Source organism: Erwinia sp. MMLR14_017 (assembly GCF_033657285.1).
In the GTDB taxonomy this organism is placed as follows: domain Bacteria; phylum Pseudomonadota; class Gammaproteobacteria; order Enterobacterales; family Enterobacteriaceae; genus Erwinia.
This window is the reverse complement of record NZ_JAWVWP010000009.1, coordinates 1-57,671: the sequence shown is the minus strand read 5'-3', so window position 1 is coordinate 57,671 and position 57,671 is coordinate 1. Positions and strand designations below refer to the sequence as shown.

43 protein-coding genes (1 of these 43 running past the window's edge) are annotated in these 57,671 nt (G+C 49.3%); 13 read left to right on the top strand and 30 right to left on the bottom strand.

Translation table 11 applies throughout. The annotated features are described in order from the left end of the window. Positions 1-140: the final stretch of a bifunctional phosphoribosyl-AMP cyclohydrolase/phosphoribosyl-ATP diphosphatase HisIE gene (gene hisIE / locus SD961_RS15210; protein ID WP_318791191.1), read on the top strand. Its footprint begins 472 nt before the window's first position; 140 of the gene's 612 nt are visible here — the last part of the coding sequence; the start codon falls outside the window, past its left edge; its stop codon occupies positions 138-140. Between the two features lie 52 nt (positions 141-192). Here the strand turns inward: hisIE and wzzB are convergent, their stop codons facing one another. The 26 genes from wzzB to wbaP form a co-directional block, all read right to left on the bottom strand. Beyond that, complete coding sequence (wzzB, locus tag SD961_RS15205) at positions 193-1,212, bottom strand: LPS O-antigen chain length determinant protein WzzB (RefSeq protein WP_318791189.1); 1,020 nt, start codon at positions 1,210-1,212, stop codon at positions 193-195. A gap of 106 nt (positions 1,213-1,318) precedes the next feature. Continuing rightward, entirely contained in the window at positions 1,319-2,725 is a 1,407-nt protein-coding gene (gene gndA, locus SD961_RS15200) for an NADP-dependent phosphogluconate dehydrogenase (protein ID WP_318791188.1), read from the bottom strand. Positions 2,726-2,969: 244 nt separating this feature from the next. Further along, positions 2,970-3,770 (bottom strand): glycosyltransferase family 2 protein, encoded by an 801-nt coding sequence (locus SD961_RS15195; RefSeq protein ID WP_318791187.1) that lies wholly within the window; start codon positions 3,768-3,770, stop codon positions 2,970-2,972. Between the two features lie 45 nt (positions 3,771-3,815). Beyond that, positions 3,816-4,700, bottom strand: a complete 885-nt coding sequence (locus SD961_RS15190; protein WP_318791186.1) for a glycosyltransferase family 2 protein — start codon at positions 4,698-4,700, stop codon at positions 3,816-3,818. 59 nt (positions 4,701-4,759) lie between these two features. Then, entirely contained in the window at positions 4,760-5,830 is a 1,071-nt protein-coding gene (locus tag SD961_RS15185) for an EpsG family protein (protein ID WP_318791185.1), read from the bottom strand. Positions 5,831-5,848: 18 nt separating this feature from the next. Further along, positions 5,849-6,610 (bottom strand): glycosyltransferase domain-containing protein, encoded by a 762-nt coding sequence (locus SD961_RS15180; RefSeq protein ID WP_318791184.1) that lies wholly within the window; start codon positions 6,608-6,610, stop codon positions 5,849-5,851. Between the two features lie 12 nt (positions 6,611-6,622). Next, positions 6,623-7,495: an ATP-grasp fold amidoligase family protein gene (locus tag SD961_RS15175; protein WP_318791183.1), complete on the bottom strand. Its 873-nt coding sequence runs from the start codon at positions 7,493-7,495 to the stop codon at positions 6,623-6,625. Positions 7,496-7,554: 59 nt separating this feature from the next. After that, positions 7,555-8,805 (bottom strand): oligosaccharide flippase family protein, encoded by a 1,251-nt coding sequence (locus SD961_RS15170; RefSeq protein WP_318791181.1) that lies wholly within the window; start codon positions 8,803-8,805, stop codon positions 7,555-7,557. Between the two features lie 4 nt (positions 8,806-8,809). Beyond that, complete coding sequence (gene rfbC / locus SD961_RS15165; RefSeq protein ID WP_318791180.1) at positions 8,810-9,355, bottom strand: dTDP-4-dehydrorhamnose 3,5-epimerase; 546 nt, start codon at positions 9,353-9,355, stop codon at positions 8,810-8,812. A gap of 3 nt (positions 9,356-9,358) precedes the next feature. Then, complete coding sequence (rfbA, locus tag SD961_RS15160; protein WP_318791178.1) at positions 9,359-10,237, bottom strand: glucose-1-phosphate thymidylyltransferase RfbA; 879 nt, start codon at positions 10,235-10,237, stop codon at positions 9,359-9,361. Positions 10,238-10,279: 42 nt separating this feature from the next. Then, positions 10,280-11,179, bottom strand: a complete 900-nt coding sequence (rfbD, locus tag SD961_RS15155) for a dTDP-4-dehydrorhamnose reductase (protein WP_318791177.1) — start codon at positions 11,177-11,179, stop codon at positions 10,280-10,282. Continuing rightward, positions 11,176-12,264, bottom strand: a complete 1,089-nt coding sequence (rfbB, locus tag SD961_RS15150) for a dTDP-glucose 4,6-dehydratase (protein ID WP_318791176.1) — start codon at positions 12,262-12,264, stop codon at positions 11,176-11,178. The genes rfbD and rfbB overlap by 4 nt, the downstream gene beginning before the upstream one ends. Positions 12,265-12,578: 314 nt before the next feature. Continuing rightward, positions 12,579-13,592 (bottom strand): UDP-glucose 4-epimerase GalE, encoded by a 1,014-nt coding sequence (gene galE, locus SD961_RS15145; protein WP_318791175.1) that lies wholly within the window; start codon positions 13,590-13,592, stop codon positions 12,579-12,581. A gap of 39 nt (positions 13,593-13,631) precedes the next feature. Beyond that, complete coding sequence (gene galF, locus SD961_RS15140) at positions 13,632-14,528, bottom strand: UTP--glucose-1-phosphate uridylyltransferase GalF (protein ID WP_318791174.1); 897 nt, start codon at positions 14,526-14,528, stop codon at positions 13,632-13,634. 211 nt (positions 14,529-14,739) lie between these two features. Then, positions 14,740-16,080: a lipopolysaccharide biosynthesis protein gene (locus SD961_RS15135; RefSeq protein ID WP_318791173.1), complete on the bottom strand. Its 1,341-nt coding sequence runs from the start codon at positions 16,078-16,080 to the stop codon at positions 14,740-14,742. Next, positions 16,077-17,300, bottom strand: coding sequence for a glycosyltransferase (locus SD961_RS15130; protein ID WP_318791172.1), 1,224 nt, complete (start codon positions 17,298-17,300; stop codon positions 16,077-16,079). Before SD961_RS15130 ends, SD961_RS15135 begins: the two co-directional genes overlap by 4 nt. Before the next feature lie 4 nt (positions 17,301-17,304). Beyond that, positions 17,305-18,552, bottom strand: a complete 1,248-nt coding sequence (wcaK, locus tag SD961_RS15125; RefSeq protein ID WP_318791171.1) for a colanic acid biosynthesis pyruvyl transferase WcaK — start codon at positions 18,550-18,552, stop codon at positions 17,305-17,307. 180 nt (positions 18,553-18,732) lie between these two features. Beyond that, complete coding sequence (locus SD961_RS15120; RefSeq protein ID WP_318791170.1) at positions 18,733-20,964, bottom strand: phage tailspike protein; 2,232 nt, start codon at positions 20,962-20,964, stop codon at positions 18,733-18,735. A gap of 91 nt (positions 20,965-21,055) precedes the next feature. Then, positions 21,056-21,856, bottom strand: a complete 801-nt coding sequence (locus SD961_RS15115) for a glycosyltransferase family 2 protein (RefSeq protein WP_318791169.1) — start codon at positions 21,854-21,856, stop codon at positions 21,056-21,058. Positions 21,857-21,868: 12 nt separating this feature from the next. Then, positions 21,869-22,924, bottom strand: a complete 1,056-nt coding sequence (locus SD961_RS15110; protein WP_318791168.1) for a glycosyltransferase family 4 protein — start codon at positions 22,922-22,924, stop codon at positions 21,869-21,871. A gap of 171 nt (positions 22,925-23,095) precedes the next feature. Next, on the bottom strand, positions 23,096-24,223 hold the full coding sequence (locus tag SD961_RS15105) for an EpsG family protein (RefSeq protein ID WP_318791167.1): 1,128 nt from the start codon (positions 24,221-24,223) through the stop codon (positions 23,096-23,098). Positions 24,224-24,241: 18 nt separating this feature from the next. Then, on the bottom strand, positions 24,242-25,162 hold the full coding sequence (locus SD961_RS15100) for a glycosyltransferase family 2 protein (protein ID WP_318791166.1): 921 nt from the start codon (positions 25,160-25,162) through the stop codon (positions 24,242-24,244). A 102-nt stretch (positions 25,163-25,264) separates the two neighbouring features. Continuing rightward, positions 25,265-27,442 (bottom strand): polysaccharide biosynthesis tyrosine autokinase, encoded by a 2,178-nt coding sequence (locus SD961_RS15095; RefSeq protein WP_318791165.1) that lies wholly within the window; start codon positions 27,440-27,442, stop codon positions 25,265-25,267. Positions 27,443-27,454: 12 nt separating this feature from the next. Further along, complete coding sequence (locus tag SD961_RS15090) at positions 27,455-27,889, bottom strand: protein tyrosine phosphatase (protein WP_318791164.1); 435 nt, start codon at positions 27,887-27,889, stop codon at positions 27,455-27,457. Between the two features lie 15 nt (positions 27,890-27,904). After that, the gene (locus SD961_RS15085) at positions 27,905-29,038 is read right to left on the bottom strand and encodes a polysaccharide export protein (protein ID WP_318791163.1); all 1,134 of its coding nucleotides are present in this window, start codon (positions 29,036-29,038) and stop codon (positions 27,905-27,907) included. 287 nt (positions 29,039-29,325) lie between these two features. After that, the gene (wbaP, locus tag SD961_RS15080) at positions 29,326-30,759 is read right to left on the bottom strand and encodes an undecaprenyl-phosphate galactose phosphotransferase WbaP (protein WP_318791162.1); all 1,434 of its coding nucleotides are present in this window, start codon (positions 30,757-30,759) and stop codon (positions 29,326-29,328) included. A 797-nt stretch (positions 30,760-31,556) separates the two neighbouring features. Between wbaP and SD961_RS15075 the strand changes: the two genes are divergently transcribed. Then, positions 31,557-33,140 (top strand): TerC family protein, encoded by a 1,584-nt coding sequence (locus SD961_RS15075; RefSeq protein ID WP_318791161.1) that lies wholly within the window; start codon positions 31,557-31,559, stop codon positions 33,138-33,140. 142 nt (positions 33,141-33,282) lie between these two features. On the opposite strand, the gene asmA is transcribed toward SD961_RS15075, so the two are convergent. From asmA to udk, 3 genes are all read right to left on the bottom strand, one after another. Continuing rightward, positions 33,283-35,127, bottom strand: coding sequence for an outer membrane assembly protein AsmA (asmA, locus tag SD961_RS15070; RefSeq protein WP_318791160.1), 1,845 nt, complete (start codon positions 35,125-35,127; stop codon positions 33,283-33,285). A 57-nt stretch (positions 35,128-35,184) separates the two neighbouring features. Then, on the bottom strand, positions 35,185-35,766 hold the full coding sequence (gene dcd, locus SD961_RS15065; RefSeq protein WP_306211826.1) for a dCTP deaminase: 582 nt from the start codon (positions 35,764-35,766) through the stop codon (positions 35,185-35,187). A gap of 107 nt (positions 35,767-35,873) precedes the next feature. Further along, a complete protein-coding gene (gene udk / locus SD961_RS15060) occupies positions 35,874-36,515 on the bottom strand; it encodes a uridine kinase (RefSeq protein ID WP_318791159.1) in 642 nt (213 codons plus the stop codon). 286 nt (positions 36,516-36,801) lie between these two features. Here udk and SD961_RS15055 point away from each other — a divergent pair, with 286 nt between their 5' ends. The 3 genes from SD961_RS15055 to yegD all read left to right on the top strand — a co-directional run bounded on the left by SD961_RS15055 (position 36,802) and on the right by yegD (position 42,361). Beyond that, positions 36,802-37,431 carry a phosphatase PAP2 family protein gene (locus tag SD961_RS15055; protein ID WP_318791158.1) on the top strand — a complete coding sequence of 210 codons (630 nt, stop codon included), beginning with the start codon at positions 36,802-36,804 and terminating at the stop codon, positions 37,429-37,431. A gap of 175 nt (positions 37,432-37,606) precedes the next feature. After that, on the top strand, positions 37,607-40,939 hold the full coding sequence (locus tag SD961_RS15050; RefSeq protein WP_318791157.1) for a diguanylate cyclase: 3,333 nt from the start codon (positions 37,607-37,609) through the stop codon (positions 40,937-40,939). A 69-nt stretch (positions 40,940-41,008) separates the two neighbouring features. Beyond that, positions 41,009-42,361, top strand: a complete 1,353-nt coding sequence (gene yegD, locus SD961_RS15045; protein WP_318791156.1) for a molecular chaperone — start codon at positions 41,009-41,011, stop codon at positions 42,359-42,361. A 91-nt stretch (positions 42,362-42,452) separates the two neighbouring features. Here yegD and SD961_RS15040 read toward each other — a convergent pair whose 3' ends face one another. After that, complete coding sequence (locus tag SD961_RS15040) at positions 42,453-43,415, bottom strand: aldo/keto reductase (protein ID WP_318791155.1); 963 nt, start codon at positions 43,413-43,415, stop codon at positions 42,453-42,455. Between the two features lie 240 nt (positions 43,416-43,655). Here SD961_RS15040 and SD961_RS15035 point away from each other — a divergent pair, with 240 nt between their 5' ends. From SD961_RS15035 to yegS, 8 genes are all read left to right on the top strand, one after another. After that, entirely contained in the window at positions 43,656-44,903 is a 1,248-nt protein-coding gene (locus SD961_RS15035) for an MdtA/MuxA family multidrug efflux RND transporter periplasmic adaptor subunit (protein ID WP_318791154.1), read from the top strand. Further along, on the top strand, positions 44,903-48,019 hold the full coding sequence (locus tag SD961_RS15030; protein WP_318791153.1) for an MdtB/MuxB family multidrug efflux RND transporter permease subunit: 3,117 nt from the start codon (positions 44,903-44,905) through the stop codon (positions 48,017-48,019). Before SD961_RS15035 ends, SD961_RS15030 begins: the two co-directional genes overlap by 1 nt. After that, a complete protein-coding gene (mdtC, locus tag SD961_RS15025; RefSeq protein ID WP_318791152.1) occupies positions 48,019-51,087 on the top strand; it encodes a multidrug efflux RND transporter permease subunit MdtC in 3,069 nt (1,022 codons plus the stop codon). Before SD961_RS15030 ends, mdtC begins: the two co-directional genes overlap by 1 nt. Continuing rightward, on the top strand, positions 51,084-52,481 hold the full coding sequence (locus SD961_RS15020; RefSeq protein WP_318791151.1) for an MFS transporter: 1,398 nt from the start codon (positions 51,084-51,086) through the stop codon (positions 52,479-52,481). The genes mdtC and SD961_RS15020 overlap by 4 nt, the downstream gene beginning before the upstream one ends. After that, a complete protein-coding gene (baeS, locus tag SD961_RS15015) occupies positions 52,481-53,866 on the top strand; it encodes a two-component system sensor histidine kinase BaeS (RefSeq protein ID WP_318791150.1) in 1,386 nt (461 codons plus the stop codon). Before SD961_RS15020 ends, baeS begins: the two co-directional genes overlap by 1 nt. Positions 53,867-53,900: 34 nt before the next feature. Continuing rightward, on the top strand, positions 53,901-54,608 hold the full coding sequence (baeR, locus tag SD961_RS15010; protein ID WP_318791324.1) for a two-component system response regulator BaeR: 708 nt from the start codon (positions 53,901-53,903) through the stop codon (positions 54,606-54,608). 147 nt (positions 54,609-54,755) lie between these two features. Further along, positions 54,756-56,129, top strand: a complete 1,374-nt coding sequence (gene yegQ, locus SD961_RS15005; protein WP_318791149.1) for a tRNA 5-hydroxyuridine modification protein YegQ — start codon at positions 54,756-54,758, stop codon at positions 56,127-56,129. Between the two features lie 244 nt (positions 56,130-56,373). Then, positions 56,374-57,276, top strand: a complete 903-nt coding sequence (yegS, locus tag SD961_RS15000) for a lipid kinase YegS (protein WP_318791148.1) — start codon at positions 56,374-56,376, stop codon at positions 57,274-57,276. Positions 57,277-57,671 lie beyond the last annotated feature (395 nt).

The following is a 57,671-nucleotide window of genomic DNA, read 5'->3' as shown; positions in this document are numbered from 1 at the left end:
CACTGGCGGCGACAGTAAACGATCGTCATGAGCTGACTAACGAAGCCTCGGATCTGATCTATCACCTGCTGGTTCTGCTACAGGATCAGGATTTAAATCTGAGCACGGTCATCAATAATCTTCGTCAGCGGCATAAATAATCGCTGTATCAAAAAAGGCTCCGCTAAGGGAGCCTCTTTTGTAATTCAGAAGTTATTTTTGGTTTCTGAGACGGTATGAGCGAGTCACATTACGCGAAATAACAATACATGAGCCAATTATAGCTCCAAAAACCAAGGCAAAAGCAAGAGTTAAAGCACGTTTTGGGCTGTTACGACGAATTGGTAAGTCAGCTTTCTTTATATATTGAAAATTCTGTAATTTTGAAAAGTCTATTCTTAAATTTTTCAAAGAGAAATATGCGCGCTGAGTTTCATAATAATAATCACTAAGCTCAAGAGGTTTGGTATTTTCATTAGCGATCATCGATTTTAAAGCCGGCCCCCCAAGAAGATAGAGAGTATCATCTGAAAGAAATTCTGCCTGACTAAGTTGAGTAGCATTTATCTTTGCAGCATCAGCAACCTTAATCGCTTGCGCTATAACATCTAATCGATGCTGTTTTTTATCTTGGGCAATTTTCTCTTGCGCGGCAAGAGAATCTTTAAGACCATTTAATTTTACAAAAATATTAGTACGCATATCTAAAGCATAATCATTGGAAACTTCTCTATTTAATTCCGATATATAATGAGTAAGTCTGGTTTGCGCATCTTTTGCAGAGTCACCAGTGAAGGTAAGAATAAGTGGATCATCCTTGCCTTTTGTAGCCTGGCGGACCTTAAATTCTTCAGGATTTTCAAGACTGCCTAACGTACCCGAAAGAGCATATGCTGAAGCAGTATAACGGTTAAAAATCTGTCGCTGTAAATCAGGCAACCTAATCTTATCATCAATGTTTTGAATATACAGAATACTCAAGGCATTATTGTAGGTTGAAACCTGACCAGCAGAGGGTTGCGTTATTATAGACTCAGAGATCCATTTTTCTTTCACCGTCATCACATATATAGCACCAATAATTAACATTGTAATCATTGAGGCAAATATTATTAATTTACCTTTCCATAATTGCGATATAATCTCCAGAAGATCAAAATCTTGATCAATTGTATTAGGTGATTCATAGGGTTTAAGACGCTCTGAAGGCGCTGAATGCTTCTCGGGACTCATAGGTTATTTTGACTCTGCTAAATGGTTACATCGAGGAAAAGTACAGGAAAGTGGGCAACAAAAATCATTTAATAAAAAAGCTCCCGCTATCGCGGGAGCCAGAATATCAGTCAAGCCATTCGGTATGGAAGACACCCTCTTTATCAGTACGCTTATAGGTATGCGCACCGAAGTAATCGCGCTGCGCCTGAATCAGGTTAGCAGGCAATACCGCTGAACGATAGCTGTCATAGTAGGCGATGGCTGCCGAGAAGGTAGGTGTTGGAATACCATTTTGTACAGCATACGCAACTACATCACGCAGCGCCTGCTGGTATTCATCAGCGATGTTTTTGAAGTATGGCGCCAGCAGTAGGTTAGCGATGTTGGCATCGTCTGCGTAAGCATCGGTAATCTTCTGCAGGAACTGAGCACGGATGATGCACCCAGCACGGAAGATTTTAGCGATCTCACCGTAGTGCAGATCCCAGTTGTTCTCGTCAGAAGCGGCTTTCAACTGAGAGAAGCCCTGAGCATAAGAAACGATTTTACCCAGGTACAGAGCGCGGCGAACTTTCTCAACGAACTCAGTCTTATCACCAGAGATAGTCTGCACAGTCGGGCCGCTCAGCACTTTAGAAGCTGCAACACGCTGAGTTTTCAGCGAGGACAGGTAACGGGCAAATACGGATTCAGTGATCAGTGACAGTGGCTCGCCAAGGTCCAGGGAGCTCTGGCTGGTCCACTTACCGGTACCTTTGTTCGCTGCTTCATCAAGAATCACATCAACCAGGTATTTATCGTCTTCATCTTTTTTGGTGAAGATGTCTTTAGTGATGTCAATCAGGTAGCTGCTCAGCTCGCCTTCGTTCCACTCGCTGAAGGTTTTAGCCAAATCGTCATTGCTCAGGTTCAGGGCATTTTTCAGCAGGGAGTAAGCCTCAGCAATCAGCTGCATGTCGCCATACTCAATGCCGTTGTGCACCATCTTCACATAGTGACCAGCGCCATCCGGACCCATATAAGCTACGCAAGCTTCGCCTTCTGCACGGGCAGCAATCTCATTCAGGATTGGAGCTACCAGCTCGTAAGCTTCTTTCTGGCCACCAGGCATGATGGATGGGCCTTTCAGTGCGCCCTCTTCGCCGCCGGAAACACCGGTACCGATAAAGTTGAAGCCCTGGTCAGACAGTTCGCGATTACGGCGAATAGTATCTTTATAGAAGGTGTTACCACCGTCAATAAGAATGTCACCTTTATCAAGGTGCGGCGTCAGGGAAGCGATTGTTTTGTCAGTCGCTTCGCCAGCCTGAACCATCAGCAGGATACGACGCGGTTTTTCAAGGGACTCAACAAACTCTTCAATGGTGTAGTAAGGCGCCAACTTTTTGCCTTCATTCTCAGCGATAACCTCTTCAGTCTTCTCGCGTGAACGGTTAAAGATGGAAACGGTGTAGCCACGGCTCTCAATGTTGAGTGCCAGATTGCGACCCATAACAGCCATACCTACAACGCCGATCTGTTGCTTGGACATACCTACTCCTGTCTACGTAGTTTACTAGCAGTATTTAAACTGCAGCCAATGTTCTGAATATGTTAACTCAAATCAATATGATAAGCGTAGTAATTGGTGCGATAGCCATCACTGAACTCAACTGGATAAAAAAACATTATTCATTTTAATAATTATGCCAATAATCACTATTCAAAAATATTATAAAAAATTAACAAATACCGATACTGAAATTTTTAGATAGATTCGTGTAATGGGCTGAAATTTACACGATGTTGCTTTTTGGTTTCAAAAAACCATTCCTTGCCATTGTAAAAATAATAACGCTTTTAAGATGCCACCAAAAATGCCTTGAAAAAACCTTGCGATTATTATGCTTTGCAATATGCAATCCACGCACATCAGGAAAATAGATTAGCGGTAAATCTTCTTTTTTTAACCGGTAACAAATGTCGACATCTTCACAATACATAAAATAATTAATATCAAAACCTTTAAGCTTCCCAAATGTTGATGCAGTAAAAGCCATAAACGATCCAGCACACCAATCTATCTTCTTTTTTTGATCGATCGTATTTTTATTTATTTTTGTTTTATTGATACCTAGCGTAAAAGACTTTATGAAATCCATCAAAGTTGGAAAGTTTCGAATTGAATCATCAGAAATTGAGAAATCTGCGTCCTTAAAGAGATTAATTGTTGCTGCACAAATATCACTTTCATGCATTGAAATAATAAGTTTCATTATCTCATCTTTACTGATAAAAACGTCAGGATTAACAACTAAGAAAAAATCCTTACACGACATACCAAGTTCAGAGCAGCAAAAGTTATAGACTATATTATTGTTAAAGCCGAAACCTTTATTATAATCAGAGTCAATGAGATGGATATTATTTTCATCACAATAAGAAACAATCTCACTATCCTGTGTGTTGTTCTTTACGACTACATGGAACACTTCTGCAAGTTTCGCTAACGAATCTAGTTCTTTAAGCATTACAGAATGCCCATGAGAAACAACTGATATAAAAACTTTTCTTCCTGAAATACAACTATCATTCATGTTATGAACCTTTAATAATTTTCTTAGAAAAAAGTTCAAATAGCATCAAGAGTGAAATAATATTTTCAGCCCATCAATTTGACTTTTAAACCAATATTTCAAGTAAGAAATCCTTTTTCCAGGTGAGAAAAAAATCAGCAGTAACTGGTGAGCATTATTAATTATAAACTCTCTTAGCTTCATCAAAACTGGAATATAAGGAAGTTTAAAAAGATAATACATATTTCTCATTCTATAATACCTTCGCCACGGAGAATGCACCGGTAGCTTGTATTTCAGAAAGACAATATTGTCATCACCTATAGCGTGATCCATACGACTGGTCGGTATTGAGTATATTTTATATCCTTCATGCCCTGCCCGCATGCACCACTCAGTATCTACGTAATCAATAAAATATTCTGACTTCATTAAGCCAATTTTCTTGAGCACTTCCAGCTTCATTAAACTGCCCGAAGAAATGATAAAACTCACTTCAAACGGAGGGCTATTTTTTTCAGGAGTGATTCGTGTTCTGACTCCCTTGCCGTCAAGTTTTATTTGGGGATAAATGAATTTGAATCTGTAATCCTGAAATATAGGGCCTACTGCTGCCAGCTTGATACCCGTTTCTTCAAGATTAATGTAGTTTGTAAACAAATCAGAGATCATCCCTTCAGGAACGATACTGTCTTGATCAAAGAAGACGACAAAATCATGATCCAGCTTTTCGGCCAGTATGATTCCGTGATTTTGAGCACTGGCAATTCCCTCATTTTTGGGAAGCCTGATGAAATGAGTATGATTACTATTTTCTATTACAAAATTTGCACTGTTATTATCGATAATAATAATATTATCGACCTGACCACTTAATGAGTTCAATAGGGTACTGACACCATCACTTGGTTCATAGGTTACTACTATGGCAGCAATCCTGCTATTGTTCATAAACACCATACCGACCGAGTTCAATTGATTATTATTAACAGATTAATTAAAGTGATTATTTAATTAAAAAAGGTAACATAAGGTTCAAGTAAAATATTATGAAATATATTTATATAAAAAACCATGCCAGTAAATAAAGTTAGCAAAAAAACTCCAATGTATTTGTTTTTTGAAACATACAATAAATATGGCAGAATAAATATTTCTGAAATACCAAATAAATCGGATAAGCGAACAGCGAAAACAGGTATATCAAAGAACACAACCCAACAAATTGTGGAAAAGATATAAAAGCGAAGCATTAAGTTGAAAAACTTCGAATCATCATGTTTTTTCGCCACAAAAAAATACATCAAAATAATATTTATTATTTTTATTAATTGCATGACGCTGAAGACATTAATTGCCTGAACTTCACCCATTTCAGCTTTTTGGCTATAAATCGCAAACTTCTCCTGCACGTAACCTATAGGTATATATGAAAAAGCCGTAGCAAACCCAAAATGCAATATAAACATTATATAAGAAATTAAAATAACAAAAGCATATGCAGCCATTTCTTTTGCATTAATCCTTCTTTTCGGCATGAACGGTATTATCAAGAAGATCAGTGCTGAATAGTGAAAAAGGCAAGAGATGAATAATAGTATGAAAAAAAACTTTTTGTTCCCATTCAACCAATTATTTATAGCTATTATCGCAATTGCAATTGAAACACCAATTCTTATTTGTGTCATTTCATGCAAGAAATAATAATTACTATAATATACTAAAACAGAGATTACCGGAAATATACTATAAGTTCTAAAGGTATAAAATTTAAAACCTAAGCCAATTATAGCATATAAAACAAACAGCAATATTGGCCCACTGGTCAAAAAATCTGATAGCAGACTAAAAAAATAATACGAAGGTTCAATTAAATAGCCATCGCCATGAACAATATAGCCATAAATAGTAAGGTAATTTTGGTGGTCTCTATCAATTATCCCTCTAAGGGCACAGAATATTAGCAAAATAAAAAATGAGACGGAGAAAATAACTTTATTTGTGCTAGCTTTTGAATTCTTATCAACTGAAATTAAAGCAAAAAAATAAAATAAAAAATAACCTATAGCGTATATTTCCATCTATTTTACCCAGTTCAACTACAATTTATCCAATAATTTTGCAATGCATTTGTTTATAATATTCTTATCCCTCATTGAGGCCATAGAAATAAGTTTATTTTTAAAAATATTATTAGATTGATTGTGCTTATGAAGCTCATAAGAGAAATATTCATTATCATTTCTTGAACTTTCTTTCATAAATGAATATTTCAATCCTTCTTGCCACAATACATACATTAGGCTAAGTTGATCTCTCGGGGCATAAGACCCAAAAATCACCCACCATTTTTCCATAGCATTTTTAATCTCAGGGTTACTTATATCCCTAATCAAAATATTATTTTCTGCAAGTCCAATATCCGGTGGAAATTTATTTTTCCTTAATAGGTTTTCCACAATATCAGTATATTCATCAGAGTTGATTTTTTTATGTTCTAAACAAACTTTTGCTTCTTGATAAATACAATTTCTCAAAAAATGTTTTGGAAAAACAATAGGTGCTTCTTTTAAATAATCAGTTATTAAACGAGACGGTGACTTTTTAAGCTGTACATTTGAATCAACATACATCGCTACATCGTATGAACTAAAAAACCTATGTGGTAAGATTTTATACATTCGATTCATTTCAATTGGATTATTTTCTACATTACTTAACTGAATTTTCCATTTTTCTGATACAAGCGTTTTATCATCAGTTACACAAATGTAATCACATTTATCGTCTATATACATAGGTTCCAGCAGCCTATCATAGCCGCCAAACAATGCTGTATAAACCAGAATTCTATTACCCATTATTTTTCTCGATCAGGTTCGTTTTATATTAGTTAAGTCCAGCTTTTTACCCATCTCTAAATCGTATTGAGGTGGTGAAAAACGGCCAAAACCAGAGGTTGGATGAAATGTAAGTTCACCAAAATAAATTTTTCCCTGAACCGAATAAAGGTCGACTCTCACGAACGGAAAGGGCTTAGCCAACTTCTCAGCTAAATCTCTCATCCTATCAAAATTTTCTATTTTACTAATGTACTCATTCCGTGGATATTCAGCTGGCCAATTCACTTTTAATGGTTCAAAATCGCGAGTGTAATTATTCCTCATATGGACAACCTCTTTATTAGAGTCTATATGAACAATTTCAACCTGCCCATTAACACACGTGAACTTTATATCACTTGGTATATTACCATCTTCATCCATAAGCAATTTTTCAATCAATATAGTAGGTGGTATGTTTTTATATTGCCATTCTTTATTTTTATGATGATAAACTGTTTTTAACCATATCTGGCATTGCGCGACAAGCTCGTCAAGGTCAACATCATTTTTATTTTTATATATTTTAAACCCACCACTATTGTGATTAGCTTTGACAATAAAAGGCACGTCTGGAAAAGAGTATTTTTTTAAGTCATTAACGTCTCTCGTTGTAAACAATAAAGGTATAAGATACTCCTCTCCAATCTTTTCAGCGATATAATCTCGCACTGCAACTTTATCTGTACAGGTGGTTAAAATTGGATCCTTATAATTTAGTTTCAGCCACTGTAACTTTTCGTTTAACGTTTTTGGATTTTTTAAATTTAAATTATAACCCAGATGCTTTTTGAAAATCATCTTCAAATATACAGAATCTGGAAGAATTCTTGCTTTCAGGATTTTTAATGTTTCTATTATCATTTAATTTACAGCCTTTTTTTTTGGCCAAACTGTATCAACAGTGAAACTTAGACCGCGAGTTAAATTATTTTTTTCCATCGACATAATGCTATTCGATAGATAAGTTCGTATGAAAAAATGCCAATAGAGGTGTAAAGGAAAAAGTTTAAACTTGTAAGAAGATTAAAATAATATCCGAGCATCATTGTGAGGAGGTAAACAATTGTGGTTGAAAACGCTCCTAGCAAGTGTAAATGTGTATAGCCATATATCAGCAGCCCATTGCGTGCTAAAGGTAAACTTATTGAAAAAACCACCACAGATATCATCATCATTCTCGTGAGAAATATTGATTCTTCACTTGGAACAAATAGCACCTTGGTTATTAGAGGAATAAATAACTGTGCGAATAATACATACCCCGTAGATAATATAACAGAAGCGAAAATTAACTTTTTGAGAAAATTGAGACTTTTCTCTCGTGACATTTTCGCGAAAACCGCACTGTTTATTATATTAATTGGTATTAAAGCCAATGTTAATATTTTCTGTGAAAAATCATATATAGCTACGAATTCGGAGTTAAGGAAGGCACCAATTAATATGACATCTAATTTATTTTTTATTGTTATAACTGCTGAGGTAAGAAATATATTAAAACTGTCTTTGATTACGTTTTTGATGGATGATAGAGAGGGGCGTTGTAACTCTATATGTCTGGAAAGCATCAAAAGTATGCACCCCACCCCTGTTATAAAGTAGCAAATACCAGTAAGCAATGAAACATAAATATAATCTGATGGACCATTAATAAATGTAAATACCAAGGCTATATTTATTATTTTGGCTATAACAGATAATAATGCGATGATTTTCATATCTTCTTTGGCTTGGAAAAACCACTGACAAATTAAAAACTCATTAAAAGTCAGCGTATAAGCCGTCAGGTAAAGGATCTTACTTTGAAAATCATTTACAAAAACCAATACAGAAGTAATATAAATTATTGTGCTTATTACCCACACTATTGTTTTTGTAACTATTATCGCAGAACAGATTTCATTAATTTTTACTTTATCTGATATTACTTCTGCAATTGATTTTGTCGCACTGATAGTAAATCCAAAGTCGATAATAATAGCAACATAACTTACTATTGCCTGACTAAGCATAACCTTTCCGTACAATGACAAACCCAACGTTTTTATCAGATAAGGATAAGTGATGAAAGGTAACAACATGGAAATAATCTGAATTACCGTAAGATAAGATAAATTTTCAATTATTTTTTTGTTATTACTAATTAATGAAACTATTTTTCTTTTATACATGATTTTACTCTGAACGATCAGCACCCTGCAGCGTTGGCGCCTGAGCATCTTTTCCTGAAATAGACTCCATGGGTATCGGCCATGGAATATTTATATAATCATCGTTCCAAAGAATCCCTCTTTCGTAATCAGGAGCATAATAATTTGTTGTCTTATAAACAAATTCAGCACTGTCACTTAAGACTATAAACCCATGAGCAAAGCCTTCTGGTATCCACATTTGTCGCTTATTTTCAGCAGAGAGATGTGCACAAACATATTTTCCGTAAGTGACCGATTCCTTACGTATATCGACAGCAACATCAAATACTTCACCTGCTACACAGCGAACCAATTTAGCCTGTGCGTAAGGTGGAAGCTGATAATGCAGTCCTCTGAGCACACCTTTAGATGATTTTGAATGATTATCCTGCACGAATTCTACTTTTCGTCCTACGGCGCTTTCAAAATTTTTCTGATTAAAGCTTTCGAAGAAAAATCCTCGATCGTCACCAAAGACCTTTGGTTCAAGAATCAAAACATCCGGGATATCTGTCTTTATAACGTTCATTACTTAGTAACCTTTAATCATTTTCAGCAAATATTGCCCATACGCATTTTTAGAGAGCGGAGCTGCCAATTTTTTAACCTGTTCAGCATCAATAAACCCTTTACGGTAGGCAATCTCTTCCGGACAAGAGACCTTCAATCCCTGACGCTCTTCAATAGTTTGAATGAAATTACTAGCTTCAATCAAACTATGATGGGTGCCGGTATCAAGCCACGCGTAACCTCGGCCCATCATAGCTACCTGTAGAGCACCCTTCTCCATATAGAGACGATTGATGTCAGTGATTTCCAGCTCGCCGCGAGGTGAGGGCTTTAAATTTTTAGCCATTTCAATCACGCTGTTATCGTAGAAGTACAGTCCGGTTACCGCATAATTACTCTTAGGTTCTAAGGGTTTTTCTTCAAGAGAGACTGCAACACCTTCTTTATCAAATTCCACTACCCCGTAGCGCTCAGGATCGTTGACGTGATAAGCAAATACGGTTGCGCCAGACGGTTGATTTACTGCGGATTCAAGCTGCTTCGGAAGATCGTGACCGTAAAAAATATTATCGCCCAATACTAATGCACAGTTATCATCGCCAATGAATTCTTCACCAATAATGAATGCCTGAGCCAGACCATCAGGGCTTTCCTGCACTTTATATTGCAGATTCAGACCCCATTGGCTGCCATCGTCAAGCAGCTGTTCAAACCGGGGCGTATCCTGAGGCGTGCTGATAATCAATATATCGCGGATACCAGCCAGCATGAGCGTGCTGATCGGGTAGTAGATCATTGGCTTGTCGTATATCGGGAGTAATTGCTTGCTTACGGCCATAGTTACAGGGTAGAGGCGAGTGCCAGAGCCGCCAGCCAGAATGATTCCTTTACGCTTCATCATTTCTCTCAATTTTGCTAATAGGGGTCAACAGAGTTATAGGGGTCATAGTGCCTTTAGGGAGCTTAGCTCTTCTAACATACGTATGACTCCCTGCTGCCATGACGGCAGGTTCAATCCGAATGTCTGCTGAAAAGAGCGGGTATCTAACCTTGAATTGAGTGGTCGTTGAGCAGGCGTAGGATAACTCGCTGTAGGAATGGGTTTTACGCTGGTAACCTTTAGTTCAATTCCAGTTTTCTGTACCACATCAAAGACCATCGAAGCATACTCAAACCATGAGGTGGTGCCTGCTGCCGCAAGATGATAAAGCCCCGCTGCCTTCTCGTTTTTCAAAGCTATCATTAATGCGTGAACAGCACTGTCTGCCAGAAGTTCAGCGCCAGTGGGCGCACCAAACTGATCGTCTATAATAGCTAACTCACTACGCTCTTTAGCCAGACGAATCATGGTCTTGGCAAAGTTATTGCCCTTTGTGGCATAAACCCAGCTGGTACGGAAAATCAGGTACTTTTTACAATGACGTTGAATAGCCTGTTCACCCGCGAGCTTACTTTCACCATAGAAATTTAGCGGAGAAGTCGCATCAGTTTCCTTCCAGCCATCTGTACCGGTCCCTGGAAAAACATAATCAGTAGAATAGTGAATCAGCCATGCTCCAAGCTGCTGAGCCTCTTTGGCGATGGCTTCAACGGTAGTAGCATTTATGCGTTGAGCCATTTCCCGCTCTGACTCCGCTTTATCTACCGCAGTGTAAGCGGCGGCATTAACGATAACATCAGGGCGAAGCGTGCGAATAGTCTCTACGATCCCGGCCGTGTTGTTAAAGTCTCCGCAATAATTGATTGAACCTGTAGCCAGTGCAGTCACGTTGCCTATTGGCGCCAGCGCACGCTGCAATTCCCAGCCAACCTGTCCATTCTTACCAAATAAGAGAATATTCATGGCTTACGCCCGCTATAGTTTTGCTCGATCCATGACTGATAAGATCCGCTCTTAACGTTACTTACCCACTCATTATTATCCAGATACCATTGCACAGTTTTGCGAATACCGCTTTCAAACGTTTCTACCGGCTTCCAACCCAATTCTTTACTGATTTTATCGGCATCAATTGCATAACGGCGATCGTGCCCTGGCCGGTCCGCTACATAAGTAATCTGGTCGCGATAGCTTTCGTTCTTAGGGACGATTTCATCCAGTAGATTGCAGATGGTTTGCACTACTTCCAGGTTCTGCTTCTCATTGTGTCCGCCGATATTGTAAGTCTCACCTACAATGCCCTTAGTCACAACGGTATAAAGCGCGCGGGCGTGGTCTTCCACGTACAACCAGTCGCGGATTTGATCGCCTTTGCCATAGACTGGCAGCGGTTTCCCATCCAGCGCATTGAGGATCACTAACGGGATAAGCTTTTCGGGAAAGTGGAACGGCCCGTAATTATTAGAGCAGTTGGTCACCAGCGTTGGAAAACCATAAGTTCGCAACCACGCACGCACCAGATGGTCGCTTGAGGCTTTAGAGGCTGAATAAGGGCTGCTTGGAGCGTAAGGCGTAGTCTCACTAAACAGAGGCAATTCACTGCTATCTTCTACCTCATCGGGATGAGGCAGATCGCCATACACTTCATCTGTAGAGATATGGTGGAAACGGAATGCCGCTTTACGTTCTGCATCGAGTGCGTTCCAGTAAGTTCGCGCCGCTTCCAGAAGCACATATGTCCCGACAATGTTGGTCTCAATAAAAGCTGCCGGTCCGGTTATTGAGCGGTCCACATGGCTTTCTGCAGCCAGGTGCATGACGGCATCAGGTTGATGCTCGTCGAAGACGGCGTTTAATGCGCCCGAATCACAGATATCCGCCTGCACAAAAGCGTAACGGGAACTGTCGCTAACCTCAGCCAGAGATTCCAGATTACCGGCATAGGTCAATTTATCGACATTGATAACGCTGTCAGAGGTATTATTAATAATATGGCGAACTACTGCAGAACCAATAAATCCTGCACCGCCGGTCACTAGAATTTTCACGCCGAGTATCTCGCTTATTGTCTTGAGGAAATTATCCCACGCTACCGCCCCTGGCTATCGCTACCAGTCGCGTCGAATAACTTATTCTGCTTTACTCAGGGTAAATGCAGGCTTTATGAAAGCACAGAAAGACTAACTTAAGCACAACGCAGGATAGCAAAAACCATGAAAATTCTCATTCTTCACTGTCATCAAAAACAACTTTTTCTGTGCTAAAGTCACCTGTGTGCTGAGGGGCGCTCAGATTTTGCCCGTTTGTAAAAGCAAAAAACTCCCCTGAGGGAGTTTAGTTGAAAACCGGGCGCGCTCAACAATCAACGATAACCGTTAGGATTTTTACTCTGCCAGTTCCAGGTATCGCGCATCATCTCGTCGATACCACGCGATACACGCCAGTCCAGCTCTTTATCAGCCAGAGACGCATCCGCCCAGAAGGCAGGCAGGTCGCCAGCGCGACGCGGCGAGATCTGATAAGGGATCTCTTTCCCGGCAGCTTTCTCAAACGCTTTCACCATCTCCAGTACGGAGTACCCTACTCCGGCACCCAGGTTATAGGCTTTGTAACCTTCAACCGCTGAAATATGGTCCAGTGCTTTAAGATGACCTTCGGCCAGATCCATTACATGGATGTAGTCACGCTCGCCTGTGCCGTCTTTGGTTGGGTAGTCACCGCCAAAGATGCCTAACTTTTCCAGACGTCCAATGGCAACCTGAGCGATATAAGGCAGCAGGTTATTAGGGATACCGTTAGGATCTTCACCTATCTGGCCAGACTCATGTGCGCCTACCGGGTTGAAATAGCGTAGTGCGATGGTTTTGAATTCCGGGTTCGCTTTGGCGTAATCACGCAGGATAAATTCAACCATCAGCTTCGAGGTGCCGTACGGGCTGGTCGTGCCGCCGATTGGCGTGGTTTCCACATAGGGAACCGGTGCATCCGCGCCATAAACGGTGGCCGATGAACTGAAGATAAACTGATTGACGCCAGCTGCCCGCATCTCTTCCAACAGCACCAGCGTACCGGTGACATTGTTCTGGTAATACTCCAGCGGCATGCGGGTAGATTCCCCTACCGCTTTCAGACCAGCAAAGTGGATAACGGCGGTGATAGCGTGCTGAGCAAACAGATCGCGCAGGCAGGCGCGATCCAGAATGTCACCTTCGCAAAAAGTCGCCGTTTTGCCTGCCAGCTTTTCTACGCGGTTAAGGGATTCACGTGAAGCATTACTCAGGTTATCCAGTACCACAACGTCGTCGCCGCGCTGTAACAGCGTCAGCACCGTGTGGGAGCCGATATAACCCGCTCCGCCCGTTACTAAAATAGCCATGTTGACTCCTTGCAACCACGCAGTACGTGGCCGTGTGGGTTATTTAGCGAGGATCTTTTTGATTTCTTCGCGGAACTCACGTCCCTGCGCATTGTTTCTCAGGCCCCAGGAAACAAAGGCTTTCATGTAGCCCAGTTTACGGCCACAGTCGAAGCTGGTGCCTGACAATTGGTGCGCATCAACAGGCTGTTTTTTGGCAAGCTTCGCAATAGCATCGGTCAGCTGGTAACGGCCCCAGGCGCCCGGCTCAAGATTTTCCAGCTCAGCCCAGATATCTGCAGAGAGCACATAACGGCCAACGGCAGCAAGGTCTGAATCCAGCGTCTGTGGGTTTTCTGGTTTTTCAACGAAGTCCAGAATCTGGCTGATCTGACCAGGGTTATCCATAGTCTCCTGGGTTTTCACCACGGAGTACTCAGAAAGGTCAGCTTCTGGCATATGGTGAACCAGAACCTGGCTGCGCTGCGTCTCTTCAAAGCGAGCAACCATCGCCGCAAGGTTATAACGCAGCGGATCGGCAGTAGAGTCATCCAGCAGGATATCGGGCAGCACAACCACAAACGCTTCGTCATGCAGCATTGGACGTGCGCAAAGAATGGAGTTAGCAAGGCCCAGCGGCTGAGGCTGACGCACGTTCATGATCGTCACGCCTGGCGGGCAGATAGACTGAACTTCGCTCAGGAGCGAACGCTTGACGCGCGCTTCCAGCAGCGCTTCCAGTTCATAGGAAGTATCAAAATGGTTTTCAACCGCATTCTTGGACGCGTGGGTGACCAGAACAATTTCCTTGATGCCGGCTGCCACACATTCATCAATGATGTACTGAATCATTGGCTTGTCGACAACGGGCAGCATCTCTTTAGGAATGGCTTTTGTAGCAGGGAGCATATGCATACCCAGACCCGCAACGGGGATAACTGCTTTAAGCTTGGTCATATTTTTTCCATATAAATGAAGTAAAAAACGTATAACGATTATGCATTAAAGAGATGATTCACAAGTATAATCTTAATCTGAAAATTTAGCAGCGGCTGGTCCACATTCTGCCAGCCTTTTTTAGAACAATTCCCGCTAAACCCTCTGAGCTTTAAAATAAAAAAGGCAACCGCGGGTACGGTCACCTTTTTTCTTAATAAGTCCATTCAGATTAAAGCCAGCCGGCAAACCATTCTGGCATCACAAAGAGATTGTAATAATTCACCAGTCCCATAATGGCCACAAACACAACGGAAACGGATACCCATTGTCGCGCATAAGGCAGGAACGGAAGGCCAATAACGGGCTTTATGAAGAACGGATGCGCAAAGGCAGAGATCAACACCTGGGAGATCGACAACGTAAGCGCCACGTACCAGACGTTCGGGTAGAACCAGGTTGTTGCCAGCACCAGTACTACAATGATACTTGCCACCACATTCCAGTAGAACTCCATGTTGGTGCGTCCGTTGGCCTGGGAGATGGCCCCCGTCAGTCCACCCATCGGCCGTAGCATGCCAAACAGCAGCATCAGCGGGATAAGATGCCCTACCGCTTCATGTGACGCGCCATAAAGCACGCGGACAATAACCGGCGAGAGAATACCAATGGCCAGATACAGCAGGCTGCTAAACAGCATGATGGCTAACGTCCCTTTCAGGAACAGCTTCTGCAGCTGCGCCGGTTCATGCTGCTTCTCGGCAAATCGGGGCAAAGCCAGACGGTTGATAACCGGCGTAACCAGCTTAAGCGGTTGCAACACCAGCTCTTTCGCCAGAGAGTAGATACCCAACATCTCCGCGCCCATCACTTTCCCCACAATCAGGGAATCGGCCTGGGTTCGTAGCTGATTAATGGTCTGCGAACCCAGCTGATAGACACCATATTTCATTGAACTGAAGAATGTTGCTTTATCGAACTCAAAGGTAGGCCGCCATGATTTTTCGCCAAACCAAATCATGCATAAAATACGCATCGCGGCATTGGCAAACAGACCCAAAATAACGGCTGAGACATTAAGAGGCGTTAAATAAAGCAGCGCGACCGTTAAGGCAAAAGCCAGAAACTTAGTCGCCATCTCTATTTTTGCCAGCAGCACCATTTTTTTGGCTTTAATAAAATGTGCCTGATATTGCGACAGCGAACCGAGTACCAGGAAATTAAGGCTGGTCAACATGATCAGCCCGGTCAGTTGCGGAAGATGATAAAAATAAGCAATTGGCCAGGCAATGGCGATCAGCAGCAGGCCGGTCAGCAGGCTGAGTAGCACGTTTACCCAGTAAATGGTGCTTTGCTCTTTACGGGTAATATTCTGGCGATGCACGATGTAGCTGCTCATCCCCATATCCTGCAGCACCATTGCCACCGCAAGGATGGCGTTGATGATGGCGAGGATCCCCAGCTCATGGGCTTCCAGCTTACGTGCCAGCACGCCCAGTTGAACAACCTGCAGAACTGCGGCAAAACAGGTGCCACCAAACAGCCATACGGCCTGATTTTTTAAACTACTCACGCCAGTTGCTCCAACAGCTGTGCCAGCTCACGATAGGCAATATGTTGGTTAAATTCCGTTTCAACTTTCTTTCTCGCAGCTGCCACGACCGGGGCAACATCCACTTCATCTTTCGCCAGCTTCAATAAGATCTCGCTTAAGGCTTTAGCGTCCCCTTCCGGTGCCAGCCAGCCAGAGACATTATTCTCAATCAACTCCGGAATACCGCTGTGATCGGTTGAGACCACCGGCAGACCAACCGCCATCGCTTCCATCAGCGCAACCGGGATCCCCTCCATATCGCCATCCGCAGCAGTAAGAGAAGGCAGCAGGAAGATATCCGCCTCATCAAGGTAGCGTTTGATCTCTTCCTGAGGCTTAAAGCCCACCATTTTGACGCAGTCTTGCAGATTTGCGGCGCGGATGGCGGTGTTCAGCTCCTCTTCCATATCACCATTACCAATAATGGTGTATTCGAAGTTTGCCCCCTGTGCCTTGAGGAATTTGCACGCTTCCACCGCTACACCCAGACCTTTTTTCTCGGTCAGACGGGCAACGGAAAGGATACGCAGTGGAGAATGCAGCGCATCCCGGATCTTCAAATTGAATTTTTCCGGCTCGATGCCCATACGGATAACATGAATCTTCTCTGGCGGACAGCCCATCGCAATCAGTTTTCGCTCCCACAAATGGCTGATGGGCAGCAACAGTTCCGTCTGACGGAAAAGATTCGTATAATCCTGTTTGTGCTCGTCCAGAATATGACGACGGGAGATATCCGCACCGTGGAACACGGTCGCCTGCTTGCCCTTCAGAACGCCGAGCTCCCGCAGTTTGTTGGCCAGCGCACCGGCATAGCCGAAATGCACCAGAAAAACGTCAGCGGTGAAGGTCTGCTTCGCATGGGCCACAATGGCAGGCAGCAGCAGCTTAATGGACTGGGCACCGTAGCGCCCAATATTGAAGGATTTGAGCGTGGTCATGCTCAGGACGTTAGGCAGCACAATCTGTAAACGCTGCTTCAGCTTTTCCGCATTGGTCTCCTTATCTTCTGGCAGCAGATAGTGCGTTCTCTCTGCCAGATTATAACGATCGAACGCACCATGCCGGTTCACCAGATCGCCAGGAAAAACCGAGAGAATCTCAACATCATAACCACTATCAATAAAGTGAGTGACCTGATTCAACACGAAAGTTTCTGACGAGACCGGAAATCGCATTGTGAAAAAAGTTAGTTTCATCGATTCACCCTAAAATCTTAACAACATCTTCGGTGATGGTGTTCCCTAAAATCTTTTCCTGCGCTACCGCGTTATCAACCTGCTGTTTAACTGCATCATAGTTGTCGAGAATGCCGTTAACTTTTGCAATGATGCTGCCATCCATCAGGCTTTTCACGTCGGTTGCCATCTCTGGCAGGCCGAGTTGATTCATGACACCGAGCGATTTGTGTTCATAGTTAATCGCCACGGCGGGGGTACCGAAGTTCATGGAGATGATTGCAGAGTGCAGACGAGTGCCGATTGTTAAATGGCTTTGTCCTAAAAGGATACCCAGTTCAAGGTCATTAAACTCATCCATGATGACGTGATACTTTTCTTGATGAACTACATGGTCGCGCAGCGTTACCGCTACCATGCGGTCATCTTTGTTGTAGCTGTCAATACCGGTACAGGTAGACAATGCCACAACCTGGTAACCTCTGTCGATCATCGCGTTAATCACCTTACCAAACGCCATCTCATACTCCTGCTGTGTCACCCCAAGACGCTTGTCGAAAGGGGCCAGTTCACGCACGGTAATGGTAATGGTTTTTGTTGAGGCGATCAGGCTCTGCCAGTGCAGCAGGTTATGGCTTGGGTGGGCGACTTCACGGGCGCGAACCAGGAATGCGGTATCTGCCCCTGACTGGACTCTTTCCGTCGAGATATGACTTTTTTTCATCATGTCCAGACTGACGCTTTCTCGTAATACCAGGCTATTAACCCTGGAAAAAACGAAGTTAGCAATTTTGTTAAATCTTTCTTTCTGAAAAGGCCCAACGCTATGACCAATCAGGTAGATTGGCTTTTTTGCCAGCAGAGCGCAAAGGGAATGCTCAAACTGTAACGGACCATAAAGGTCGACAAAGAATGACCCCCCAACCTGAATAATCGCATCATACTGCTGCAGCTTATGGGTAAAAGCCTGAAGGTATTTCGGCACGGCAAAATATTTGAAAAAGCCCCTGCCGCTGATGTGAGCCATCATAATTTTTGGCATCAAACGGCGCTTTACTTTATCGCTAATCTTACTGGTTTTTTTTGACTCGTCAAAAAGTTCATCTGGCAGGATTTTTTGTTGTAACAGATAGCCAGAGCTGGTTGGATAGCGGCTAATCACATCAATCTCAATGTCATTCCTAGCAAAATTAAGCGAGTCAATAATCCCGCGTAAAATAGCACCATCACCACGATTCCCACAGGTGTGATTGCCAACCAACAAAATCTTCATATGACCCCACAATTTTTGTGCATTATTACAATATATTATTAACTAACAGGCGCTAACAAATAAGTATATTTATCCGAAAATCAAAAAATTACCTTACCACGGGCAAACAGCGTGAGAGGGAATGACAGGGCCATCCCCCTTGCCCTGAACAGGGTAATGGGTAGACAGCCCGGGCTGTAATCAGGGCCTCTGCTTAAGGGAAAAATAAGGGATTGCAACCTGCTTCCCGTTTACGACCATCGAAATATAGCCTTCAGGCTGAGCGGTTTCGACCTGATCGGCGCTTAAATGACGCGATTTAACCAGGAGATCTCCTTCCTCGTTAGCCCCGATGCCCGCCATACCGTTATGCAATGAAAACCGTTTTACCGCGCGGTATGTTTTGTCATTTTTTGGCGGGTTTTCGGCCTCCATATGGCTATCGAATCGCGCACACTGGCCGCTGGCAAAACGATCTTTAGCGGTGGTTTTAATCAGTACTATTGCAGAGCCTATCCATCCCGCTAATTTTACATAAACCCGGGTATTGGCATCCTGCTCTCTTGTATACATAACATCGAGGATTGGGCTACTGCCCTCTGCATGCCAGCTGGCCTCAAAACCCTTCACTTTACGTTGCAGAGTAACAAAGGCGCTGCCCCCAGTATTTCGATCGTTGACGACATCTTTCAGCGGGCTCTTATCCGTGCCGTTGCTGAATTGTGACTGACCCAGCAATTCAATTTGCCAGCTGTCACCCACATCCGGGGTATGAATGTTCCCCAGCTGATACCATTTTTCCTGATTACTGTGGTTAGCAATGCGGAAGCGTGAGGTCAGGTAGTTATATTTCATGCTACCGTCTACCGCGATACCATATGATTCCACGCGGGTAGAACCACGCTCAAAAGCGCTCAGCCACTCTTCGCCAACCTGTGCATTATCAATCCAGCTACCTGCCTGCAGATTAGTCTGGCGCATGTTCAGCCTGGAGAAGTGCGATATCAGAGGGTTTTTACAGGCCTCAATGCTCAGGGCATCAATTATCCACTGGCCGTTAGAAATATCGCCCGGGAATTCACTATGTTCAATCCAGCCATTATGAATCAGTGACTGGGTACAGCGGGGCAAATTCAGCACTTTACCCTGGGAACAATGCTGGACATTGAAATTTGACAATTCGATAGCGGTGTTATGATCCCAGTTGCCTTTTTTAGTCAGGGACCAGACTCCTTTAATGACATCACCGGTACAATAATTGGCATACCATTGATCGATTTTGCAGTCGAGGGTGTCAATCAGGCTGAGCGAAACCCCGCCAACATTGAGGAACCGCAGACAAGAACCCCGAAAATACTGGCCCGCAGGACAAGTGTTATGGAAGAAACCCTGTGTATTGGAGTGAGCTTTGCTTTGCCCATCAAAGCTAATATTGCTGACTTCAACCCAGCGGGCATTAATCCTGAAAAGAAACTCTGATTTGCCGTCAGAGACCAGCGTTGTCGAGGGAAAATAGCCGAAGTTAACGGGTGCGCCTGCAAGGCGGAAAAAACGAATATATTTTTCTGAAATATCCAGAGAGGAGATAAAGAAGCGTCCGGCTGGGAACTGGATTGAAAGTGTCTGATTATTATTCTGCGCCCAGTGATACATGGCAAGGACGGCGGGTAAACTGTCGGTTTTTCCGTCCGCAATAGCGCCAAAGTCAAACAGAGTGATACGGTTGAGATCATCGCTTATGCGACGCCAGTGGAAATCTTTACCCGATGAGGCAATATATCCCCCATCATCCTCTGCCGCACTCATTTCACCAACAAAAGCCCCACCGCCAACTTCTGAGCCGTCATGCCAGCCCTTAAGGCGTACTTTTGCTCCTGCGAACAGCGGACGAGTCTGCCGCAACGCTGCATATGATGCAATTTCACCAATTAACTGGTACCCAGCCGGCTCTGCCAGGCGACGGCTAAACTCAGCACCGCCATTATTTTTCACGTCCGGAACGTAAAAAAGTTGCTCATCACGGTCATTATGCAGCGCCATGGAATATTCGCTGTCTGACCATAATGCACCCTTCTCAGCAACAAATTTTTTCAGGATTTCGCTGTTCAGGGTGATGGGTTGCTGTAGCAGTCCCACATCGCCATTGGCATTTTTAAAAAAAACATCCACGAGGTTCTGTGGCTTAGTGGGATCGGTTCCCGCCTTACCAATATAGAGTTTTCCGATGAAATCACGCCAGAATTGCTCCGGCATGGTAAAAACATCATCAGGTGAAAAAATCGGAACGTCACTTTTGGGGATCGCATCTGTCGGTACTTTTTTCAGCTTTACCTGATCCCAGTCTTCGCTACGGCCCTGTGCTGGCAGCGAATTTAAAGCTGCTGTCGCTACGATAGATGAAAATGCTGTTCTGATTAATTCTCTGCGTTTCATATAAAATTCCGTGGGTTAGTGAATATGTCTTTACTGTGACACCCAGAAGTATTTCCCAATTCAGATACACACGGATTAGCTAATCCTTAATCTATCCTTTGCGGTCTTTCTCATAGAGAAAACGCATCACTTTGACCGGCATAACCCGGGTAGAGGTGCGAATAAAGAAATAGAGCGTGCCATTAATGAAATTAGTCTGTTTAAGTTTCATTTTGAGGCTGTAGAGTTGAATTTCACTTTTTATATAGGTAAATCCGCGACGTTTATCGACCATATCACTGCCAGCTCTGACTTTCATCAGGATGTCATGTAGGTTCGCTACCTGATAGCCCAGCGCAAGCATCCGCAACCAGAGATTGTAATCCTCCATAAAAAGATGGTGCTGATAGCTACCAGCAGCTATCACCTTATCTTTGCGGAACACCACGCACATATGGTTAAAGGGATTTTTCATTCTGGCAAATTGTCGGATATCATTATTGCCAAGCGGAAGCCTCTTCAGGCGCTCCTTGCCAAACTCGTCAAACTCAATGACCGCTGCGCCCAACAGGGCCATATCTGGATGCGCTTCCATGTAGGCAATTTGCTTTTCGAAACGCTCCGGCAGGCAGATATCATCGGTATCCATACGTGCGACAATATTATGGGAACAGCGATCAAGTCCCGCGTTCAACGCTTTACCCAGCCCGACATTTTTTTCCAGCTTGACCAGGGTTATCGGCAGGATGGATGTCCATTTTTCGACAACGGCCGTTAAGGTTTCATTAATCGGGCCGTCGTAGACCAGCACTATTTCATCTGCCTGCAAAGTCTGCTGGTGCAAACTTTCAAGACATTGTTGCAGATTCTCTGCCTTTTCTCTGTTATAGAGGGAAATCAGGACTGAAAACATAGTACCTTCTTCTTAGTTCAGAATGTCATTCCATTTTTTTAGAATCAGTGACGGCCCATAATTTTCAGAATTACGCCAGGCCGCCTGAGCGAAGCTTTTTCTTTTTACTTTGTCGGCGATCAGCTCATTTAGCCGCACAACAAAAGCATCATTGCTTTCATAGTCAACGACATAACCATCGTCCTTAATGATTTCTGCCGGTCCCGTTTTACAGTCAAAAGCGATCGCGGGTAAAGCGAAGTCTTTCGCTTCAATTAATACCATCGGCAAGCCTTCATAGCGGGACGTCATAATAATCATGCCAGCGGAACGATAAAATTCATTGATCTGCTTATTAGGCGTAACAATTTCCGTGCACGATTCCAGCTGATAACTTTTTATTTTTTGCAATAGTGCGGCTTTATCTTCACCATCACCCACAATCTGTAACGTCCAGCCTTGCCTGTTGACCTTTTTCCAAACGTCCAGCATGCGATCAAAGTTTTTTTGATAAGTCAGCCGGCCTACGGCAAGAACTTTATTCTCTTTTCTCTCAAAGAGTTCATCAAAATCAACCATGCTGTGTTCACTGTGGAACGGTGAAATATTCCTTACCACGTGAACATTCTTTACGGCGTATTGCGACTCCAGATAATGTTTATCGTGCTCGGTAAGCACCGCAACTTCATCGGCCAGGCCGTAACAAAAGACTTTGAGCTTACGCAGTTTGGGGCTGAAGGTTTCAATTGAGACATGGTCACAGCAAACGATCTTTGTTTTAACGCGGAACAGTTTCATGGTCAGCAATGCCTGAACAGAAAGCTTCCCCATTGAGATGATCATAATGCCATCATGAGGCTGACTTTTAGCATAACGAATAAATTCATTAAGCTTTAAAAGCCGGTTATCGGACTGGGCATAACGGATTTTTACTTTTTCATCGGTAGGATAAAAGGGATCGCCCTTTTCCAGAGAAAACACCGTGACGTCATAATTATGGTTACTGAGCAAACTGGATAGCGTGCTGGCTACTCTGTCGGTGCCACCGCTGTTGTGAATACGATCAATAAGGATAAGCAACTTATACATTTAAATCATCCTGTTAATATTTTCAGTCCAAAGTGGTGAGTTAATTTTGCACCAAAAAATCCATTATTTGATTATGCATAGCAGGAAGTACAGGCTGGAAATTTTCTCTGAAAAAAGACAGGGAGTGCTGCTGCCAGCAATCCCATGACCTTCTTACATTCCCTTTAGCGGCTAGCCGAATATTTTAAATAATGGCGCTACACTATATCCCTGAATTGACTGTGCAGAGAGGATGGTATTATACGAAAGATAATAAGAAGTTATTGCGAATAGTAACCCAAAGTTAATAAGCAAATTTCTTATTCTTAACATTAAGAAAGCAAATAATAAAGGTTCAGCATGCAGGAACAGATTACCTACCCTGCCGCCGAAAATACTGAAGTCGGAGAATGTTATCCGCACCGCCGCACCCAGACTGTAAGCAATCAGTAAAATATAGACCAGGCGGTCCTCTTTCATGATGCCATTGCGGAAATAATAGACGGTAAACATGCCAATGAAGGCGATGTTTTTCAGGTTCGCCAGCCCGAAGACAGGCGAGGACGTATCAAAGTTTGTTCCACTGTAGCTGGCGGCTCGCTCGCCCAATACCGGGACTATCCCTAATGAATCCAGGAACAATTTTTTACCACCAATAATCCCCAGCGGTATAGAGATGAAGACTAAAGCCAGCGGCAGATATTTTCTCTCCCGGATAAACAGGAAAGGAATAATCATTACCACCGTATAGCCTGTCGAGTGTGACTGGGTACTTAACACAATGAAAAGTAATGCCAGCAGATATTTTCTCGTGGCTAAAGAGCAGATAAAGGCGATGGCAAATGCGCTTGATAAACCAAACCTTATTTGGTTCATGTCTTTATTAATAAACAGGTGTGCCGAATATAAACAAAGTGAGCATAACATCAGCGGAGAATATTTTTTGTAGCAGTAGACGTTTGTCGTGACCGCGATCATACAAATAAAGAATAAAAAGTAGTAACTTTCTTTAGTAAACAAAGAGAAAAACCAGGCCAGCACCATGAACAGTTTTTCATATCGATAGATATCATTGAGCGCCTCATAACTGTTCACCTGTAACTGGGCAGAAAAGTTATGGAAGAAATCCAGATACTGGCCATCATCCATACCTGAATTTAAACCTCGCATGCCACCAAAGAAAATCAATAATATGGCGCAAATAAAGGTCAGATAGGAGACAATGCGTCTGACTTTTGTGTCCTGCAGTTGGTTTATTGCTGCTAATTCAAAAATACAGCATGCCAGAATGCTGTAACTGACTATCCAATATATTTCCATTCCTGTTCCGCCATTTTTTTATTCTAATCGGGTCTGTTTTTTCGAAATGCGTTCAGAAAATTTCTCTTTTATACGGCCGATGAAATAATCGCGATTACCTTTATTTGTCAGGAAAAAATATTGCGCAAAACTCAGGCTTGCATGGAAAAATTTCCCATCCATTTTATAACGAAGAGGGAGCTTGTAAGCTTTATAGGTATAGACATCTTTTTTACTCAAGAAAGGACTCATGCTTTCCAGCCAAAAAGTAGAATACTTTACCGACTCACCTTTATGGCTTGAGTTAAATGTACTCACCATATGATAGTTAGCGAGCGGTTTATTAATCATGATAAACTCAAAACCCGCTTTATCGGCTCGAATACAAAAATCATAGTCCTGATGACGAATAAAGCGATCGTCAAACTTTATCTCATTTGCATGTTCGCGCTTAAGAACAATGGTGCTGGTCTGAATGAATCCATAGCAGCCAAAAAGATATTCTGCAATGCTTTCAGTTTTTTCTGGCAATTTGATTGGCATGACCTTCAGGAAGGTGCCATCCTGAATGATATTAACCTGACTGAACAGAACGAACCGATCCTGGCCTTGTGCCGTCAGCCGTTCAATTTCTCTGCAACTTTCCAGTAATTTATCCTGATGCCATTCATCGTCTGCGTCCAGGAAACAAACGTAGTCACCCCGGGCCAGATCGATACCTCTATTCCTGGCGCCTGCACCATTTAATTTGACCTGGGACAGCTCCAGACGGATAGCCAGCTCGCCGTAACGTTCGCTATTTACCACTTTAGCAAGTTTTTCAGCATCGGCAGACTTATCATCAACGATAATCACTTCAAAATTCTGATAGCTTTGCGCTTTAACGCAATCCAGCGTTGTGACTATTGACTCCGAGGCATTATATGCCGGAATGACGATAGAGAAGAAAATTTCCTTCATTGCAAGACACCTTATAAACGTTCACAGAAACAACCTGAATAAGATAATGCTTCCTGAACAGAGGATCCCAGCGCGAAGCTAAAAGATCCTCTTGTTCACACATTAGCTTTTGGTATCACCTTTATAGCTATAGTCGTAATAGTCATAACCGTAGCCATAAGCATTGGCAGCTTTACGAACCACTGCGTTGAGAATCACGCCTTTGATGTTAATGCCATTCTGTGCGAAACGTTTGAAGCTGATATCCAGTTCTTTAGTGGTATTATTCTCAAAACGAGCCACCATCAAAGAGGTGCCAGCCATTTTACCAATAATAGTGGCATCCGTAACCGCCAGAACAGGAGGAGTATCAATCAACACCAGGTCGTAGTTTTTGCTCGCCCATGTCAGCAACTCTTCCATGCGGTTATGCATCAACAGCTCTGAAGGGTTAGGCGGTACCTGGCCACGGGCAATAAAATCAAAGCCGTAGGTGCCACGCTGAATTAAATCAGTGGAGAAAGGCAATTTCCCAGAAAGAATATCAGACAAGCCTGTTTTACTGTTCACACCCAACAACTCATGGGTATAACCCCGGCGCATATCCCCATCGATAAACAGGACTTTCTGACCTGCATTTGCAGTTAGCGTGGCCAGGTTTGCACAGATAAAGGTTTTACCAATTCCAGGGCTTGCACCGGTAATCATCAGGATATTGTTTTTGGCTTCCATCATCGCAAAGTGAAGGCTGGTACGCAGACTACGAATGGCCTCAATAGACAGGTCTGTTGGATTGCCCAATGCCAGCAGAGTGTTATAGGGATCAGATTTCCCCTTCACACCATGCTTGTTTAGCGCTTCAACATCTTTCTTACGCTGCCATTCGGACAAGGGCACGCTGGCGTAAACATTAATGCCCCGTTCTTCGAGCTGGTCAGGGCTGGTAATGCCATGATGGAACAGCGCTCTGAGCAGAATAACACCTACAGAGATCATCAGGCCAAGAGCAAGACTGGCAAGAATAATCAAAAATTTCTTCGGTGCTACAGGCTTAGCCGCAGTAGCTGCATGGTCAATGATGCGCACATCCCCAACCGTACTGGCTTTACTGATGCTTAGCTCCTGCTGACGGTTCAGCAACTGCATGTAGATTTCCTGGCCTGCCTGAACATCACGGGTCAGACGTAAAATATCCTGTTGAGTCTGCGGCATCTGACCAATTTTTTGATTCAGTTTTTTCTGCTCATCTTCCAGGGTCTGACGTTTTTCTAACAACGCCCGATAGGTAGGGTGATCTTTTTTGAACAGCTGTGAAACTTCTGCTTCACGGAAGGTCAGCTCGTTCAACTGACTCTGAATACTTACAGAGGAGTCCAGGGCGGATTTGGCTTCCAGAGGCAAATCTACAGATTCGTTGTTACGACGATAGGTATTAAGTTTATCTTCTGCTTCGTTCAGCTTCGTGCGCACAACTGGCAATTGTTGCTTCAGGAACTCAAGGCTTTTTTCAGCCTCGGCAGATTTACGCTCTACGTTTTGCAACAGATAATTGTTCATTATCTGATCCAGCACTTTACTGATCAGCTGTGGGTCCTGACCGGAATAGTTCAGGCCCATCACGCCAGTATCTTTACCTTTATCCGCCACGGTCAGATTGTCTACAATCATTTTGATCGATTGCAGATCGGACATTTTCGTCACGGTAAAGTGGGTTCCCGGTTCTGCTTCAATGCCGTTAACCAGAATTGATACGCCGTTGTGTTGTTCCAACTGCCCCGTTTTCCCTTTGAACAGCTCGTCACCGTCTTTCAAAATGGTGTAGCTGTCAGGGGCATCAATTGCCAGAGTTACGCTACTTTCATCCCAGGCACCAGGCACATTTAGCTGTGAAACTTCAGCCTGTGCCGGTTTATTACCCATCAGACGTGACAACCCCTGACCGATAACAGGGATGAAGTCCTGCTGCACCAGAACATTCAGACCGAGATCGTCAACGGTTTTGCCAATCACCATACGAGACTGAATAATTTCCACTTCGGTAGCCGAAACGGGTTCCGCAGGCATTTCAGAGAGTTGATTCAGAACGGTGTTAGGACTTTTCTGCTCTACCTGAATCAGTGCGTCTGCACTGTAAATCGGTGTGGCAAAAAGGCTGTATAAAATCCCGAGCAGTAAGAAGAAAGATGTAACTGCAACAATTACCCAACGATGGTCTACAAGCTGTCCCACAATATGCGCCAGATCCCATCCGTTGGAATCGTCTTTTAGCGGCGCTGACGGTGCCTTACTTTTTATATTCATGGATATTCTCAACTATCGGCTTAATGCGTTGACCCATTTCTGGGCAGCGTTTTCGAGTATTCCGTACACGGCTTCAAAGGCTTCGCGGCTTTTCTTATAAGGATCCGCTATTTCCTGTTGATTGAGCCAGTGGCCAAATAACATGGTCTTGCCATGCACGGAAGGGTTGATGCGGTTGACTAAGTCGACATGTTTCTTTTCCATCACCAGGATCAAATCGTAATCCCGGCACATGCCTGAGGTCAGCTGTTGGGCGATGTGCCCTTCCAGTGAAACCCCATGTTCATTAGCCACGCTGCTTGCTGTCCCATCGGCTGCCTCGCCCACCATGGCGCTAAGCCCGGCGGAAGCGATTTTCTTATCGGGCAACGACGCTTTGAGCAACCGCTCCCCGGTGGGAGAGCGGCAGATGTTTCCGACACAGACCACTAAGATTGAATTAATCATAATGTTCCCCGGTGATTACCAGTTGTGAATCGTCTGTACGTTACGCGTTGCGTCATACAAACCGCTGATGGTTGGTACCAGCTGAGAAATTACGCGGTTCCAACGGGACAGTGGCGTAGAGGTCACGTAGACGATGTCATAAGGCTGCAGCTGGAACTCTGAGCCCATCACCATCGCCGAAGCATCTTTGATGTTCAACTGATAGATATTCGCAATCTTCTTACGGTTCGATCCCTGAATTTTGCGGATAACGAATACGCCGGTGGCATCGGCCACGGTCTGATCCATACCCTGTGCGTTACCCAGCGCTTCCGCCAGCGTCATGCCGCTGCGGTCCATTTTCATGGTGGCTGGCTGCTTCACTTCGCCCATCACAAAGACTTTCAGATCGTCATTACGAGGAACGTAGAGAATATCGCCCGGATAGAGCAGATGGTTTTGGGACAGGTCGCCATTTTGCATCAGGGCCTGCAGGGAAACAGGCACTTCGCTGCCGTTGTGAGTCAGCACCACATTACGCCAGTCCGCGTCAGTGGTGAGACCGCCTGCGGCATTCACAGCATCAAGGATAGTTAATGGCACGTTGGTAATAGGCTGCTGACCTGAGGTGGTCACTTCGCCCGTTACATAAGCTTTTTGCGATTTAAAGGAGGCAACGCTGACATCGACCTGCGGGCTTTCGATGTATTGTGCCAGACGGTTTGCAATCTCGTTACGAACTTCCTGTACCGTGCGGCCCGCTACGCGAACGCGTCCGATGTAAGGATAGAAAATCGTCCCGTCAGAATGCACCCAGTTGCCGGTGTCGCTGGCGCTACGATACTGACCGGCTGGCGTGGTCAGTTCTGGGTGATCCCATACGGTGACGGTCAGGACATCGCCCACACCGATACGGTATTCATAGCTCTGCACTTCGTTCTGCAACTGCTGGTTCTGTTGAGCCACAACCGGTTTCGGCCGCATCTGCTCAACCAGTCCTGGGGTCATTGGGAAGACGTTGACATATTTATCAATATCGAAGTCGCTGTCCTGCTGCTTAATAACATCTTTTCCGCTGGTGGAAAGACTACTACCCGGAACGACAGTACATCCGGAAAGGATTGTGGCCGATACCAACAGGGGTATCAATTTCGTTTTGATTGTGATCATCTGGTTCTTCGCTATCAGTAAATTGATTGATAGTGGCGAGTCCGCCGCTGTGTAGCGTCATGCAAAATTTAAAAGGGTATCAACTGTTCAAACACTGCAACTGTCAGTCATTATCATTAACTCCCTATCTTTTTATGCCTTGCCGGATTGATTAAAGCCGACGCTTAACATTCGTCAAAAAAAAGTTTGTTTAGCTCGCAAGTCAGTGACAGTTAACAGTCAAAAGACGCTATTAATAGCGGAGCGAAATAACGACTTCGCTCCGTTTTGACAGGGCAACGCCCCTGTTAATAAGCGCCATCGCGTTTCAAAACCACTCCAACCGTTTTGAAAAGAATGGCGATATCGTTCCACAGTGACCAGTTTTTTACATACCAGGAGTCAAAGTAAACACGAGTCTCGTAATCCACATCATTACGGCCACTTACCTGCCACAGGCCAGTCATGCCCGGCTTGGCCATAAAGTAATAATCGACATCACCGGCATAGCGTTCCAGCTCATCTTCGATAACCGGACGCGGGCCAACCAGGCTCATTTCACCGCGTACGACGTTCCATAACTGCGGCAGTTCATCAAGGCTGGTTTTACGGATAAAGTGTCCGATACGCGTAATGCGCGGATCGTTTTTCAGTTTAAAATCTTTGTCCCATTCGGCACGCGCTACCGGATCGGTGCGTAGCACCTCTTCCAGCACCTCTTTCGAATTGACGCACATCGAGCGGAACTTCAGGCATTTAAATTTACGACCGCCCATTCCTACACGCTCATGGCCGTAAATAGGGCTGCCACCATCGCGGGCAACCATAAAGATCAGTGTCGCCAGCGCCGGCATCAGCATTGTAATGATGGAAAGTGCGCCAACGATGTCGAAAGCACGCTTCAGAATGCGTGAAGTCCGCTTCGCCAGGTTGTTGCTGACTCTGAGTATCATTACCTCATGGCTGAAGATATAAGCCATATCGGTACCGTAAAGAGGAACGCCGCGTAAAGAAGGTATCACGGAAACGGAACGGCAGTTATGTTTTGCCAGATTTTTCAACCATACATCGCGATGTGCGCTCTGCTCGTACTCCACCGCGACGATAAACTGCGTCTCGCTGTTCACTAACTGCCAGAGCGGGGTCTCCTCACGGATAACAGGAATACCGAACAGCGCGGGTGCCGGCGTAGTACCATCGACATCGTAGAAAGCCACAACATCAAAGCCCATCACCTCTTCACTCTGCAGCGCCAGGTAAGCTTCCTCTGCATTCTTTCCGCTACCGATAATAATGGATTGTTTTTTCCACATACCGTAATGGTTAAGCACACGCTTCACCATGGCACGTCCAACAGGAATAAAGATCATCGCCAGAATCCAAGTCATTACCCAAACCCAACGCGAGAGTTCCCATTTTGAAAGTGCCGTAATTGACAGGTCAATAACGGAAAATATCAGAATAGTTCTGTAGATTTCTTTTAATTCAAACCAGAATGGTTTGCGATAAGTATAGTGGCGCTGACGAACCCAGAACCAGCCAATACAAATCACCGAAAGAATAATGTGTGTCGCTATTTTCAATTGCAGATCTTGCGAAGAAATATCGTCCAGAAGATTTCCGGGCAATGCATTTATCAACAGAATTGCAATAAATAAAGAGGCGTTAAAAAAGATCAGATCAGAAAGTGCCAGTGAAAATCTAATTAACAGCCCTTTAAAGGTAAACTCTATATCGCGCATAATTAACTCTTATTTTTTCTTCAGATGCCTGTGATTTATTAATTTCCATCACTGAAAATAATTGTGTGTTTTTTAATCACATCATTTATTACACAGGAAACGTATTTGGGAGTCGTGTTAAAGGTCAGCGTAACGGGTATAGCGACAAGAGAATTGACATGTAAAATCAACAACAACGGTAGTGATACCCAGCCTGTCCAGCCTCAACCGGACACGCTACCGCCCCTGGCTTGTAGCTGCCAATGCGCTGTAACGCTGCTTTACCTTGTTGTTTTTATCCTGTCCTCTCCGGACACAGGCTAACGCGCTTGCCGTCTTAGCGTGGTGTTGTTCACAAAAAAGGACATTAAGACGCCGTTACTGCGCTTATTACTACATTAACGCAGACATTTACTAACACGTTGCTATACTAGTTATTACTGGCCTGTTTACAAGAGGCTGTTCCCGCCCGCGCTCTCTTTTAGGATTAAGACTACCTTTCGTCCCACTCTATACCGTCCATGCTCCTTTCCTCCCCGGGATAAAATTCAGATTAATTCGATCGGAATAAGATTAATCCTGAACAGATTCTTCTTACCCTTTAAGTATCTCCTGGTTCATGTTAGCGACCTATGCGAATAGTCTTGAAAAGATCGCTGCCGATATACTCAGGATTTATCCTGGTAATTTCATTTGCTGATAATCCCACCCCGGCGATTATCTGAGCACTGACGAACCGCTTTTTCGATTATTTGTTGAATTGCGCCTGATTCACTATCATCATGGCTATTCTTTAAAATCTTGCGGGTGAGTGTGCAATGTTCGAATGGATCGCCGATCCGTCTGTGTGGGCTGGACTGGTCACGCTTGTTGTCCTTGAACTGGTCCTGGGCATTGATAACCTTGTCTTTATAGCCATTCTGGCGGAAAAACTCCCCCCTGCCCTGCGCGATAAGGCTCGTGTCACCGGGCTGCTGCTCGCGCTGGTCATGCGGCTGCTGTTGCTGGCTTCCATCTCCTGGCTCTCTTCGCTGACCTCTCCGTTGTTCACGCTGCTGGCCCATGCCTTTAGCGCGCGCGATCTGATTATGCTGGTTGGGGGAATATTTCTGCTGTTCAAAGCAACCATGGAGCTCAATGAGCGGCTGGAAGGGAAAGATGAAGATGAAAACCCACAAAAACGTGGTGCTAAATTCTGGCCGGTAGTCGCGCAAATTGTGGTACTGGACGCCGTATTCTCACTTGACTCGGTGATCACCGCTGTGGGGATGGTCGATGACCTGCCGGTGATGATGGCCGCAGTGATTATCGCTATCTGTCTGATGCTGCTGGCCAGCAAGCCGCTGACGCGCTTTGTCAACGAACATCCGACCATTGTTATCCTGTGTCTGAGTTTTTTACTGATGATCGGTTTCAGTCTGGTGGCGGATGGCTTCGGCTACCACATCCCCAAAGGCTACCTTTATGCCGCTATTGGTTTCTCAGTCATTATTGAAGGGTTAAATCAGCTGGCGCAATTTAACCGGCGCCGTTTCCTCTCGGCGAAAGCCCCCCTGAGAAAAAGGACGGCGGAAGCGGTGCTGCGCCTGTTACGCGGTCATCATGAGCAGGCGGAGCTGGACAGCCAGACCTCTCTGCTGGTGGCTGACCAGAGTGAAAGCCAGGCGATCTTCAATAAGCAGGAGCGCATGATGATTGCGCGCGTGCTCGGCATGGGCCAGCGCACGGTCAGCAGTATCATGACCTCACGTCATGATGTCGAGCATGTTGACCTCAGCGAATCCCCTGAGAAAATCATGGCGCTGCTCGATCTTAATCAGCATACGCGCATCGTGGTGACGGATAACAGCGACGACCCGCTCGGGGTAGTGCACGTTATCGATCTGCTGCAACAGGCGCTGCATGGTGACAGCCTGGATATTCGCGCGCTGATCCGTCAACCGCTGGTTTTCCCCGAACAGCTGACGCTGCTTCCCGCACTGGAACAGTTCCGCTCAGCACGTACCCATTTTGCCTTTGTGGTGGATGAATTTGGTTCCGTTGAAGGTGTCGTGACGCTGAGCGACGTGATGGAAACTATCGCCGGCAACCTTCCTAATGAAGGGGAAACGATCGATCCGCGTTATGATATTCAGCAAAACGCCGACGGCAGCTGGACAGCGAATGGCCATATGCCTTTAGACGATCTGGTGATGTATCTTGAACTGCCGCTGAATGAAAAGCGGGAGTATCACACGCTGGCCGGTCTGTTGATGGAGCATATGCAGCGGGTGCCGCAGGAGGGTGAAGAGATTAAGATTGGCAATTTCCTGTTCAGAACCTTGCAGGTTGAAAGCCATCGGGTACAGAAAGTACACATTATTCCGCTGGCCATCTCTGAAGAGCCTGATTACGAAGTGTAAGCCAGCGCTGCGGCCTGCTATTACAGTTCCCAGTACATCAGTTATAAAATAAAAAGGGCTGAATGTTTTCAGCCCTCAGGGTGCCGCTGAGAGGGTTAACTAACTTCTGGCGGTGCCATAATCAACCCACTCATTCATTCTCTTAAAGATCCTTAATCAGCTTCTGTACCGAGCTGTTTTTATCACTGCTCTTGTTGCGATCGGACCACTGTTGCAGCCGTTTTTTCGCTTCATCCTGCAGCTGCTGACGAAGAACCTGATCAACCTGTAACGAGTAATTCAGTCCTGACCAGGGGCCATAGATGCGCAGCGGAACCGGGGTAACCTGAAGCCGTTTCACCAGCTCATCATCGCCTTTCCAGCCGCGAGTAACCGTGATGCCAAAGGTTAAATCAGCCTGCCGTTCCGCCAGATTCACCTCCCCTTTTCCGCTGTAGTCCAGCATGGAAGAGTGACCTTTAAAGCCAGGGAAAAGCAGCAGCCCATTATTGAGGGTGGCGTTGCCTTTGATCTGCTGAAGGTCGTTGGCGCTGTCGACATTGTCGGCTCCCTGCACGCGGTCGCTGTTGCGCTCTACGGCGCGCTGGATCATTTGCTGGAAATCCAGCCCCGCCATCTGCGCATTATCCAGACTGACTTCTGCTCTCCCTTGCCATGCACGCTTAAAGGAGGGCACTGTCAGGCCGGTGCCGGTAAAATTCCCGGCCAGCGACAGATCGCCACTCAGCGAAGCAGGAAGATCAAACGCCTTCAGCAGCGGTGCTACCGCAATATTTTGCAGCCTGGGTTTCAGTGCCACCAACGTTTGCGCGGTGCGCACATCTACGCTGCCCGGCAGAGAAAACTCACCGTTGCCCGCCTTTCCACTCAACGTTTGCAACGTCAGCAGGCCGCCTTCACTGGAAGCTTTTAACGCAACCTGAGCAAAGTCCATGCCCCGCCAGCGCATTTTGTCTACCGAGAGCGCAATATTTCCGTCCATCGCATTCAGCGGAGAGTTTGCATTATCGTGTTCGGCAGGTTGGGAGATCACCGGGCCGGGGCCAGAGCGCTGAGCCTGAACCCCTTGTCCGCCATTGGCGGCATCAGGTTCAAGCCCTAACAGGGAGTCCATATTCAACAGCGGTGAATGCAGATTCACCCTGAGCTGCGGACGAGCACTGAGCACGCCAGCCGCGCTGCCATCCAGCTGGCTGTCGTTGGCAGTAAGCGAGAGGTTTTTCAGGTTGAAGGCCTGCGTCACTGCCGCCCAGTCAGCCTCCATTTTTATCTGGCCTTTTAGCCCTTCCTTCGGCAAATCCGCGCCCGTTACCTGGTAATCAAGCTGATTGATCGCTGCTGAGAGGTGCTGCGGATAGCGGCTGACATCCATATCGCTGTTAAGGTTTATTACCAGCTCCCGCTGATCGCGATTGACCCGGCTGCTGAACTCAACGTGCACCTGCCGTTTCTCATCCTGAGAAAGCTGCAGATTAAAGTCACGCAGGTTAAGCTGCTCACCGTTGCTTTGCTGCCAGATAACCAGGCTGTCCGCCACGCGCAGTTCTGCAATATCAAACTTCCAGCCCTGAGGTACCTCCTCCACGGGCGCAGAGTTACCCGGCCCGACGGGAGCATCCGCAGGACGTTGCGTTTCACTTTCCGGTGTAAGAGTGATCACTGCCCCTTTCAGCATCACCTGCTTCACCGAAAGCTGGTGAGAGATCAGAGGGAGAAGGCTGACGTCCAGGCGCATATTGCTGGCGCTGACGATCGGCTTGCTGGCACCGGGCGCAGTCAGCGTCATCGGACCGGAGAGAATGCTGAGCTGTGGCCAGACGTGCCAGCGTAAGTCGCCATTCAGCGCAAGGCGGTAACCGCTACGCTGCTCAACCTGCTGAGCCATGTAACCGCGAAAATCGTTGGGATTAACCAATAAGACCAGTGCTGTCATGCCGGCCACAATTACCACCAGCAAAATAGCCAGCGTGGTAATAAATCGTCTCATGCCTTCCCCTTTTTCCCGTCAGCTTTCGTGGTGCCGATTCTGACGGGCATGATTATTCTAATCTTTATCTATCCGACTGGCGTCTGCGCCCTGCTGCCCTTTATATTTAGCATCACTGCGGCGGTTATAAGGCCGCGCGGCGGGTCCGGAAAGCGGCTCAAAGCTCAGTGCGCCGATCAACATGCCGGGACGCAACGCCAGCGGCAGCTTACCTGAATTATAGAACTCCAGCACGATTCGGCCCTGCCAGCCGGGATCGATACGGTGCGCCGTGACATGAACCATCAGCCCCAGACGCGCCAGTGAAGAGCGGCCATCCAGCCAGCCTACCAGATTATCCGGCAGCGTTACGGATTCAAATGTCACCGCCAGCGCCAGTTCGCCGGGATGCAGGAAGAACGCTTCGCCTTCAGGGAGCACAATTTCATCGCTCATTACCCGGTCAAGCGCCGCGCTGACCTCATCTTTCGGCCCGCTGAGATCGATAAAGGCAGCGGTGTGGCCACGGAAGGTTCTGAACTGATTTCCCAGACGTACATCTACCGTGGCGCCATTAATCCGCTCTACCGGCGGGCGCGGGGTAATGTCGAGCTGGCCATTATCGAGCCAGGCTTCAATATCGCGGTCGCATAGTCTCATGAAAAACTCCCTATAAATCCGGTGGTGCCCTGGGGCATTAGGAAGCGCGATATCCCTGCACTTCCAGCACGACTCTGCAGCCCGATGGGGATCGGGCTGGCGTCGGGCTATTCGAAGAATTGGTTAATTTTAGCTTTCAGAATATCGATAGCGATGCGGTTTTTTCCACCACGCGGCACAATAATGTCAGCATACTGCTTGGAAGGCTCGATGAACTGCAAAAACATCGGACGAACCGTTTTCTGGTACTGTGCCATTACCGAGTCCATGGAGCGGCCGCGTTCATTAACGTCCCGCTTCATGCGGCGCATCAGGCAGATATCCAGCGGCGTGTCGACGAAAATAGAGAAGTTCATCTCCTGCCGTAGTCTCGCATCCGTCAGCAGCAAAATGCCTTCAAGAATAATGACTTTCTTGGGCTTCAGCTGGATGGTCTGCTCGGTACGCGTGTGTTCAACATAGCTGTAGACAGGGAGATCGATAGTCTCTCCCGCTTTGACCTTCTGCAAATGTTGCAGCAGCAGGTTATGATCCATGGCGCTGGGATGGTCGTAGTTGGTTTTAACCCGCTCATCCATGGTCAGGTGGCTTTGGTCTTTGTAATACGCATCCTCGGGGATGACGCCGATATTTTCATCACCGACCCGCTCGCGGACTTCGCGATAGAGCGTGCTGGCAATAAGACTTTTTCCCGAGGCAGATGCGCCGGCGATACCTACGATGACGCACTGGTGCGACTTGTCAGTCATAAATTAAAGACCTGATTACTGGTTGTCAGAGACAAAGGAGAGGACGATTTCGCGCGTAATTATAGGGATTTCGGGGGTTTGATGCCAGAGAAAAGCGCGGTAATGCTTTTAGGACTTTCCCGTTAGGCGTAGTTTGCTTTGCCCGGTAAACTGCATTTAATGAGACCAGCTTCACATTTTGAGCAAGGCTTATTCAGCAGGATGCGCGTCGGGTTATCAAACAATTACCTTTCAGCGCCTTAATGACCTGCTGGCCTGCTTATCAACACAGTTAAAAGGAAACACGGTGTCCTGGCATATTTTGCATATCCTGACCTATTTCGGCGACAGCATGTTGCTTATCCCTACTGCGGTGATTATGGCTGTTTTAATCACCTGGAAAAACAGCGACCGCCGTGCCGTCTGGTATTGGGCGCTGGCGTTTTGTGCCGCAGGTGCCATCGTCAGCCTCTCTAAAATTGCTTTTCTGGGATTTGGCATTGGCAGCGCTCGCTTTAATTTCACCGGTTTTAGCGGTCACAGCGCCATGTCCGCCACCTTATGGCCGGTCATGCTCTGGTTACTCAGCGGCAGACTGCGCTCTGCCTGGCGCGGCGTCGCCGTCGCCATTGGCTATCTTATTCCGCTGATGGTGGGCGCTTCCCGCCTGATCCTCAACTACCACTCAAAGAGTGAAGTGATCACCGGTCTGATTCTGGGCTTTACGCTGAGCACGGCTTTTTTGGTAAGCCAACGTCGTTCTGAACTGAAAGGTTTTTCAACAGGGCAACTCTGCATCGCCCTGCTGCTGCCTCTGCTGCTGCTGGGGCATGGCCGCCTGGCGACAACCCAGCAGTTTTTACAGCGGCTGTCAGTACAGATTGCCGGTATCGATCATGCCTGGACACGGGCAGAGCTGTTAAAACTGCGCCAGTAGCCCCTCTCTTTTCCGCTTTTTTCGGGCGACAGGCTAAAAGTCAATCGCCCGAACAGCGCTCTTTTTCTGTTCTGAATCAGCGAAAGCAGGCCGAAATGGTTATGTTAGCATCACTCAGTAATGTTGATTGCGCCTGCGGTTGAAAGTGACTTCCGGCGCCGTGCTGGATTGGTGAATGACTACTGACACGCTGTTTTCTGTGGATCGCTCCTGGCGAACGTGGCTCCTGGCTTTGCTGCCCGGCGTCCTCAGTTTTGCGTTGACGCTATTCTGCCTGGAAATGATAAAAGTCAGCGGTCAGATATCACCACTGTGGTTTTCCACCACGTTAATGACCATCCTGATTTTTCGTCTGCCTGTAGCCTCGCTGCCTCGCGTGCTGTTTAGCTGTTTTGTAGGTATCGTCGCAGCTAATGCCCTGGTGATCGGCCCCGCTATCTCAAACATCCTTTTCCCGGTGGTGAATCTTCTGCAGGCGCTGCTTGGCGGTGCGCTGTTGCGCATCCTGCTCGATCGTAAATCGCCCCTCGACTCGCTGTTGAGCTGGAGCAAAATGATGGTGACGGTGGGTCTGTTTACCCCGCTGATTGGCGGCCTGTTAGCCACATGGCTTCTGACCTTGACCGGGCACGCCAGCTTCCGCTTTTTCTCCGCCTGGGTTATTTCTGAAACAATCGGTATGCTGGCTCTGGGACCGGTTTGTCTGCTGTGGAAAAATGACTATTTTCAGCGAGCCGGGCACGCGCTGTTTGAAACGCTGCTGACGCTGATTATCACTCTGATACTCAGCTACTTCTCTTTACGCTATGTGCCCTGGCCCTTCACCTTTGTGGTGGTCGTGCTGTTTTACAGCGCAGTACGCCTGCCCCGATTTGAAGCTTTCTGTATATTTCTCGCCACCCTGTCACTGATGACCCTGATGCTTGCGCTGGGTCTGCTGGAAGTACAGACCAGCAAGCTCTTACCGCTTGCCAGCGCCACCTGGCTGCCTTTTTTGATGGCGCTGATCCCAAGTCATATGATGGCGCTGGTGTTGCACTCCTTCCGTGAAGAGAAAAAGCATATTACGGAAAGTGAAACGCGCTTTCGTCACGCTATGGAATATTCCGCCATCGGTATGGCGCTGGTCTCGCCAGAAGGAAAATGGCTTCAGGTCAACAAATCCTTATGCAAGCTGCTGGGCTATCAGGATGAAGAACTCAAAAAGACTGATTTTCAGCACCTGACCCATCCCGTCGATCTCCATGCTGATTTAGAAAAGGTGAATGCCCTGCTGCTGGGCGATATCGAAACCTACAGCATTGAAAAACGCTATTTCCGTAAGGATAGTCAGATTGTCTGGGCGCGGCTTACCGTGTCGCTGGTCAGGGACAGCGAGCAGTTGCCGCTCTATTTTATCTCGCAAATTGAAGATATTACCGATCTCAAGAAAACCGAAGAGGTCAACCGTCGCCTGATGCAGCGCATCACCCTGGCGAACGAGGCTGGTGGGATTGGCGTCTGGGAATGGAGCCTGACCTCCGGCAAGATGAGCTGGGACAAACGCATGTTCCAAATCTACGGTTTGTCGGCAAACGGCCAGGCCTCCTATCTTACCTGGGTTAACAGCCTGCTGGCAGCAGACCGGCAGAGGGCTATTGACGCTTTTGATAACGCTATAAAAACCTCCACGCCGCTTGATCTTGAATTCCGCATTGAGACCGAACAGGGTATTCGCTATATCCGTAGTCAGGCCAATATGGTGCTGAATGAAAAAGGCGCAGTGGAGCGCATGCTGGGCATCAATCAGGATGTGACGCCAATGCGCCAGCTTACGGAAGCGCTCTATCAGGAAAAAGAGCGGATGCACATTACGCTGGATGCTATCGGTGAAGCGGTGATCAGTACCGATGAAGAGATGCGGGTGATCTTTATGAACCCGGTAGCAGAAAGCATGACGGGCTGGACGCAGGAAAAGGCTGCAGGCCAGCCAATTAGCGATATTTTGCAGATAACGCACGGCAGGAAAGGGCCGCCGCTGCAAAGTCCGCTGCTGTGCGAACTGCCGCAGGCTAAATCGACGCCAGCGCTGGAGCATGAGCTGGTGCTGCATAACAGCGCGGGGCTGCTCTACGACATTCACTACAGCATTACGCCGCTGAAAACGCTGGAAGGCAGTAACATTGGCAGCGTGATGGTGATTCAGGACGTCAGCGAATCCCGCGAGCTGGTGCGCCGTCTCAGTTACAGCGCCTCGCACGATATGCTCACCAGCCTGCCCAACCGCGTAAGCTTTGAACAGAGGCTGAAAACGCTGCTGGTTTCCGCCGCCGAGCACCACCACCATGCGCTGGTGTTTATCGATCTCGATCGGTTTAAAGCGGTTAACGACAGCGCAGGCCATGCCGCGGGCGATGCCCTGTTGAGGGAAATTTCCGGCGTAATGCAGCGCCATCTGCGTCGCAGCGATTTTCTGGCCCGCCTGGGCGGCGATGAGTTTGGCGTGCTGTTAAGAGATTGCCCGCTGGATAAAGCCCGCGAGGTGACTGATCGCATTGTGGACGCGGTCAATGATTACCGTTTCCTGTGGGAAGGACGTCTGCATCGTGTGGGGGCCAGTGCCGGAATAACCCTGATAAACAGCGACAATCACGCGGCCAGTGAGGTGATGGCTCAAGCGGATCTGGCATGCTACAACGCCAAGCATAACGGTCGTGGCCAGCTTTCCGTTTATGACCCGCAACTGTTGAAAACGCTGAAACCGTTGCTGACTCGTCGGGAAAATGAACAGATTATCACCGGTCAGCCGATGCGGCTGATGGTGTCGGCAGTGGTGCCGCCGCGTAAACCCCATTCTGCTACTTTTTATCTCGCTGAAATGCAGTTATTCACCCAGCAAGGGGTGGAAATTGATGAAACCAGTTTCCGCGCCGGCCTGACAGATGAAGATCTGATTATTGCGCTCGACAGAAAGCTGATCGCCGAGTTCTTCCAGCATTATGCGCAAGGAGTGCTCAATAAAGCGCTGACCATCGTGTTGCCGCTCTCTGAGCAGGGAGTGCGTGATGATGCCTTTATCACCGAGACGCTGGCTTACATTACCCGCTTTGGTCTGCCTGGCGATCTGCTGCACTTTTCCCTGCACGCCAGGGCGCTGATCGGCGCTGATAAGCAAATTTGTCATAATCTGGCTCGTCTGCGTAAACAAGGCTGCAAGATTGTGCTTTCTGAATTTGGCCATAATCTGGATGCTTTCAGCCGGTTACCGGGTGAGCTGATTGACTACCTGAGCCTCAGTCCGCAACTCACGGCTAACGTTCACTGTAACCTGATGGACGAGATGATGGTTGCTATTCTGCAGGGTCATGCTCAGCGTATGAACATCGCCACCTTTACCGGGCCGGTGGAGCAGCAGGCCGCGCTCAACACCCTCGCCACCATTGGGGTGGATGCCGTCTGGGGCGGGGTTGTCTCGCCGCGTGAACCGCTGAGTACGCTGCTGATGAACAGCTACTTTGCGATTAAATAGATCAGGGTTCTTGCTCTCCTCACGGGCCTGGGCTAAAGTCGCCCCCTTTTTTCCAGCTGAGGGGGATAAATGTTTATTGGCTTTGATTACGGAACAGCAAATTGCTCGGTCGCCATTATGAAGGATGGCGCGCCTGGCCTGCTGCCGCTGGAGCAAGGCTCCACCCTGTTGCCCTCAATGCTTTGTGCGCCCACTCGTGATGCGGTGAGCGAATGGTTGTTCCGCCATCATCAGGTTCCTACTCCTGAAGCGGAGAACCAGGCGATCCTGCGCCGCGCGCTGGCGCTTAACCGTGAAGAAGACATTGAGGTGACCTCCTCAAGCGTTCAGTTCGGTCTGGCTTCCCTCGCGCAATATATGGCCGACCCTGAAGATGTCTGGTTCGTTAAATCCCCGAAATCTTTCCTCGGTGCCAGCGGGCTAAAACCGCAACAGGTCGCTTTTTTCGAGGATTTGGTCTGCGCCATGATGCTGCATATTCGCCAGAAGGCGGAGCAGCATCTGAACGAAAGCATCACGCAGGCGGTGATTGGCCGTCCCATTAACTTCCAGGGTCTGGGCGGAGACGAGGCCAACCGTCAGGCGCAGGGCATTCTGGCTCGTGCAGCGAGCCGGGCCGGATTTAAAGAGGTGGAGTTTCAGTTCGAACCTGTGGCAGCCGGCCTGGAATTTGAAGCGACACTCTCTGCAGAAACCCGCGTGCTGGTTGTCGATATCGGCGGCGGCACCACCGACTGCTCGATGCTGCTGATGGGGCCGCAATGGCACGATAAATCCGATCGTAATGCCAGCCTGCTGGGCCACAGCGGCTGCCGCGTCGGTGGAAACGACCTGGATATCATGCTGGCATTCAAAGAGCTGATGCCGCTGTTGGGACTGGGGGGCGCAACGGGGAAAGGTATTGCCCTGCCTGCACTGCCTTGGTGGAACGCCGTGGCTATCAACGATGTTCCGGCGCAAAGCGACTTTTATGCCGCCGCCAGCAAAAAGCTGCTGATGGATCTGATCCGTGACGCGCAGGAGCCTGAAAAGGTGAAGCGGCTGCTGAAAGTGTGGCAGCAGCGCCTGGGCTACCGCCTGGTGCGCGCCGCAGAAGAGAGCAAAATTGCCCTCTCCGAACAGGCTGAAGTGACTACTGCGCTGAACTTTATTGAACAGGCTCTGGCTACGGATATCAGCGTGGCAGGACTGGAAGCAGCCATTGCACAGCCGTTAGAGCGGATCAAGGAGCAGGTGAAACTGGCTCTGGATGCCAGCGGCACGCGCCCGGACGTTATCTATCTGACCGGCGGCAGCGCACGTTCACCGGTTCTGCGCCAGGCGTTGCAGCAGCAGTTACCTGATATCCCGCTGGCCAGTGGTGATGATTTTGGTTCCGTCACCGCCGGACTGGCTCGCTGGGCACAGGTAATGTTCCGCTAACGCCAACCTCTGCTGATACGCGTCCTGAGCGAGAAAAGTAGGGTTTCTTTGCGGAGTTTTGCGCCTCAGTCAGAGGCGCAAAACAGCCGGGTCAGTAGCTGCTGGCTTCAGAGAGGGCGCGAATATCTTCATCGCTGAGTGTTAACGAAGCCGCTTTAGTCAGTTCATCCAGTTGTGCCAGCGAGGTAACGCTGACAATCGGCGCGGTAATGCTGGGGCGGGCAATCTGCCAGGCCAGTGCAACCTGAGTCGGCGTGGCGCTGTTAGCTTCGGCTACCTGATCCAGCGCGGCAAGGATCTGCAATCCTCGTTTATTCAGGTATTTTTCTACCACGCCATCGCCACGTTTACTCTTGCTGGCGTCCTCCCTGGTGCGGTATTTACCGCTCAGAAAACCGCTGGCGAGGGAATAGTAATTAATTACGCCAAGCCCATGCTCTTCTGCTACCTGCTCCAGCCCGCTTTCATACTCTTCACGGTCATAAAGATTGTATTCTGGCTGTAGGGTCTCATAACGCGCCAGCCCCTGTTCACCGCTGATTTTCAGTGCTTCGCTAAGACGTTCTGCTGAGTAATTAGAAGCACCAATCGCCCGCACCTTGCCCTCTTTGATCAGCGCATCGAACGTCTCCAGCGTTGCCTGCAGGGGCGTCTCCGGGTCGTCCCGGTGAGCCTGATAGAGATCGATAGTGTCAGTTTGCAGTCTGCGTAAAGAGTCCTCCACCGCCTGACGAATATAGGCCGGAGCCAGCCCCTTTTTTCCCGGCCCCATCTCTATTCCGACTTTGGTAGCGAGCACGATTTTGTCGCGTTTACCGCTTTGCTTCAGCCAGTTACCGATGATCGTTTCCGACTCCCCGCCCTGATTCCCCGGCGCCCAGCGCGAATAGACATCGGCGGTATCAATAAAATAGAGTCCTTTTTCCACCAGCGCATCCAGCAGGGAAAAAGAGGTTTTCTGGTCGACTGTCCAGCCAAATACGTTGCCGCCAAAGGTCAGTGTGGGAACCTGAATACCGGTACGGCCCAGTGAGCGATGCTCAGAATGACGCATTATTCTCTCCTTATTAAAGCGTTTGACTACATTGGTTTTAGCGTAGCAAACAGTCTCACCCCTGCTTCGTTGATTTGTGGCAAAAGATGTGCAGGACAGGAATACTTACAACCGCTGAACGGTTATCCTTATTTCCTTCACTTTTGCGGGTTATACATTCGCTAAAATAAACGCTTTAGGGGCCATCCCCTTTCAGGCCCTTGTGGAACCATTTATTGCTACTGGAGAGCTATTAACAAGATGAATGCTCAGCGCCGTTCTAAAAAAATCTTGCCGATTCTGATTATTGTTGCGCTTGTAGCAGGCGGCGGTTACTGGTGGTACAGCAGCCACAGCAGCAGCGCCCCAGATAAGAGTGCGGGAGCGCAGCCCGCTAAATCCACAGGCGGCAAAGGCGGTGGACGGCATGCGGCCACGGGCGCAACGGCACCGGTTCAGGCCGCAGAAGCGGTACGACAGAGCGTGCCGCAATATCTTTCAGGTCTGGGGACGGTTACCGCCGCCAATACCGTTACGTTGCGCAGCCGGGTTGATGGCGATCTGATTGCCCTGCACTTTACCGAAGGCCAGGAGGTCAAAGCGGGTCAGCTTCTTGCAGAGATTGATCCCCGTCCTTATCAGGTAGCGTTAACTCAGGCACAGGGGCAGCTGGCGAAAGATCGGGCCACTCTCGCTAATGCCCGCCGTGACCTTGCCCGATTTGAAAAGCTGGCTAAAACCAACCTTGTCTCGCAGCAGGAGATGGATACCCAGCGCTCTCTGGTCGATGAAACGCTGGGCACTCTTAAGGCCGATGAGGGCAGCGTAGCGAGCGCACAACTTAATCTCACCTACAGCCGCGTTACGGCCCCTATCTCTGGCCGCGTCGGGCTTAAGCAGGTCGATGTTGGTAATTACATTACCAGCGGTGATACGACCGGCATCGTGGTGATTACTCAGACGCACCCGGTCGATCTGGTCTTCAGCCTGCCGGAAAATACCATCAGCACAATTTTATCTGCGCAAAAGAGCGGTCAGCCGATCCCGGTTGAAGCCTGGGATCGCAGCAACAAAACGCTGCTGACCAGCGGCACGCTGCTCAGCATGGATAACCAGATTGACGTCACTACCGGCACCGTGAAGCTGAAAGCCCGCTTCGCCAATGATGACGACATGTTGTTCCCTAACCAGTTTGTAAATGCCCGCCTGAAGGTCAACACCTTACAGGACGCCATCGTTATCCCCGCTGCGGCTCTGCAGATGGGCAACGAAGGCAATTTTGTCTGGGTAGTGAACGCCGAGAATAAAGTCAGCAAGAAGCTGATCACCACCGGCCTGCAGGACAGCCAGAAAATCGTGGTAACAGCCGGGCTTAATGCCGGTGAACGCGTGGTCACGGACGGCATCGATCGTCTGACCGAGGGGGCGAAAGTAGAGGTGGTTGCGCCGCAGGCTACGCCGCTCACCTCCGGCAAAAGCGCCCTGCCGTCTAAGGGAGCCAGTTCCTGATGCAGGTCATGCCCCCTAACGCCAGCGGCGGGCCTTCCCGCCAGTTTATCCTTCGTCCTGTTGCCACCACGCTCCTGATGGTGGCGATCCTGCTTGCCGGTATTTTGGGCTACCGCGCCCTGCCTGTCTCGGCCCTGCCGGAAGTGGATTACCCCACTATTCAGGTGGTCACGCTCTATCCGGGAGCGAGTCCGGACGTGGTCACATCGTCGATAACCGCGCCGCTTGAGCGCCAGTTCGGGCAGATGTCCGGGCTGAAACAGATGTCGTCGCAAAGTTCCGGCGGCGCGTCTGTAGTCACCTTGCAGTTCCAGCTTACGCTGCCGCTCGACGTGGCGGAGCAGGAAGTGCAGGCGGCCATTAATGCCGCGACCAACCTGTTGCCCTCAGACTTACCGAATCCACCGGTCTACAGCAAAGTGAACCCGGCAGATCCGCCCATCATGACGCTGGCCGTTACCACTACCAGCATGCCTATGACGCAGGTAGAGGATATGGTGGAAACCCGCGTGGCGCAGAAGATCTCGCAGGTCTCAGGCGTTGGTCTCGTTACGCTGGCGGGTGGGCAGCGGCCTGCGGTCCGGGTGAAGCTGAATGCAGAAGCGCTGGCAGCGCTGAATCTGGACAGCGAAACCGTCCGCACCGCCATCAGCAATGCCAACGTCAACTCTGCTAAAGGCAGCCTCGACGGCCCCGAACGCTCCATCACCCTTTCCGCCAACGATCAGATGAAATCCGCTGAGGATTACCGCCAGCTGATCGTCTCTTACCAGAACGGTTCTCCGGTGCGGTTGCGTGATGTGGCGACGGTGGAACAGGGCGCGGAAAACAGCTGGCTGGGGGCCTGGGCGAACCGGCAGCCCGCCATTGTGCTGAATATCCAGCGTCAGCCGGGCGCCAACATCATCACCACGGCTGACAGTATCCGGCAAATGCTGCCTGCGCTGACCGCCACGCTGCCAAAATCAGTGGATGTGAAGGTACTGACCGACCGTACCACCAACATTCGCGCCTCCGTCCACGACGTTCAGTTTGAGCTGATGCTGGCTATTGCGCTGGTGGTGATGATCATTTACCTGTTCCTGCGCAACGTTCCGGCCACGATTATTCCTGCGGTTGCGGTTCCCCTGTCGCTGGTAGGCACTTTTGCCGTGATCTATTTTCTTGGCTTTTCGATTAACAACCTCACGCTGATGGCGCTGACCATCGCCACTGGTTTTGTGGTGGATGATGCGATTGTGGTGATCGAAAATATTTCACGCTACATCGAGAAAGGCGAGAAACCGCTGGCGGCAGCGCTGAAAGGGGCGGGCGAGATTGGCTTCACCATTATTTCGCTGACCTTTTCGCTGATTGCCGTGCTGATCCCGCTGCTGTTTATGGGCGATATTGTCGGTCGGCTGTTCCGCGAATTCGCCGTCACGCTGGCGATCTCTATTCTGATCTCCGCCGTGGTCTCGCTGACGCTGACGCCGATGATGTGCGCCCGCATGCTAAGCGCCGAGTCGCTGCGCAAGCAGAACCGGTTCTCACGCGCCAGCGAAGCGATGTTCGATCGCATTATTGCCGGTTACGGTCATTTTCTGCGGCGGGTACTGAACCATCCCTGGCTGACGCTGAGCGTTGCGCTGGGCACGCTGGCTGTGACCGTACTGCTGTGGATCGCTATTCCTAAAGGCTTTTTCCCGTTGCAGGATAACGGCATCATTCAGGGCACGCTTCAGGCGCCGCAGTCCGTATCCTATGCCAATATGGCGCAGCGGCAGCAACAGGTTGCTTCGGTGATCATGAAAGATCCTGCCGTGCAGAGCCTGACTTCATTTGTCGGCGTGGACGGCACTAATCCGGCGCTCAACAGCGGTCGGCTGCAAATCAGTCTCAAACCCTTGAGTGAACGGGACGATCGTATTCCGGTGGTGATCGACCGGCTGCAGGCGGCTGTGGCAAAAATGCCCGGCGTGAATCTCTATCTTCAGCCGGTACAGGATTTGACCATTGATACTCAGCTAAGCCGCACGCAGTATCAGTTTACGCTGCAGGCTGGATCGCTGGAGTCGTTGAGTCTGTGGGTACCCAAGCTGATGACCCAGCTTGCCACCCTGCCCCAGTTGAAAGATGTCAGCAGCGACTGGCAGGACCAGGGGCTGGAAGCTTATATCAAGGTTGACCGCGACAATGCCAGTCGGCTGGGTATTACCATGGCCGATGTCGATAACGCGCTCTACAACGCCTTTGGTCAGCGGCTGATCTCTACCATCTACACCCAGGCTAATCAGTACCGAGTGGTACTGGAGAACGACACCTCTGCCACGCCGGGACTGGCCGGGCTGGAGAGCATTCGTCTCAACAGCAGCTCGGGCGGCGTAGTGCCGCTGAGCGCTATCGCCTCCATTGAGCAGCGCCACGGGGCAATGAGCATCAACCATCTTGATCAGTTCCCCTCCACCACCTTCTCCTTCAACGTCAGCGACGGTTACTCGCTGGAGGAAGCGGTGAATGCTATCAGCGGCGCTGAACAGGATCTGGCTATGCCGTCGGAAATCATGACCCAGTTCCAGGGCAGTACGCTGGCGTTCCAGGCGGCGCTCTCCAGTACCGTCTGGCTGATAGTCGCGGCGGTTGTGGCGATGTATATCGTACTTGGCGTGCTGTACGAGAGCTTTATTCATCCGATTACCATTCTCTCCACCCTGCCCACTGCTGGCGTGGGCGCGCTGCTGGCCTTAATGCTCAGCGGCAATGAACTGGATGTGATCGCTATCATCGGTATCATTCTGCTGATTGGCATCGTGAAGAAAAACGCCATCATGATGATCGACTTTGCGCTGGCGGCGGAGCGCGAACAGGGGATGTCGCCTTATGACGCCATTTATCAGGCCTGCCTGCTGCGCTTCAGGCCGATACTGATGACCACGCTGGCCGCCCTGCTGGGCGCGCTGCCGCTGATGCTGAGTAGCGGCGTGGGCGCGGAGCTGCGGCATCCGCTGGGCGTGGCGATGGTAGGCGGGCTGGTGGTCAGCCAGGTACTGACGCTGTTTACCACTCCGGTTATCTACCTGCTGTTTGACCGTCTGGCGCATGCCACCCGCCGTCGATTTAAGCAGGAGGAAGCGTAGTGAAGTTTTTTGCGTTATTTATCCACCGCCCGGTGGCGACGATCCTGCTGACAATTGCCATCCTGCTGGCGGGCATTCTCGGCTTCCGGCTGTTGCCGGTGGCCCCACTGCCGCAGGTGGATTTCCCGGTGATCCTGATCAGCGCCTCGTTGCCAGGCGCCTCACCTGAAACCATGGCCTCTTCCGTTGCCACGCCGCTGGAGCGCTCGTTAGGCCGTATTGCCGGGGTCAGCGAAATGACCTCAACCAGTTCGCTCGGCAGCACGCGCATCATCCTGGTTTTTGATTATGACCGGGATATTAACGGCGCAGCGCGGGATGTTCAGGGCGCTATCAATGCGGCGCAGAGTCTGCTTCCCAGCGGCATGCCCAGTCGGCCAACCTATCGGAAGATCAATCCTTCTGACGCGCCGATCATGATTATGACGCTGACCTCGGATACCTATTCGCCGGGTCAGCTGTATGACTACGCCTCGACGCAGCTGGCGCAAAAGCTGTCGCAAATCGATGGCGTGGGCGACGTGACCATTGGCGGAAGCTCGCTGCCTGCCGTGCGCGTGAACCTGAACCCGCAGGCGTTATTCAATCAGGGCGTGTCGCTGGATGATGTCCGCCAGACCATATCTGATGCTAACCAGCGCAGGCCGCAGGGTGCCATTGAGGATCGCTCGCAACGCTGGCAGCTGAAAACCAACGACGAGCTGCAAACTGCGGCGGACTATCAGCCGCTGATCGTGCATTACAACGCGGGTTCAGCCGTACGGTTGCAGGATGTGGCAACGGTTACCGACTCGGTTCAGGATGTGCGCAATGCCGGGATGGCCAACGCCAAACCGGCCATTCTGGTGCTGATCCGCAAGCTGCCGGAAGCGAACATTATCGATACCGTGGATCGCATCCGGGCGGAAGTGCCGGAGCTGAACGCTATTATTCCGGCGTCGATTCATCTTGATGTGGCGCAGGACCGCTCGCCCACCATCCGCGCCTCGCTGGCGGAAGTGGAGCAGTCGCTGGCGATCTCTGTCGGGCTGGTTATCCTCGTGGTGTTCGCTTTCCTGCGCTCAGGCCGCGCCACGCTGATCCCGGCGGTAGCGGTTCCCGTTTCGCTGATTGGCACCTTTGCCGCGATGTATCTGTGCGGTTTCAGCCTGAATAACCTGTCGCTGATGGCGCTCACCGTCGCCACCGGCTTTGTGGTGGACGATGCGATTGTGGTGCTGGAGAACATTTCGCGGCACGTCGAAGCGGGCATGAAACCGCTACAGGCTTCGCTACAGGGCGTGCGGGAGGTGGGCTTTACGGTGCTCTCAATGAGCCTCTCGCTGGTTGCCGTCTTCCTGCCGCTGCTGATGCTGGGCGGACTGGTTGGGCGGTTCTTTAAGGAGTTTGCCCTGACGCTCTCCGTGTCGATCGTTATTTCATTGATCATCTCCGTCACGCTGACGCCCATGATGTGTGCCAGGCTGCTACGCGCGCAGCCGCAGCGCCAGCAATCCCGCATCCGGGGATTTGGCAAAGTGCTGATGGCGATCCAGCAAGGCTACGGACGTTCGCTGAACTGGGTACTTAACCACTCGCGCTGGACGCTACTGGTGTTCCTCGCCACTATCGGCCTGACCATTTACCTCTACATAGCGATCCCGAAAACCTTTATGCCGGAGCAGGATACCGGCAGGCTGATGGGCTCTATTCAGGCTGACCAGAGCATCTCTTTCCAGGCGATGCGCGGCAAGCTGGAAGATTTTATGAAAATCGTGCGCGATGACCCGGCGGTGGAGAGCGTAGTCGGGTTCACCGGCGGCTCACGGACCAACAGCGGCTCGATGTTTATTTCGCTGAAGCCGCTGAGCGAGCGCAGCGAGACGTCGCAGGAGATCATCGCCCGGCTGCGTAACAAACTGGCGAAAGAACCGGGGGCAAACCTTTATCTGATGGCGGTGCAGGATTTGCGAGTAGGCGGAAGGGAGTCCAATGCGGGCTATCAGTACACGCTACTTTCCGACAACCTGGACGATTTACGCCAGTGGGAACCGAAAATTCGCCAGGCGTTTTCTGCTCTGCCGGAGCTGGCGGACGTGAACTCCGATCAGCAGGACAAAGGCTCCGAAATGGCGCTGATCTATGATCGTGAAAGCATGGCGCGGTTGGGGATCGACGTGGCGGCGGCCAACGCCCTGCTGAACAATGCTTTTGGCCAGCGGCAGATCTCCACCATCTATCAACCGCTCAACCAGTATAAAGTGGTAATGGAAGTGGACCCGCGCTATACCCAGGATATCAGCTCGCTCGATTTAATGTATGTGGTAAACAGCGACGGCAAAGCGATCCCCCTCTCGTGGTTCGCTCACTGGCAGCCTGCTAACTCACCGCTTTCGGTGAATCATCAGGGGCTGTCAGCCGCTTCCACCATCTCCTTTAACCTGCCGGAAGGCGTATCGCTGTCGCAGGCTTCTGCTGCCATAGACCGCAGCATGACCGCGCTGGGCGTGCCGCTTACCGTGCGCGGCAGTTTTGCCGGTACGGCGCAGGCGTTTCAGCAGAGCCAGAACAGCCAGATCTGGTTAATTATTGCCGCCATTGCCACGGTCTATATCGTGCTGGGGATCCTCTACGAGAGCTATGTTCATCCGCTGACTATCCTCTCTACGCTGCCCTCGGCGGGCGTGGGTGCACTGCTGGCGCTGGAGCTGTTCAGCGCGCCGTTCAGCCTGATTGCGCTGATAGGGATCCTGCTGCTGATCGGCATCGTGAAGAAAAACGCCATCATGATGGTGGATTTCGCGCTGGAAGCGCAGCGAAACGGCAATCTCACCGCGCGGGAAGCGATTTTCCAGGCCAGCCTGCTGCGTTTCCGGCCCATTATGATGACCACGCTGGCGGCGCTGCTGGGCGCACTGCCACTGGTGCTGACTTCCGGTGACGGCGCAGAACTGCGACAGCCACTGGGGATCACTATCGTCGGGGGTCTGGTGATGAGCCAGCTGCTGACGCTGTACACCACGCCGGTGGTTTATCTCTATATGGATAAGCTGCGTCGCAGGCCGCGTCAGGAGCTGGTAAAAACATGAATGCACCCACCGTTCGCTGGCAGCTGTGGATTGTCGCCTTTGGCTTTTTTATGCAGGCGCTGGACACCACTATTGTCAATACTGCCCTGCCGTCGATGGCGGTAAGCCTGCATGAAAACCCGCTGCATATGCATTCAGTCATTGTCTCTTACGTGCTGACGGTAGCGGTGATGCTGCCGGTAAGCGGCTGGCTGGCTGACAGGTTTGGCGTGCGTAATATCTTCTTCAGCGCCATCATCCTGTTCAGCGCAGGCTCGCTGTTTTGTTCGTTAGCCACCTCGCTGGATCAGCTGATTCTGGCTCGCGTGGTTCAGGGTATTGGCGGCGCAATGATGGTGCCGGTGGGTCGACTCACCGTGATGAAACTGGTGCCTCGTGAACAGTATATGGCCGCGATGACTTTTGTAACACTGCCCGGCCAGGTAGGCCCGCTTCTGGGACCAGTGCTGGGCGGCGTGTTGGTAGAGTACGCCAGCTGGCACTGGATCTTCCTGATCAACATTCCGGTAGGCATTATCGGCGCCATCGCCACCTTGATGCTGATGCCCAATCTGAGCCTGCCGCCCCGCCGTTTCGATTTTATCGGCTTCCTGCTGCTGGCCGTCGGTATGGCTACCCTGACGCTGGCGCTGGATGGTCAGCACGGGACAGGAAGTCCGCCGCTGCTGCTGTGCCTGTTTATTCTGGTGGGTGTTTTCTCGCTGCTCTTTTATCTGATGCATGCCCGAAGCAACGAGAACGCGCTGTTCAGCCTGAAGCTGTTTGAAAACCGCATCTATTCTATCGGCTTGCTGGGCAGTTTTACCGGACGTATCGGCAGCGGCATGCTGCCCTTTATGACGCCGATATTTCTGCAGGTCGGTATGGGTTACAGCCCTTTCCATGCGGGACTGATGATGATCCCGATGGTGCTGGGCAACATGGGCATGAAGCGCATCGTGGTACAGATTGTTAACCGCTTTGGCTATCGCAACGTGCTGGTGGGCGCCACTGTCAGTCTGGCGCTGGTGGTGCTTTTGTTCCCGCTTGTAGCAATGCTGGGCTGGTATTACCTGCTGCCGGTGGTGCTATTTCTGCAGGGCATGGTTAACGCCATTCGCTTCTCCTCCATGAATACGCTGACGCTGAAAGAGCTGCCCGATGCATTAGCCAGCAGCGGTAACAGCCTGCTGTCGATGATCATGCAGCTCTCTACGAGTATCGGCGTCACCGTGGCGGGCCTGTTGCTGGGCACCTTCGGACATCAGACGCTGGCCGACAGCCCGGCGGTACATCAGGCCTTTATCTCTACCTATTTCTGCATGGCGGTGGTGATTGTTCTGCCTGCGCTGGTGTTCTGGCGTGTACCGGAAGTCAGTAAAAACGTCGTACTGAGCCGTAAAAGGAGGGGTTAATGTTAGCTAAATTGCGTATTGGCATTACCGCCAAGCTGTTCGCGGCAATTTTCTCCACCTGCATGCTGGTGCTGATCACCATGCACTGGGGGGTGCGGCTCAGCTTTGAACACGGTTTTATCGACTACATCAAAAAAGGCAACGAGCAGCGCCTGGTGATGCTCAGCGATGCGCTGTCAGATCAGTATGAACAGCACGGTAACTGGGATTTTTTGCGTCAAAACAACAAGCTGGTTTTTCAAATCCTGCATTCGCTGGAGCAGAACCCGGACTCCAGCTCGCAGCTTCCGCCCCACGGCTGGCGTACACAGTTCTGGGTTATCGATCAACAGTATCATGTGATGATCGGCCCGCGTGGCCCGGTGCCGCCTGAAGGCTCACGGCGGAACATCACCACCAGCAACGGGCGCATCGTGGGGTGGGTAATTGGCTCGCCGCCTGAACGCCTGACCCGGAGCGCGGATATCAATTTCGACCAGCAGCAAAAGCGCACCAGCTGGATCATAGTCGGCCTGACCATGCTGCTGGCCGCGCTGGTCACCTGGCTGATGTCTCGCGGCCTGCTTGCGCCGGTTAAGCGGCTGGTTGAAGGAACGCATCATCTCGCCGCAGGAGATTTCACCAGCCGTGTAGAAGCCAACAGCCGCGACGAACTGGGCAGGCTGGCACAGGACTTTAACCGTCTTGCCAGCACGCTGGAGAAAAATGAGAGCATGCGCCGCGCCTTTATGGCCGATATTTCCCATGAGCTGCGTACGCCGCTGGCTATCCTGCGCGGCGAGCTGGAAGCGATTCAGGATGGCGTGCGTAAACTGACGCCCGAATCCATCATCTCGCTGCAGGGGGAAGTCAGTACGCTGACCAAGCTGGTGGATGACGTTCACCAGCTTTCGTTATCTGATGAAGGCGCCCTCGCCTATCGCAAGAGCAAAACGGATTTGGTGCCGTTGCTGGAGCTGGTCGCCAGCAACTTTAACGGCCGCTACCAGAACCGCGGGCTGCGGCTTGATTTAAAGCTACCGGAGCAGGCGCCGCTGTTTGGCGATCCCGACAGGTTGATGCAGCTGTTTACCAATCTGATGGAAAACAGCCTGCGCTATACCGATACCGGAGGCGGTCTGACGGTCACCGTGGAGTCACATCCGGAGCAGCAGATTATTTATTTCGACGATACCAGCCCCGGCATAACGGATGAACAGCGCCAGCAAATTTTCGAACGCTTCTACCGTGCCGAAAGCTCGCGCAATCGTGCCAGCGGCGGCTCCGGGCTTGGCCTGGCCATTTGTCAGAATATTGTGGAAGCGCACGACGGCACCATTGTTGCGGATCACTCCGATGCCGGCGGCCTGAAAATTACGGTACACTTACCCTGCAAAACCAACTAAAGAGGTGTGTCACCTCGAGTTAAAGATGAGTGTTATGGATCAGGAAACGCTTGCCCCGCTGATTTTAGTGGTTGAAGACGAACCCAAACTCGGTCAGCTACTGGTGGATTATCTCCAGGCTGCCAACTACCGTACCCATCATCTCCTGCGCGGCGATGAAGTGCTGGAGTGGGTCAGACAGAGCCCGCCGGATATGATCCTGCTGGATCTGATGCTGCCGGGCATGGACGGCCTGTCGCTGTGCCGCGAAATCAGGCGCTTCTCCGAGCTGCCGATCGTGATGATTACCGCTAAAACGGAAGAAATTGACCGCCTGTTGGGGCTGGAAATTGGCGCGGATGACTATATCTGCAAGCCCTTCAGTCCGCGGGAAGTGGTAGCCAGGGTGAAAACCATCCTTAAACGCTGCCAGCGTACACCTGAAGAGGCGCAGAAGGCTTCTCTGCTGGTGATTGACGAGAGCCGTTTTCAGGCCAGCTGGGACGAAAGGCCGCTGGATCTGACACCAGCAGAGTTCCGCCTGCTGAAAACGCTGGCCCAGGAGCCAGGTAAAGTCTTTTCACGTGAGATGCTGCTGAATCATCTCTATGATGATTATCGCGTGGTGACTGACCGTACTATCGACAGCCATATTAAAAACCTGCGGCGGAAGCTGGAGCTGCTCGATGCCGATCAACCTTTTATCCGCGCGGTGTACGGCATGGGTTACCGTTGGGAAGCTGATGTCTGTCGTTTGATCTAGCGCAATTTACATTCTCCGCCACAGCTTTTACAATCTCCGTACTCTTTGTAAGGCCGCCTTGTGCGGCCTTTTTCTCTCATTGATACTCTTTTTTCAGTGGATTTACGCCGAAAAAAGCTGACCTGACATCAGACCAACGAGATCCTTATGTTCAAACCGGAACTGCTCTCCCCGGCCGGTACGCTGAAAAATATGCGTTACGCCTTCGCCTATGGTGCGGATGCGGTGTATGCCGGCCAGCCCCGTTACAGCCTGCGGGTGCGTAACAACGAATTTAACCACGAGAATCTGGCGCTGGGTATTAACGAGGCTCACAGCCTTGGTAAGAAATTTTACGTGGTGGTGAACATCGCTCCGCATAATGCCAAGCTGAAAACCTTTATCCGCGATCTCCGTCCGGTGGTGGAGATGGGGCCGGATGCGCTGATTATGTCCGATCCCGGCCTGATTATGATGGTGCGGGAAGCCTTCCCGCAGATGGAAGTTCACCTGTCCGTCCAGGCAAACGCAGTGAACTGGGCAACGGTAAAATTCTGGCAGCAAATGGGGCTGACGCGAGTAATCCTTTCGCGGGAACTCTCGCTTGAGGAGATTGCCGAAATTCGTCAGCAGGTGCCGGAGATGGAGCTGGAGATTTTTGTTCACGGCGCGCTCTGCATGGCCTATTCAGGCCGCTGCCTGCTATCAGGTTATATCAACAAGCGCGACCCCAATCAGGGTACCTGCACTAACGCCTGTCGTTGGGAGTATAAGGTTCAGGAAGGCAAGCAGGACGAGGTGGGTAATATCGTTCATCAGCATCAGCCCATTCCGGTGAAAAACGTCGAACCCACGCTGGGGGTTGGTGAGCCAACCGATAAAGTCTATATGATTGAAGAGTCGATGCGACCGGGGGAATATATGACCGCCTTCGAGGATGAGCACGGCACTTACATTATGAACTCCAAAGACCTGCGGGCGGTAGCGCACGTCGGGCAACTGACGCAGATGGGCGTGCATTCACTAAAAATCGAAGGGCGCACTAAATCCTTTTACTATTGCGCACGTACGGCTCAGGTTTACCGTCGGGCCATTGATGATGCCGCAGCAGGCAAGCCTTTCGACGCCAGCCTGCTGGATACGCTGGAAGGTCTGGCCCACCGTGGCTATACCGAAGGTTTTCTGCGCCGCCATACCCATGAGAGCTATCAAAACTATGAGTACGGCCATTCCGCCTCCGATCGTCAGCAGTTTGTAGGCGAGTTTACCGGTGAGCGTCGGGGCGAACTGGCGCTGGTAGATGTGAAAAACAAGTTCAGTAAAGGCGATAATCTTGAGCTGATGACGCCCGCTGGCAATATCAATTTTGATTTGCTGTCTATGGCAAACAAGAAGCTCGAACCGACAGAGGTGGCGCCAGGTAATGGCCATTTTGTCTGGATCCCGGTTCCGGAAGATATTGACCTTACTTACGCGCTTTTGCTGCGAAATTTTCCAGATGCACCGGCAAAACGGACTGAATTTACGCAAAAAGCAGGTTAATTTACCTGATGTTACGGTTATTAGAAATTGATCACATAACCTTTTGCCTAATCTGGCTAAGATGCGCTGGCTCAAAACGAGAATACTAAACAGCAAGTTTTAACAGGAACCACCTCCTTGGCCCGTCCGGCTCCCCCGGACGGGCTTTTCTTTTCCGACTTCTTCCCTCCCGCCGCTGTGGCAAGATGTGCTATAACAGAATCAATTTCGGCCTGAACGGGTCACTCTTCAAGGGATAACAGATATGGACAAACAGCCGGTTACGTTGCTGATACTGAATGGTAAAGGAGCAGGAAATGAAGAGCTGCGTGAGGCAATTTTTGCCCTGCGTGAAGAAGGTTATCCCATTGAAGTACGTGTAACCTGGGAGAAAGGTGACGGCAAACGCTTTCTCCGGGAAGCGGTTGAGCTGCAGGCAGATACTGTTGTCGCTGGCGGCGGTGACGGCACCATCAATGAGATAGCCAGCGCGCTGGCTGGCATTGAAGCCTCCACTCGCCCTGTTTTGGGCATTATTCCTCTGGGTACGGCGAATGATTTCGCCACCAGCGCAGGCATCCCGGCTGACATGGAAAATGCCCTGCGTCTGGCAATTGTAGGTAAAGCCACGCCAGTCGATATCGCCAGCGTTAACGGCAGCCACTATTTTATTAATATGGCGACAGGTGGCTTTGGCACCCGTATTACCACGGAAACGCCGGAAAAGCTCAAATCTGCGCTGGGTGGCGTTTCGTACTTTATTCATGGGCTGATGCGCATGGATACGCTTAAAGCAGACAGTTGCGAGCTGACGGGTCCCTACTTTAACTGGAAAGGGGATGCGTTAGTAATTGGCATTGGTAATGGTCGTCAGGCTGGCGGTGGGCAGCGTCTTTGTCCTTTTGCGCTGATCAATGACGGTAAACTTGAGCTCAGTATTGTGACCTCAAAAGAGATCCTGCCAACCCTGCTAAATTCTGTAATTGGCGGAGATGACGAGAACCCTAATATTATCCGCGCCTCGCTGCCCTGGCTGGAAATCACCGCCCCGCACGAGATGACCTTTAATCTGGATGGCGAACCACTGAGCGGTACCTCTTTCCGTATTGAAGTGCTCCCTGCCGCTATCTCCTGCCGTTTACCGCCATCATGTGAGCTGCTGGCCTGACAGGTAACGCGGAAAGTAAGCTCTGGATAACGGGCAAGTTATTTTAACGGTATGTTGTCTGGGTCTGGAGGGGCCGGTGGCACGGTTTAAGATGATGGGCGTTAGGTGGCTTGCGGTAAGGGCATGTTGTCTGGGGGAGCCGGTGGCACGGTTTAAGATGACAGGCGTTAGGTGGCTTGCCGTAAGGGCATGTTGTCTGGGGTGAGAGGTGACCAAATCAGACAGGACAGGATGCTGAATTAAAAAGCATGTCGTCTGAAGGGCCAGCAGCCCGGTCAGGGAGAGGGGGCTGAACACAAAAACGCCGTGAACCCATCCGTGGGGGCTGCGAAGCGGCGTCCATGCCGCTTAGCTTTTGCTTATCAGCCCCCTCTCCCTTCCCCACAGCATTGGTG

Bases quoted from the DNA above. Each gene is read 5' to 3' on its own strand.
- wzzB (WP_318791189.1), bottom strand. From the start codon at position 1,212: ATGAGTCCCGAGAAGCATTCAGCGCCTTCAGAGCGTCTTAAACCCTAT.
- gndA (WP_318791188.1), bottom strand. From the start codon at position 2,725: ATGTCCAAGCAACAGATCGGCGTTGTAGGTATGGCTGTTATGGGTCGC.
- SD961_RS15195 (WP_318791187.1), bottom strand. From the start codon at position 3,770: ATGAATGATAGTTGTATTTCAGGAAGAAAAGTTTTTATATCAGTTGTT.
- SD961_RS15190 (WP_318791186.1), bottom strand. From the start codon at position 4,700: ATGAACAATAGCAGGATTGCTGCCATAGTAGTAACCTATGAACCAAGT.
- SD961_RS15185 (WP_318791185.1), bottom strand. From the start codon at position 5,830: ATGGAAATATACGCTATAGGTTATTTTTTATTTTATTTTTTTGCTTTA.
- SD961_RS15180 (WP_318791184.1), bottom strand. From the start codon at position 6,610: ATGGGTAATAGAATTCTGGTTTATACAGCATTGTTTGGCGGCTATGAT.
- SD961_RS15175 (WP_318791183.1), bottom strand. From the start codon at position 7,495: ATGATAATAGAAACATTAAAAATCCTGAAAGCAAGAATTCTTCCAGAT.
- SD961_RS15170 (WP_318791181.1), bottom strand. From the start codon at position 8,805: ATGTATAAAAGAAAAATAGTTTCATTAATTAGTAATAACAAAAAAATA.
- rfbC (WP_318791180.1), bottom strand. From the start codon at position 9,355: ATGAACGTTATAAAGACAGATATCCCGGATGTTTTGATTCTTGAACCA.
- rfbA (WP_318791178.1), bottom strand. From the start codon at position 10,237: ATGATGAAGCGTAAAGGAATCATTCTGGCTGGCGGCTCTGGCACTCGC.
- rfbD (WP_318791177.1), bottom strand. From the start codon at position 11,179: ATGAATATTCTCTTATTTGGTAAGAATGGACAGGTTGGCTGGGAATTG.
- galE (WP_318791175.1), bottom strand. From the start codon at position 13,592: ATGGCTATTTTAGTAACGGGCGGAGCGGGTTATATCGGCTCCCACACG.
- galF (WP_318791174.1), bottom strand. From the start codon at position 14,528: ATGACCAAGCTTAAAGCAGTTATCCCCGTTGCGGGTCTGGGTATGCAT.
- SD961_RS15130 (WP_318791172.1), bottom strand. From the start codon at position 17,300: ATGAAACTAACTTTTTTCACAATGCGATTTCCGGTCTCGTCAGAAACT.
- wcaK (WP_318791171.1), bottom strand. From the start codon at position 18,552: ATGAAGATTTTGTTGGTTGGCAATCACACCTGTGGGAATCGTGGTGAT.
- SD961_RS15120 (WP_318791170.1), bottom strand. From the start codon at position 20,964: ATGAAACGCAGAGAATTAATCAGAACAGCATTTTCATCTATCGTAGCG.
- SD961_RS15115 (WP_318791169.1), bottom strand. From the start codon at position 21,856: ATGTTTTCAGTCCTGATTTCCCTCTATAACAGAGAAAAGGCAGAGAAT.
- SD961_RS15110 (WP_318791168.1), bottom strand. From the start codon at position 22,924: ATGTATAAGTTGCTTATCCTTATTGATCGTATTCACAACAGCGGTGGC.
- SD961_RS15105 (WP_318791167.1), bottom strand. From the start codon at position 24,223: ATGGAAATATATTGGATAGTCAGTTACAGCATTCTGGCATGCTGTATT.
- SD961_RS15100 (WP_318791166.1), bottom strand. From the start codon at position 25,162: ATGAAGGAAATTTTCTTCTCTATCGTCATTCCGGCATATAATGCCTCG.
- SD961_RS15095 (WP_318791165.1), bottom strand. From the start codon at position 27,442: ATGAATATAAAAAGTAAGGCACCGTCAGCGCCGCTAAAAGACGATTCC.
- SD961_RS15090 (WP_318791164.1), bottom strand. From the start codon at position 27,889: ATGATTAATTCAATCTTAGTGGTCTGTGTCGGAAACATCTGCCGCTCT.
- SD961_RS15085 (WP_318791163.1), bottom strand. From the start codon at position 29,038: ATGATCACAATCAAAACGAAATTGATACCCCTGTTGGTATCGGCCACA.
- wbaP (WP_318791162.1), bottom strand. From the start codon at position 30,759: ATGCGCGATATAGAGTTTACCTTTAAAGGGCTGTTAATTAGATTTTCA.
- SD961_RS15075 (WP_318791161.1), top strand. From the start codon at position 31,557: ATGTTCGAATGGATCGCCGATCCGTCTGTGTGGGCTGGACTGGTCACG.
- asmA (WP_318791160.1), bottom strand. From the start codon at position 35,127: ATGAGACGATTTATTACCACGCTGGCTATTTTGCTGGTGGTAATTGTG.
- dcd (WP_306211826.1), bottom strand. From the start codon at position 35,766: ATGAGACTATGCGACCGCGATATTGAAGCCTGGCTCGATAATGGCCAG.
- udk (WP_318791159.1), bottom strand. From the start codon at position 36,515: ATGACTGACAAGTCGCACCAGTGCGTCATCGTAGGTATCGCCGGCGCA.
- SD961_RS15050 (WP_318791157.1), top strand. From the start codon at position 37,607: ATGACTACTGACACGCTGTTTTCTGTGGATCGCTCCTGGCGAACGTGG.
- yegD (WP_318791156.1), top strand. From the start codon at position 41,009: ATGTTTATTGGCTTTGATTACGGAACAGCAAATTGCTCGGTCGCCATT.
- SD961_RS15040 (WP_318791155.1), bottom strand. From the start codon at position 43,415: ATGCGTCATTCTGAGCATCGCTCACTGGGCCGTACCGGTATTCAGGTT.
- SD961_RS15035 (WP_318791154.1), top strand. From the start codon at position 43,656: ATGAATGCTCAGCGCCGTTCTAAAAAAATCTTGCCGATTCTGATTATT.
- SD961_RS15030 (WP_318791153.1), top strand. From the start codon at position 44,903: ATGCAGGTCATGCCCCCTAACGCCAGCGGCGGGCCTTCCCGCCAGTTT.
- SD961_RS15020 (WP_318791151.1), top strand. From the start codon at position 51,084: ATGAATGCACCCACCGTTCGCTGGCAGCTGTGGATTGTCGCCTTTGGC.
- baeS (WP_318791150.1), top strand. From the start codon at position 52,481: ATGTTAGCTAAATTGCGTATTGGCATTACCGCCAAGCTGTTCGCGGCA.
- baeR (WP_318791324.1), top strand. From the start codon at position 53,901: ATGGATCAGGAAACGCTTGCCCCGCTGATTTTAGTGGTTGAAGACGAA.
- yegQ (WP_318791149.1), top strand. From the start codon at position 54,756: ATGTTCAAACCGGAACTGCTCTCCCCGGCCGGTACGCTGAAAAATATG.
- yegS (WP_318791148.1), top strand. From the start codon at position 56,374: ATGGACAAACAGCCGGTTACGTTGCTGATACTGAATGGTAAAGGAGCA.